Origin of the sequence: Alcanivorax sp. (assembly GCF_002726155.1) — a bacterium.
In the GTDB taxonomy this organism is placed as follows: Bacteria; Pseudomonadota; Gammaproteobacteria; order Pseudomonadales; family Alcanivoracaceae; genus Alcanivorax.
Map to the genome: position 1 here is coordinate 1 of NZ_PBSH01000004.1, position 57671 is coordinate 57671.

At 57.7% G+C, this 57671-nt stretch carries 53 protein-coding genes (1 of these 53 running past the window's edge); 21 read left to right on the forward strand and 32 right to left on the reverse strand.

Translation table 11 applies throughout. The features are described from left to right. A partial coding sequence (locus CL546_RS00610; RefSeq protein ID WP_290492356.1) for an AbrB/MazE/SpoVT family DNA-binding domain-containing protein occupies nucleotides 1–412 on the forward strand: 412 nt, incomplete at its 5' end. A gap of 410 nt (nucleotides 413–822) precedes the next feature. On the opposite strand, the gene CL546_RS00615 is transcribed toward CL546_RS00610, so the two are convergent. Then, entirely contained in the window at nucleotides 823–1368 is a 546-nt protein-coding gene (locus CL546_RS00615; protein ID WP_290492357.1) for a hypothetical protein, read from the reverse strand. Between the two features lie 239 nt (nucleotides 1369–1607). Next, complete coding sequence (locus CL546_RS00620) at nucleotides 1608–1841, reverse strand: hypothetical protein (RefSeq protein WP_290492358.1); 234 nt, start codon at nucleotides 1839–1841, stop codon at nucleotides 1608–1610. Between the two features lie 207 nt (nucleotides 1842–2048). Between CL546_RS00620 and CL546_RS00625 the strand changes: the two genes are divergently transcribed. From CL546_RS00625 to CL546_RS00635, 3 genes are read left to right on the forward strand one after another with little or no spacing between them, the layout of a single operon-like run. Then, nucleotides 2049–3347 (forward strand): TolC family protein, encoded by a 1299-nt coding sequence (locus CL546_RS00625; protein WP_290492359.1) that lies wholly within the window; start codon nucleotides 2049–2051, stop codon nucleotides 3345–3347. Then, nucleotides 3344–4579: an efflux RND transporter periplasmic adaptor subunit gene (locus tag CL546_RS00630; RefSeq protein ID WP_290492360.1), complete on the forward strand. Its 1236-nt coding sequence runs from the start codon at nucleotides 3344–3346 to the stop codon at nucleotides 4577–4579. Before CL546_RS00625 ends, CL546_RS00630 begins: the two co-directional genes overlap by 4 nt. A gap of 12 nt (nucleotides 4580–4591) precedes the next feature. Further along, on the forward strand, nucleotides 4592–7714 hold the full coding sequence (locus tag CL546_RS00635; RefSeq protein ID WP_290492361.1) for an efflux RND transporter permease subunit: 3123 nt from the start codon (nucleotides 4592–4594) through the stop codon (nucleotides 7712–7714). A gap of 51 nt (nucleotides 7715–7765) precedes the next feature. Here CL546_RS00635 and CL546_RS00640 read toward each other — a convergent pair whose 3' ends face one another. From CL546_RS00640 to CL546_RS00650, 3 genes are all read right to left on the reverse strand, one after another. Then, nucleotides 7766–8974, reverse strand: coding sequence for a hypothetical protein (locus CL546_RS00640; RefSeq protein ID WP_290492362.1), 1209 nt, complete (start codon nucleotides 8972–8974; stop codon nucleotides 7766–7768). A gap of 301 nt (nucleotides 8975–9275) precedes the next feature. Then, entirely contained in the window at nucleotides 9276–10454 is a 1179-nt protein-coding gene (locus tag CL546_RS00645; protein ID WP_007149038.1) for a vWA domain-containing protein, read from the reverse strand. Nucleotides 10455–10472: 18 nt separating this feature from the next. Further along, nucleotides 10473–11315, reverse strand: a complete 843-nt coding sequence (locus CL546_RS00650) for an AAA family ATPase (protein ID WP_290492363.1) — start codon at nucleotides 11313–11315, stop codon at nucleotides 10473–10475. A gap of 203 nt (nucleotides 11316–11518) precedes the next feature. On the opposite strand from CL546_RS00650, the gene CL546_RS00655 reads away from it, so the two are divergent. Beyond that, nucleotides 11519–12238 carry a 16S rRNA (uracil(1498)-N(3))-methyltransferase gene (locus CL546_RS00655; protein WP_290492364.1) on the forward strand — a complete coding sequence of 240 codons (720 nt, stop codon included), beginning with the start codon at nucleotides 11519–11521 and terminating at the stop codon, nucleotides 12236–12238. A 63-nt stretch (nucleotides 12239–12301) separates the two neighbouring features. On the opposite strand, the gene rluB is transcribed toward CL546_RS00655, so the two are convergent. From rluB to CL546_RS00685, 6 genes are all read right to left on the reverse strand, one after another. Beyond that, the gene (gene rluB / locus CL546_RS00660; protein ID WP_063518826.1) at nucleotides 12302–13144 is read right to left on the reverse strand and encodes a 23S rRNA pseudouridine(2605) synthase RluB; all 843 of its coding nucleotides are present in this window, start codon (nucleotides 13142–13144) and stop codon (nucleotides 12302–12304) included. Next, nucleotides 13137–14093 (reverse strand): SMC-Scp complex subunit ScpB, encoded by a 957-nt coding sequence (gene scpB, locus CL546_RS00665; RefSeq protein WP_290492365.1) that lies wholly within the window; start codon nucleotides 14091–14093, stop codon nucleotides 13137–13139. The genes rluB and scpB overlap by 8 nt, the downstream gene beginning before the upstream one ends. 2 nt (nucleotides 14094–14095) lie before the next feature. Then, the gene (locus CL546_RS00670) at nucleotides 14096–15094 is read right to left on the reverse strand and encodes a segregation and condensation protein A (protein WP_290492366.1); all 999 of its coding nucleotides are present in this window, start codon (nucleotides 15092–15094) and stop codon (nucleotides 14096–14098) included. A gap of 12 nt (nucleotides 15095–15106) precedes the next feature. Next, nucleotides 15107–16321 carry a tryptophan--tRNA ligase gene (locus CL546_RS00675; RefSeq protein WP_290492367.1) on the reverse strand — a complete coding sequence of 405 codons (1215 nt, stop codon included), beginning with the start codon at nucleotides 16319–16321 and terminating at the stop codon, nucleotides 15107–15109. Between the two features lie 140 nt (nucleotides 16322–16461). Beyond that, entirely contained in the window at nucleotides 16462–17085 is a 624-nt protein-coding gene (locus CL546_RS00680) for an L-threonylcarbamoyladenylate synthase (RefSeq protein ID WP_290492368.1), read from the reverse strand. A 77-nt stretch (nucleotides 17086–17162) separates the two neighbouring features. Further along, the gene (locus tag CL546_RS00685; RefSeq protein WP_290492369.1) at nucleotides 17163–17999 is read right to left on the reverse strand and encodes a PHP domain-containing protein; all 837 of its coding nucleotides are present in this window, start codon (nucleotides 17997–17999) and stop codon (nucleotides 17163–17165) included. Nucleotides 18000–18224: 225 nt separating this feature from the next. On the opposite strand from CL546_RS00685, the gene CL546_RS00690 reads away from it, so the two are divergent. From CL546_RS00690 to CL546_RS00700, 3 genes are all read left to right on the forward strand, one after another. Then, nucleotides 18225–18887, forward strand: coding sequence for an inner membrane-spanning protein YciB (locus tag CL546_RS00690; protein WP_290492370.1), 663 nt, complete (start codon nucleotides 18225–18227; stop codon nucleotides 18885–18887). Continuing rightward, entirely contained in the window at nucleotides 18865–19164 is a 300-nt protein-coding gene (locus tag CL546_RS00695; protein ID WP_290492371.1) for a YciI family protein, read from the forward strand. Before CL546_RS00690 ends, CL546_RS00695 begins: the two co-directional genes overlap by 23 nt. A gap of 147 nt (nucleotides 19165–19311) precedes the next feature. After that, entirely contained in the window at nucleotides 19312–19974 is a 663-nt protein-coding gene (locus CL546_RS00700) for a TIGR04211 family SH3 domain-containing protein (RefSeq protein ID WP_290492372.1), read from the forward strand. Between the two features lie 47 nt (nucleotides 19975–20021). Here CL546_RS00700 and CL546_RS00705 read toward each other — a convergent pair whose 3' ends face one another. Beyond that, complete coding sequence (locus CL546_RS00705) at nucleotides 20022–21122, reverse strand: hypothetical protein (protein WP_290492373.1); 1101 nt, start codon at nucleotides 21120–21122, stop codon at nucleotides 20022–20024. 158 nt (nucleotides 21123–21280) lie between these two features. Here CL546_RS00705 and CL546_RS00710 point away from each other — a divergent pair, with 158 nt between their 5' ends. From CL546_RS00710 to CL546_RS00720, 3 genes are all read left to right on the forward strand, one after another. Continuing rightward, a complete protein-coding gene (locus CL546_RS00710; RefSeq protein ID WP_290492374.1) occupies nucleotides 21281–22189 on the forward strand; it encodes an acyltransferase in 909 nt (302 codons plus the stop codon). A gap of 63 nt (nucleotides 22190–22252) precedes the next feature. Then, on the forward strand, nucleotides 22253–24853 hold the full coding sequence (locus CL546_RS00715; RefSeq protein ID WP_290492375.1) for a DUF349 domain-containing protein: 2601 nt from the start codon (nucleotides 22253–22255) through the stop codon (nucleotides 24851–24853). Further along, nucleotides 24846–25319: a DUF4442 domain-containing protein gene (locus CL546_RS00720; protein WP_290492376.1), complete on the forward strand. Its 474-nt coding sequence runs from the start codon at nucleotides 24846–24848 to the stop codon at nucleotides 25317–25319. Before CL546_RS00715 ends, CL546_RS00720 begins: the two co-directional genes overlap by 8 nt. 28 nt (nucleotides 25320–25347) lie before the next feature. On the opposite strand, the gene CL546_RS00725 is transcribed toward CL546_RS00720, so the two are convergent. Next, nucleotides 25348–25962 (reverse strand): DUF924 family protein, encoded by a 615-nt coding sequence (locus tag CL546_RS00725; RefSeq protein ID WP_290492377.1) that lies wholly within the window; start codon nucleotides 25960–25962, stop codon nucleotides 25348–25350. Nucleotides 25963–25982: 20 nt separating this feature from the next. Further along, entirely contained in the window at nucleotides 25983–26609 is a 627-nt protein-coding gene (locus tag CL546_RS00730) for an arylesterase (protein ID WP_290492378.1), read from the reverse strand. Here CL546_RS00730 and CL546_RS00735 point away from each other — a divergent pair. Both CL546_RS00735 and CL546_RS00740 read left to right on the forward strand, forming a co-directional pair. Then, nucleotides 26608–27285, forward strand: a complete 678-nt coding sequence (locus CL546_RS00735) for an ABC transporter ATP-binding protein (RefSeq protein ID WP_039925953.1) — start codon at nucleotides 26608–26610, stop codon at nucleotides 27283–27285. The genes CL546_RS00730 and CL546_RS00735 overlap by 2 nt on opposite strands. Next, complete coding sequence (locus CL546_RS00740; RefSeq protein ID WP_290492379.1) at nucleotides 27278–29689, forward strand: ABC transporter permease; 2412 nt, start codon at nucleotides 27278–27280, stop codon at nucleotides 29687–29689. The genes CL546_RS00735 and CL546_RS00740 overlap by 8 nt, the downstream gene beginning before the upstream one ends. Here the strand turns inward: CL546_RS00740 and CL546_RS00745 are convergent. Then, complete coding sequence (locus CL546_RS00745) at nucleotides 29666–30847, reverse strand: multidrug effflux MFS transporter (protein WP_290492380.1); 1182 nt, start codon at nucleotides 30845–30847, stop codon at nucleotides 29666–29668. The genes CL546_RS00740 and CL546_RS00745 overlap by 24 nt on opposite strands. Before the next feature lie 458 nt (nucleotides 30848–31305). Between CL546_RS00745 and CL546_RS00750 the strand changes: the two genes are divergently transcribed. Then, entirely contained in the window at nucleotides 31306–33276 is a 1971-nt protein-coding gene (locus CL546_RS00750; RefSeq protein WP_290492381.1) for a cation:proton antiporter, read from the forward strand. 96 nt (nucleotides 33277–33372) lie between these two features. On the opposite strand, the gene CL546_RS00755 is transcribed toward CL546_RS00750, so the two are convergent. The 6 genes from CL546_RS00755 to CL546_RS00780 form a co-directional block, all read right to left on the reverse strand. Then, nucleotides 33373–33807 carry a MerR family transcriptional regulator gene (locus CL546_RS00755; protein ID WP_290492382.1) on the reverse strand — a complete coding sequence of 145 codons (435 nt, stop codon included), beginning with the start codon at nucleotides 33805–33807 and terminating at the stop codon, nucleotides 33373–33375. Between the two features lie 4 nt (nucleotides 33808–33811). Continuing rightward, entirely contained in the window at nucleotides 33812–34738 is a 927-nt protein-coding gene (locus tag CL546_RS00760; RefSeq protein ID WP_290492383.1) for a hypothetical protein, read from the reverse strand. A 115-nt stretch (nucleotides 34739–34853) separates the two neighbouring features. Continuing rightward, entirely contained in the window at nucleotides 34854–36416 is a 1563-nt protein-coding gene (locus CL546_RS00765) for an FGGY-family carbohydrate kinase (protein WP_290492503.1), read from the reverse strand. Then, nucleotides 36416–37978, reverse strand: coding sequence for a glycerol-3-phosphate dehydrogenase/oxidase (locus tag CL546_RS00770; RefSeq protein WP_290492384.1), 1563 nt, complete (start codon nucleotides 37976–37978; stop codon nucleotides 36416–36418). Before CL546_RS00770 ends, CL546_RS00765 begins: the two co-directional genes overlap by 1 nt. A 39-nt stretch (nucleotides 37979–38017) precedes the next feature. Continuing rightward, nucleotides 38018–39610, reverse strand: coding sequence for an FAD-binding oxidoreductase (locus tag CL546_RS00775; protein WP_290492385.1), 1593 nt, complete (start codon nucleotides 39608–39610; stop codon nucleotides 38018–38020). A 136-nt stretch (nucleotides 39611–39746) separates the two neighbouring features. Beyond that, on the reverse strand, nucleotides 39747–40565 hold the full coding sequence (locus tag CL546_RS00780) for a lysophospholipid acyltransferase family protein (protein WP_290492386.1): 819 nt from the start codon (nucleotides 40563–40565) through the stop codon (nucleotides 39747–39749). A gap of 139 nt (nucleotides 40566–40704) precedes the next feature. Here CL546_RS00780 and CL546_RS00785 point away from each other — a divergent pair, with 139 nt between their 5' ends. The 3 genes from CL546_RS00785 (at nucleotide 40705) to CL546_RS00795 (ending at nucleotide 43540) form a co-directional block, all read left to right on the forward strand. After that, the gene (locus CL546_RS00785; protein WP_290492387.1) at nucleotides 40705–41370 is read left to right on the forward strand and encodes a YiaD family glycine zipper/OmpA-like lipoprotein; all 666 of its coding nucleotides are present in this window, start codon (nucleotides 40705–40707) and stop codon (nucleotides 41368–41370) included. 206 nt (nucleotides 41371–41576) lie between these two features. Beyond that, entirely contained in the window at nucleotides 41577–42665 is a 1089-nt protein-coding gene (gene ada / locus CL546_RS00790) for a bifunctional DNA-binding transcriptional regulator/O6-methylguanine-DNA methyltransferase Ada (protein ID WP_290492388.1), read from the forward strand. Further along, nucleotides 42662–43540, forward strand: a complete 879-nt coding sequence (locus CL546_RS00795; RefSeq protein ID WP_290492389.1) for a DNA-3-methyladenine glycosylase family protein — start codon at nucleotides 42662–42664, stop codon at nucleotides 43538–43540. The genes ada and CL546_RS00795 overlap by 4 nt, the downstream gene beginning before the upstream one ends. Nucleotides 43541–43548: 8 nt before the next feature. On the opposite strand, the gene CL546_RS00800 is transcribed toward CL546_RS00795, so the two are convergent. Beyond that, nucleotides 43549–44793, reverse strand: coding sequence for an MFS transporter (locus CL546_RS00800; protein ID WP_290492390.1), 1245 nt, complete (start codon nucleotides 44791–44793; stop codon nucleotides 43549–43551). Between CL546_RS00800 and CL546_RS00805 the strand changes: the two genes are divergently transcribed. Further along, complete coding sequence (locus CL546_RS00805) at nucleotides 44787–45620, forward strand: patatin-like phospholipase family protein (RefSeq protein ID WP_290492391.1); 834 nt, start codon at nucleotides 44787–44789, stop codon at nucleotides 45618–45620. The two genes, CL546_RS00800 and CL546_RS00805, sit on opposite strands and share 7 nt — an antisense overlap. Here CL546_RS00805 and CL546_RS00810 read toward each other — a convergent pair. The 3 genes from CL546_RS00810 to CL546_RS00820 all read right to left on the reverse strand — a co-directional run bounded on the left by CL546_RS00810 (nucleotide 45602) and on the right by CL546_RS00820 (nucleotide 47755). Next, nucleotides 45602–46714 (reverse strand): ferritin-like domain-containing protein, encoded by a 1113-nt coding sequence (locus tag CL546_RS00810; protein WP_290492392.1) that lies wholly within the window; start codon nucleotides 46712–46714, stop codon nucleotides 45602–45604. The genes CL546_RS00805 and CL546_RS00810 overlap by 19 nt on opposite strands. A gap of 118 nt (nucleotides 46715–46832) precedes the next feature. After that, complete coding sequence (locus CL546_RS00815; protein WP_290492393.1) at nucleotides 46833–47288, reverse strand: PaaI family thioesterase; 456 nt, start codon at nucleotides 47286–47288, stop codon at nucleotides 46833–46835. Beyond that, nucleotides 47285–47755, reverse strand: a complete 471-nt coding sequence (locus CL546_RS00820; protein ID WP_366603278.1) for a PaaI family thioesterase — start codon at nucleotides 47753–47755, stop codon at nucleotides 47285–47287. Before CL546_RS00820 ends, CL546_RS00815 begins: the two co-directional genes overlap by 4 nt. A gap of 133 nt (nucleotides 47756–47888) precedes the next feature. Here CL546_RS00820 and CL546_RS00825 point away from each other — a divergent pair, with 133 nt between their 5' ends. Further along, a complete protein-coding gene (locus CL546_RS00825) occupies nucleotides 47889–49010 on the forward strand; it encodes an alpha/beta fold hydrolase (protein WP_290492394.1) in 1122 nt (373 codons plus the stop codon). A gap of 30 nt (nucleotides 49011–49040) precedes the next feature. On the opposite strand, the gene CL546_RS00830 is transcribed toward CL546_RS00825, so the two are convergent. From CL546_RS00830 to CL546_RS00850, 5 genes are all read right to left on the reverse strand, one after another. Further along, nucleotides 49041–49802, reverse strand: coding sequence for a hypothetical protein (locus CL546_RS00830; protein ID WP_290492395.1), 762 nt, complete (start codon nucleotides 49800–49802; stop codon nucleotides 49041–49043). Nucleotides 49803–49913: 111 nt separating this feature from the next. Further along, nucleotides 49914–50708, reverse strand: a complete 795-nt coding sequence (locus CL546_RS00835; protein ID WP_290492396.1) for a hypothetical protein — start codon at nucleotides 50706–50708, stop codon at nucleotides 49914–49916. A gap of 408 nt (nucleotides 50709–51116) precedes the next feature. After that, the gene (locus CL546_RS00840; protein ID WP_290492397.1) at nucleotides 51117–51707 is read right to left on the reverse strand and encodes a DUF805 domain-containing protein; all 591 of its coding nucleotides are present in this window, start codon (nucleotides 51705–51707) and stop codon (nucleotides 51117–51119) included. After that, nucleotides 51700–52107 carry a YkvA family protein gene (locus CL546_RS00845; protein ID WP_290492398.1) on the reverse strand — a complete coding sequence of 136 codons (408 nt, stop codon included), beginning with the start codon at nucleotides 52105–52107 and terminating at the stop codon, nucleotides 51700–51702. The genes CL546_RS00840 and CL546_RS00845 overlap by 8 nt, the downstream gene beginning before the upstream one ends. After that, nucleotides 52097–52879, reverse strand: a complete 783-nt coding sequence (locus CL546_RS00850; RefSeq protein WP_290492399.1) for a ParA family protein — start codon at nucleotides 52877–52879, stop codon at nucleotides 52097–52099. The genes CL546_RS00845 and CL546_RS00850 overlap by 11 nt, the downstream gene beginning before the upstream one ends. A 338-nt stretch (nucleotides 52880–53217) precedes the next feature. Between CL546_RS00850 and CL546_RS00855 the strand changes: the two genes are divergently transcribed. Together CL546_RS00855 and CL546_RS00860 are read left to right on the forward strand one after the other, a co-directional pair. Further along, entirely contained in the window at nucleotides 53218–53637 is a 420-nt protein-coding gene (locus tag CL546_RS00855; RefSeq protein WP_290492400.1) for a cytochrome P450, read from the forward strand. Between the two features lie 42 nt (nucleotides 53638–53679). Beyond that, nucleotides 53680–54561, forward strand: a complete 882-nt coding sequence (locus tag CL546_RS00860; protein ID WP_290492401.1) for a cytochrome P450 — start codon at nucleotides 53680–53682, stop codon at nucleotides 54559–54561. An 86-nt stretch (nucleotides 54562–54647) separates the two neighbouring features. On the opposite strand, the gene gorA is transcribed toward CL546_RS00860, so the two are convergent. Both gorA and CL546_RS00870 read right to left on the reverse strand, forming a co-directional pair. Continuing rightward, entirely contained in the window at nucleotides 54648–56012 is a 1365-nt protein-coding gene (gorA, locus tag CL546_RS00865) for a glutathione-disulfide reductase (protein ID WP_290492402.1), read from the reverse strand. Nucleotides 56013–56100: 88 nt separating this feature from the next. Continuing rightward, nucleotides 56101–57671, reverse strand: the 3' portion of a protein-coding gene (locus CL546_RS00870) for an FMN-binding glutamate synthase family protein (RefSeq protein ID WP_290492403.1). It continues 4 nt past the right edge of the window; the window shows 1571 of its 1575 coding nt (coding positions 5–1575); the start codon falls outside the window, past its right edge; the stop codon is at nucleotides 56101–56103.

Sequence of the window (57671 nt, forward strand, 5' to 3'; positions counted from 1 at the left end):
CGGCCTCATAAACACAACGGCGGATTGCCGCCGAATGTGGCAGAACAGGCCTACTGGAAAGCTCAAAAGACGGTGGCCTAAAACACTTGACCACTACACATGGTTGTTACGGGTGATTTATCTATTTAAATTGAGGTTACACCCAATGTGTGAGGTGCTTATGAAATTGAAAGTGCAGAAAATTAGTAATGGCGCAGGACTTCGAGTCCCTAAAACTGTCTTGCAGCATCTTGGTCTTGATGTGGGAAGTATCGTTGATATGGAACTGACTGATGAGCAGTTGATCATTCGCCCAAAGCCCATGCCGACCTTGGAAGAGATGTTGGCAGCTTGTACACCAGAGAATACCGCACTGAGCGAGGAAGACCGCGAGTGGCTTAGCGATGGTCCGGTCGGTAAAGAGATTTTGTGATCCCCTGCCCGGCGCCACCAATAATGTAACAGGGATGCAGCGGTTGCGTCGCGCACAGTTGACACGGCATTCGTGCTACCCGATTGATTATCATAATAAAATACACCACTTGGTGTGCATACATGGTAAATAGAGTAATACGGTTGATTGTCCTGTAACTGAAGTCCTTGCCCCTCCGTCACTCTAAAGCGCAGGAATGACGCCACCAGGGCCATTGCATGGGGACTTCCCTCCTCGGGTGAACACATTGAAATCATCGGCTCTAAGTTTGCTTCCAAGATAGATGTCAGGGGATGGCGCTCGAAGATTTTTAACAGCCCGCAAAATGGGTCAGAGGAATAATCCCAACCAAGAATTATAAGTGCTTTAGGAAAGCCATCAATTACGGACACCTCCAAGTGCTAAGTTGCTTATTTGCTGCTGCGTGAAGCCTTTTTTTTCAACCACTCCTTAAAAAAATCAGCCCATATATCTGAAGGCTGACCGTCTTCAAACACACCATAGAGCTCTGAGATTGCTCCATTGATTGGATCAAGAGAAAGTACACCAAACCCCGAAATAACCGGAAGATTGTAAGATATATGTGATTTTGGTTTTTTTACAATTTCCCACCGCAAGTCATCTCTAAAAATAAAAAGTAATCTCGATATTAATAGACCAACATGAGCCGCAAGAGAGAATCCCTCATTGGTTAAATCAGAGTCATTATAGAAAATACCACTATCGCGGTTTCCTTCTATCTCTTCCCCCAGAACTAGCAAAGCCTCGATTGCAGATGTTTTATCTATGGATTGAAAATTTATTTTTATTTCAAAAAAATCAATGAGAAATGTTGTTTTTTCGTCTATAGATCCGATTAGCCAATCGCAATAACTTTGGGCATCCTTACTTGACCATGACGACGGTTCACTTAATGCCAAATACAGGGGTGGAACAAACTTATCAAAACTTGCCATATTATTCTCGCGTACATAACTTGTTGCTTTCTATTGACCACTGCAAAGCTCCAGGCCGCCAGACAAGCATTTATTCCTTAAGGCTGCGCATGCCAGGACTTCATTCCACCTAGCAAATCACGCACGCCTGATCCATGAGCGAGCCCAAGTAAACATATGCATATGCTCCATATTTCGCCACCAGCTGTAAATAGAAGGGCTTAGCGATCAGAATCAGATTGACGCACCAAGGCGGCTTGCTAGAGTATGCAGCTTGGTTCTTTTGGCACTGGCAAAACATGAATTTCAGCAAGTCCAGACATTCCTTCACCGCCCTGCTGCTCGGCATGTTGATGCTGTGCAGTGCCATAGCGGGTGCAACCGAGTCGATTCCGCACTCGGTGAATGTGGATGCGACCTGCCAGGTTCATGTCGCTGATGCCAAACCGGATGGCGAATCCGTAGAACGCCATAGCGGTGAATGTGATCAACATCAGTGTTGCCTCCCACACAGCTCATGCGCCACCCTCGCCCATCAGGCCATGACGCTCAGACCTGTGCCCGCCAGCGAATGGCACAAGCCCTCCCCTGTTGATGCGCTTTCTCTTGTCACGCAGCCTCCTGTCCCACCTCCCAATAGCAACGGTTTGATCTGATCTTCGTCGGCGAGATTCGCCGCAATCCGTTATTGGGAGATTTTCATGAAAAGCCGAATTCCCGGCTGGCGCCTTGTTGCGTCGTCCCTGCTGTGCCTGTTCGCGTCAGGCAATCTCATTGCGAGTAATGCATCCGTGCCGACAGGCACCGAGATTACCCTGCAAGAAGTACTCAGCCGTGCCATCGAGCAAAACCCTGCACTTGCCGTTTATCCCTATCGGCTCAGAGCAGCCGATGCGGCTGTAATCCAGTCCAGTCTTGGCCCGCAACCAGAACTCTCCGTTGAGATAGAAAATATAGCCGGTGACGCACCGCTAAACGGTGTTGAGGGTGCGCAGATAACGGTTGCCCTCAGTCAGTTGATTGAACTGGGAAACAAGCGAGACTCTCGTAGCGACGTCGCTCACCGAGCTTTGGATACGGAACGACAAGGCTACGCCATCGCACGACTTGATGTGTTGGGCGAAGCGGTGACTCGTTACATCACGCTGGCCCGCTTTGAGGAAGAACTCGCACTGGCAGAACGCACTCTCCGGTTGGCCGAAAAAGCGGAACAGGCAACCCGCCGCCGCGTTAATGCGGGTGCCGCCCCGAAGGCTGACTTGACGCGAATGACCCTCGCCAGCCGGCATGCGGATATTATTCGCCGCCGTGCCAATATGGAGCGCGGGCGCGCCAGCCAGCAACTGGCTGCACTCTGGGGCCAGCAAGGGGCAGATCAACTGCACCCCGCATCCTCACTGAGGCCGCTCCCTGAACTTCCCGCACGGAATCAAATCCTGGATCAGCTTGTGCAGGCTCCGCAATTGTTACAGCTGGCGAGCGAAACGCGTTTGCATGCGGCCCAGAGCCGTCTTGCCACTGCCCGGGGCAGCCGTGACGTCACCGTTTCTGTTGGCGCTCGGCATGATCGCGTGGAGGATAACAATACCCTGGTGCTGGGGTTTTCTGTCCCACTCAACCTAAACAACCCCAATCGTGGAAATATCGCTCGTGCTGAGTCGCAACTGGCCGCCAGTGAGGCCCTGCTGCAGGCTCGCCGGATTGAATTGGTAGCAGCCCTGGACACCCTCTATCGCTCATTGAACCTGTTACGTGAAGAACTCGGGCTGATTGAAGATCAGGCCCTGCCACTGGCCAGGCAACTGTACGCGGATATCGAAAAAGGTTACCGCTCTGGCCGGTACAGGCTGCTTGAGCTGGTCGATGCCCAACAGGAACAACTCAATCTGGAGCGCCGGGCCATTAACCTTGCCGCACAGTTCCACTTGCAACGAAACGAACTGGAGCGCCTCACCGGCCTGCCGTTTTCCCAGGCTGACGAACAGGAAATTTCCCAATGAAAACACTAACTATCCTTTTTGCGCTTTATCTCCTGATGCTTTCCCCGTTGGCAGCAGCCAGTGGAAACCACGGGCACGGGGAACATGATCATGGTTCGCATGAACAAGAAACGGCCGGACCCAACGGGGGGCATTTACTAAAAAAACAGGACATCATTGTTGAAATACTCAAGAAAGAAGAGGACGGCTTGGCTTCCTTGCTGGCATGGGTAACCCGTGACGACGAACCGCTGGATGATCTCACCCTCTCCGCAACCCTCACTCGCCTGGATGGGGAGCAGAAAGTCGTCACATTTCAGCATGACGGTGATCACTGGCAAGGAGAACAAAAGATACAGCCGCCCCACTCCTTCGATATCAGCATCGAGCTGAAAATTGATGGAGAGCTTGAGCACCATCAATGGCAATGGGCATCCTACGAGGGGCGCGCGATCATTTCTGCTGGCGCTGCAAAGCTCGCCGGCATCACCACCGAGAAAGCCCTTGGCGGGGCCATCGCCACACAAACCCAAGCCTACGGGCGTCTGGCCATCCCCCCTGAGCACCGAGCTGATTTACGGGCCCGTTTCCCCGGGCTAATCACGTCAATGAGCGCCTCTGTCGGCGACGTTGTTAACAAAGGCGACACGCTCGCGGTGGTTGAATCCAACGACAGCCTGCGAGCTTATCGTATTCGCGCCCCGTTCAGTGGTGTTGTTCAGCAGCGTCATGCCAACGCTGGCGAAGTGGCAGGTCAACACCCCTTGTTTACTCTTATTAATAGTGAATCTCTGTGGGCTGAACTGACACTGTTTCCCCAGCAGCGTAGAGCCGTAAAGAAAGGGCAAGCCGTCACCCTGCATCTTGGCGACGACCAATGGCAAAGCCAGATAAAAAGCCTGGTCCCAGAGGCCGAAACCGGTTCTGTAGCGACCATGATTGCTCGAGCCCCAGTGGCTAACACAGATGGCCGTTTGGCCCCGGGAGATCTGGTTGAAGCTGACATCGTCACCGCTAGTGACACAGTTTCACTGCGTGTGGACAACCATGCCCTGCAAGAAATGGAGGGCAAAACCGTTGTATTTATCAATAGCGGGGAAGCCTACGAAAGCCGGGCTGTCACTCTGGGTCGCCGGGATAATCAGTACAGCGAAGTACTGGATGGCATTAAAGCCGGGGATCGATACGTAGTAAAAAACAGCTACTTGATTAAAGCCGACATCCTCAAAGCCGGCGCGGCGCATCACCACTAAGGAGAAAACCGAATGATAGATGCCATCGTTCGCTTCTCCATTGAGAGGCGCATTCTGGTGCTGACGCTGATCCTTGGGTTAGTCGGTTTGGGCACGTGGAGTTATCAGCGGCTGCCTATTGATGCAGTCCCTGACATCACCAATGTACAGGTACAAATCAATACCGAAGCACCGGGTTACTCCCCCCTTGAAGCGGAACAAAGGGTCACCTTCCCGGTAGAAACCGCCCTGTACGGTTTGCCGAATCTGGATTACACCCGTTCTATCTCCCGATACGGCTTGTCCCAGGTCACGGTCGTATTCGAGGAAGGCACGGATATTTACTTCGCCCGTAATCTGGTTAATGAAAGGCTAAGTGCAATCAAAGGTGCGCTTCCCGCAGAACTTGAACCAAGAATGGGGCCAATGGCCACCGGATTGGGCGAAATCTTTCTCTACACCGTAGAGGCGGAGCCTGGTGCCCGCCAGGCAGATGGCAGTGAGTATGATGCGGTAGCGCTGCGGGAAATCCAGGACTGGATCATCAAGCCGCAACTGGCCCAGGTCAGAGGGGTGGCAGAAGTAAATGGTATTGGCGGGTACGACAAACAATACCATGTCCTTCCTTCCCCAACACGGCTGCTTCAGTTCGGTATTACGCTCGAGCAGCTCGCTACCTCGCTGAAGCGAAATAACAGTAACCGTGGTGCGGGTTACATAGAACGCAATGGTCAACAGCTACTGGTGAGGACACCGGGGCAACTGAAAACCCTTAGCGACATTGAAAATGTGGTTATCACTGTGCATGACGGCACCCCCGTAAAAGTGAGGGATGTGGCCTCTGTAGCGATAGGTAAAGAACTGCGCACCGGGGCATCGACCCGTGATGGTCGTGAAACCGTGCTTGGCACGGTGATGATGCTGATGGGAGAAAACTCCAATCAGGTTGCTCGGGACGTGGCCAAACGACTGGAGGCGGTCAAACCTTCCCTGCCCGACGGCATCAAGCTGGAGGCAGTGTATAACCGCACCACCCTGGTTGAAAAAACCATTGCCACCGTTCGAACCAACCTGTTTGAAGGCGCGCTGCTGGTTATCACCGTGCTGTTTTTGCTGTTGGGCAATTTTCGGGCAGCCCTGATTACCGCGGCGGTAATCCCGCTATCCATGCTCGCCACCATTAGCGGTATGGTCAAAACCGGCGTGTCAGCCAACCTGATGAGTCTGGGCGCGCTGGACTTTGGCCTGATTGTGGATGGCGCGGTGATCATCGTGGAAAACTGTATTCGACGCTTGTCGGAAGCTCAGGGCAAAAGCAAAGGTGTCCTGCCATTAGGTGAGCGGATGCAGCTGGTCTATGAGGCCACCACTGAGGTAATTCGCCCCAGCCTGTTTGGGGTGGCCATTATTACCATGGTGTACATCCCGATCTTCAGTCTTACTGGCGTGGAAGGGAAAATGTTTCACCCCATGGCGGCCACGGTGATGATGGCGCTACTTGCCGCCATGCTGTTTTCACTTACTGTGGTCCCGGCTGCGGTTGCCACTTTCATGGGTGGCAAGATCAGCGAGAAAGAGAGCCCCATCATTCGTTCCGCCAAATCCCTGTACCGGCCCTTGCTGGAAAAGGCCCTGGTGTTGCGCAAGCTAGTGGTCGCTGCAGCAGTAGTTCTGGTGCTGCTGTGTGGGTGGCTGATGACCACACTGGGCTCGGAGTTTATTCCGCAACTGGACGAAGGCGACATTGCCATGCATGCCCTTCGCATACCTGGAACCGGCATCGAACAATCGGTGGATATGCAGATCATGCTCGATGAGCGTTTAAAGCATATCGAAGAAATCGACAAACTGGTTTCACGGATCGGCACCCCGGAAGTCGCTAACGACCCGATGCCACCTAACGTGTCCGATAATTTTCTGATACTGAAACCCAGAGATCAGTGGCCGGACCCATCGAAAAGCAAAGAGGCGCTGATCGAGGAATTGTCCAGCGCAGTGCTGGAGGTGCCCGGCAATAACTTCGAGTTTACCCAACCCATCGAAATGCGTTTTAACGAACTGATTTCCGGTGTGCGAGCGGATCTTGGCATTAAGGTTTTTGGTGACGATCTGGATACCCTGCGCGAAACCGCCAATGTCATCATGGAGCAGGTGCAATCGCTGCCCGGGGCAGCCGATGTACGCGTGGAACAGGTGACCGGACAACCCATGCTGACGGTCGTGCCTGATCGAGAAGCACTCGGTCGTTATGGCATTACCGTAGATGAGGTTCAACACCTGATCGCGAGCGGCATTGGTGGCGAACAAGTGGGGCTGATTTATGAAGGGGATCGGCGCTTCAAGCTGATGGTGCGGTTGCCCGAATCACTACGCCAGGACGTGGACCGTCTGCAGTTGCTTCCCGTGCCACTGCCTGGGGGCGGTTACATTCCGCTAAATGAAGTCGCACGGCTGGAGATCAAACCGGCCCCGGCACAAATTAGCCGGGAAAACGGTAAACGCCGAGTCGTTGTCACCGCCAATGTGCGCGACCGGGATCTGGGCAGTTTTGTTGAAGCCGTGCAGCAGCGCATCACCCAGCGAGTCGATTTACCCAGTGGCTACTGGCTGGATTTTGGCGGTACCTTCGAACAATTGGAGTCAGCCAGTCAGCGTCTGTCACTGGTCGTGCCGGTAACCTTGGCCGTCATATTTTGCTTGCTGATAATGGCTTTTGGTTCTGTGAGGGATTCGGTAATCATTTTTACCGGTGTTCCTCTGGCGCTGACGGGGGGTGTCCTTGCTCTGTGGATTCGCTCGATGCCACTTTCTATTTCCGCTGGTGTGGGGTTTGTTGCCCTGTCTGGTGTGGCAGTCCTGAACGGCCTGGTCATGGTAACCTTCATTCGTGACCTCTGGCACAGGACAGGCGACCTCCGGCATGCCGTCATTGACGGCGCACTGATCCGGTTACGCCCGGTCCTTATGACTGCCTTGGTCGCCAGCCTTGGCTTTGTGCCCATGGCGCTGAACACCGGGACGGGGGCAGAGGTCCAGCGACCGCTCGCGACAGTGGTTATCGGAGGGATTATTTCCTCGACCCTATTGACGCTTCTTGTTCTGCCTGTGCTCTATCATTGGCTGCACAGCAGAGACCAAAAAGATCCGCAGTCCTGATGCAGTGAGGCTCAACGTTAACTCGTTGAGCCTCACTCATATCCCGAAAGATTACCGAGGCGGCTGGCTGCTATGCTCAAAACGGTACGTCATATTCAACTGAATCCGTGGAGCTTCGCTGCGATCGCCTCCCTGGTTGTCACGCAAGCCGTAGGATAGTTCGGCCCCATAGCTTAGTGATGATGTGTGCTGGCGAACCGCAGTGAGCGTGCCATAGCGGCTGCGGCGCATGGCTGCTGTGGGCAAGGCCGAGTCACCTTCAATCGACACCTCCCCTGCCACCATACCCAGGGTCCATGCTGGACTCAGTTTCCATTGCGACCCCAGGTAGCCGCCTTGAGCCAACAAAGGCTGTAGATCCCGGCCGGCATAGACAAAACCGTCCATCCCGCTGTCGCCGAAACCGGATAGGTCGTTGTAATAATGCGCCATGGCCTGACCATAACTGGCGCTGGCAAACAGCGTTACCGTGTCTGTCATCGCCAGGGCCGTGCTAATCACGCCGCCGGTTGCGTCGGTAAACTGTTGGTCACCGTCGGTGAATTCCACCCCAATCTCCCGGTTCACGATCCCGACCTTAACGTGGCCTGCAGAAAACGCTTGTTTCCAGGTGGCGATGGCATCAGGCCTGCGGCCGGCAGCACTGGTTGTGTTAGCGGGGTCGTAAATTTCACTGTTGGGATCTTCAAAGGCCAGGGTCAGGTGGTCGCCCTGCCACCGTACTCCGGTTTGCCGCGCGAAGATGGCGCTATTGGGACCTTGTGCGTCCAGGGTTAACGGCCAGGCCGCACCATCCAGCAGGGCCGTAAAACCGTAACCGGCGCGCCACGGACCGTTTTCGACATAAAAATCACGGATGCGCAGCTCATAGCTGTCCAGGCTGCCAAACAGGTCCATCGCAAAGACCATGTGCGGGCCGCTACCCTCTCCCACCTGAAAGCCAAAGCGGCTGTTCTTGGCACTCATGACGAAATTCTGCTGATCCGTGTCGCCACCGGGAATCGTGCTGGGGATCAGTAGTTCGTCAAAGCCGGCATCCTTGTCATCATAGATGGCATCGACGCTGACGCTGCCGAATACTTTCAAGCTGGGCCAGTTCAGCGCGGAATCAGTCGGCTCATCGCCGAGACGGGATTTGAGCTGGTCTAGCTCGGATTGCAGACGACGAATTTCAGCCTGGGTGTTATCCCCATGGGCGGCGCTGGTCAGTGCGGCAAGGCTGAAAGCAGTCATCCAGGCGGTGGTTTTCACCCTGGACATGACGATCTCCTGAAGGTCCACCGGATCACGGTGGGCGCTCAATGTGGCAGCGCCTTTTCCGCTGCCCTGCCTTGTGGGCGGGGTAAATCGGTATGGCGATGCGTGGAAGGCGCGCAGGATACGGAACTGTCAGCGCGACAACCACTAAACGTGCTGTTTATTGGTGCATAAAAGGTAAAAATTTGACGGGCGGAATGAAACTAACTGCATTGGATATAGCCAAGGGCGACAACAAGCTGGCAGGGGTACAGGAAGAGATGCCCCGGGCTGGCCTTTCGCCACCCGGGATATCATTAATTCTTTATTTGCTCAGTTGCCGCATGGCTTTCTCAAGCCCCTCGATGGTCAGCGGGAACATATGGTGTTCGCAGAGCTGTTTGATCCACTGCGTAGAGGTGGTCATTTGCCAGGCGCGCTCCGGTTCCGGATTCAGCCACACCACTTTTTCGTAGGTGTCGGTGACTCGCTGAAACCACACAGCGCCGGCCTCTTCGTTCCAGTGCTCCACACTGCCGCCCACCGAGTTGACCTCATAGGGGCTCATGGCGGCGTCGCCCACGAAGATCACCTTGTAGTCGCTGCCATACTTGTGCAGCACGTCCCAAGTGGAGATTTTCTCATCCCAGCGACGGCGATTATCTTTCCAGACATACTCATAGATGAAGTTGTGGAAGTAGAAATACTCCATGTGCTTGAACTCTGCCCGGGCAGCGGAGAACAGCTCTTCGCACAGCTTCACATAGGGGTCCATGGAGCCACCGATATCAAAGAAGATCAGTACTTTGACGCGGTTTTCCTTTTCCGGGCGCATCTTGATATCGAGCAGCCCGGCATTGCGGGCAGTGGACGAAATAGTGTCGTCCATGTCCAGTTCTTCATCGCGGCCGGTGCGGGCAAATTTTCGCAGCCGGCGCATGGCCAGCTTGATGTTACGGGTGCCCAGCTCCACGGAATCATCCAGATTACGGAATTCCCGCTTCTCCCAGACTTTCACGGCTTTCTTGTTCCGTGAAGGCCCGGTCATGCGCACCCCTTCGGGGTTTTCGCCGTAACCACCGAACGGGCTGGTGCCACCGGTGCCAACCCACTTGTTGCCACCCTGGTGGCGTTTTTCCTGTTCTTCGAGCCGCTTGCGCAACTCGTCCATGATTTTTTCCAGGCTGCCGAGCCCCTTGAGTTTCTCGAACTCCTCCGGACTCAGGTTCTTTTCCAGCTCTTTGCGCAACCACTCGTCCGGGATTACCTTGCTGAGCCAGTCTGGCTCCAGGTTTTCCAGGCCTTCAAAATAGTTGGCAAACGCCTGATCAAAGCGGTCATAGTATTTTTCGTCTTTCACCATGACCGCCCGGCTCAGGAGGTAGAAATCCTCAATGGAGCCAAACGCCACATGCGCATGCAGTGCATCGAATAAATCCAGCAGTTCGCGCAGGGTGACGGGCACCCGATAGCGACGCAGATTTTCGAAAAAACCAATAAGCATAGTTTGCCCGTGGACCGGTTAGCTTTCGCGGCGATTCATGAACGCCAGACGCTCGAGAAGCTGCACATCGGATTCGTTCTTCAGCAAAGCGCCGTACAAGGGCGGGATCGCGCTCTTGGTATCTCGGCTACGCAGAATATCTTCCGGGATATCGTCGGCCATCAACAGCTTGAGCCAATCGATCAGCTCACTGGTGGAAGGTTTCTTCTTCAGGCCCGGTACCTTTCGCAGGTCAAAGAAGATTTCCAGCGCTTCGCTCACCAGGTTCTTTTTGATCTCGGGGAAATGCACATCCACGATGGCCTGCATGGTGACCGCATCGGGGAAGTTGATGTAATGAAAGAAGCAGCGGCGCAGGAAGGCGTCCGGCAGCTCTTTCTCATTGTTGGACGTAATGATCACGATCGGGCGCTGTTGCGCCTTGATCAGTTCGCCGGTTTCATAAACGAAGAATTCCATTCGATCCAGCTCCTGGAGCAGGTCGTTGGGGAATTCGATATCGGCTTTGTCGACTTCGTCAATCAGCAGCACCACCTGACCCTCATGGGTAAAGGCTTCCCAGAGCTTGCCCTTCTTCAGGTAGTTGGACACATCCTCGACCCCTTCGGCGCCGAGCTGGGAATCACGCAGACGCGATACTGCATCGTATTCATACAGGCCCTGCTGAGCCTTGGTGGTGGACTTCACATTCCACGACAGCAGTGGCAGACCCAGGGATTCAGCAACCTGTTCGGCCAGCAGCGTTTTGCCGGTACCGGGCTCGCCTTTGATAAGCAGCGGGCGCTTGAGGGCAATGGCTGCATTCACGGCCATTTTCAGGTCATCTGTGGCCACATATTGGTCAGTACCCTGAAACTGCATGAAATTCTCCAAACTGAACAGTTAATCGAACGGGTGATCAGGCGGCACACTCTAGCAATCCAGTGCCGCCGGGCAAAGGGCCATAATAGCCAAGGAAACAGTGATTTGCGTCAACAGATTGCTGTCAATCCTGCTTGTGGCGCAATCGGCCTGACCTGTAAACCTTTGTTCCAGGGGCTACGCTGTGTGCCATAATCCGCGCCATGAATTTGCTCCTGCTGCACCCCGACCAATACCTGCACGACGCCCTCTGGCGCCTGAATCCCCGCCAGTGCACCCATGTGCGCACCGTGCTTAACCTGGCGGAGGGGGCGCAATGCCGAGCAGGATTGCTGGGTGGTGGCACGGGAACGGCCACCATAAAATCCATAGTAAACAATGAAATAACGGTTTTTTTTAAAGAGGAGTCTCAGCCAGAGCCTCCCCTGCCGTTATCCTTGTTGATGGCGTTACCTCGCCCCAAAATGCTCAAGCGAATCTTGATCGACGCCACCAGTCTGGGCATCAAACGCATTGTGCTGATCAACAGCTGGAAAGTGGACAAGAGCTACTGGCAAACCCCCAATCTCAAAGCCGACCTGCTTCGCGAGAAGATGATTCTCGGTCTTGAGCAGGCACGGGATACCCGGTTGCCAGAGCTGATTCTGGCCCCCCGCTTTAAACCCTTTGTGGAAGATTCGCTGGGTAAATGGGCCGGTAGCGGCCAGCGCATCCTTGCTCACCCAGGGGATGATTACCCCGCCCTTCCCTGTGACCTGAGCGAGCCAGTCACACTGGCCGTGGGCCCGGAGGGAGGCTGGACGGATTATGAAGTGGATATGCTGCAGCGACAGGGATTTGCCTGTCACCGTTTCGGAGCAAGAATCTTACGTGTGGAAACGGCATTGCCAGCGTTGGTCGGCCGGCTGATGAGGCTGCCGTAGCAGCATGCCCTGCAGCCGAACCGCATACGAATCACGGCCTCGACTGCAAAGACAGGAAAGGTGCTAGCGGCGATACGGTCCGCGGCGGGCCTTGCGGGGCGGCTTGCTACCGCTGCGCTGGTGGCGCAGACGAGCACGGCCGTAAAGCCCCGTGTACTTCTTGCCCTTGAGTTCCACCTTGTCGATCAGCGCTTTCATTTGCTCCGGCTCCAGCTCCATCCAGCGGCCCTGACGCAATTGCGGGGGCAGTGTCAGGTCACCAAAACGGATCCGCATCAGGCGTGCCACTTCCAGATCCTGTGACTGGAACAGGCGACGCACCTCCCGGTACTTACCGCCAGTAAGTGTAGCCTTGTACCAATGGTTGGCGCCCTCTTCTGCGCCACCGGCGTCTTCAATGCTGTCGAATTTGGAAACACCGTCTTCCAGCAATACGCCGTCGAGCATGGCCTGGCGTTTTTCCGGCGTCATGCCGCCGCGCACACGCACAGCGTATTCACGCACAAAGCCGTTTGAGGGGTGCATTAACCGGTGAGCCAGTTCGCCATCAGTGGTGAACAACATCATGCCGGTGGTGTTGATATCCAGCCGGCCAACCTGCACCCAGCGCATACCCTGCAGGCGCGGCAGGTTATCGAAAACCGTCGGGCGGCCTTCCGGGTCATTGCGCGAACACACTTCCCCCGGGGGTTTGTGGTACATAATGACACGCTGAACGGTATCTTCTTCGGCCTTCACTTTAATAATCCTGCCATCTACACGTAGGGTATCTTCACTGCCAACTCGGTCGCCCAGGGTCGCAACAGTCCCATTGACCGAGACGCGACCGTCACTGATCCAGGTTTCGAGCTCCCGGCGGGAACCCAGCCCGGCACGGGCCAGGACTTTCTGTAATTTCTCACTCATGGGGCGTTCGGCTTTCCTCTGCGCTGTCGCTCGGTTCCAGCTTCTGATCAGAAGTATTGTCTACCGCGACATCATCACTATCGTTTGCCGCCCCGCTCGGCTCCGCGGGGGTATTATCATCCGCCCCGGCGTCTTCACTGGCCGGGGTTGGCGCTTCGTCATTTTGCTCGCCGGGTTTGCGGCGAAATTCCTGTTCAAAGCTGGCGAGCACGGAGTCCACCTTGTCCATGCTCATCTGCGTGGAATCATCAATTTCCGGTTCCGGCTCAAAGCCGGGGATACTTTCCTGATCACCCGGCAGCCGCGCTTCGCGCTCACCAAAGTCATCATCGTCAATATCACCTTCCGAAGCTTCGTCGGCATCGCCCTCTCCCGCCTTGCTGGGGGGGACATCAGTCAGGGCCAGCTCTTCGTTAAGTTTATCCAGGTCCCGGATTTCTGCCAGCGACGGCAAGTCTTCCAGGCTCTTGAGGTCAAAGTAGTCCAGAAACTGTTTGGTGGTCGCGAACATGGCCGGGCGGCCCGGCACATCACGGTGTCCGACAACGCGCACCCAGTTTCGCTCCAGCAAGCTTTTGACGATATGGGAGCTTACCGAAACGCCACGAATTTCTTCGATTTCGCCACGGGTAATTGGCTGGCGATACGCGATCAGGGCCAGGGTTTCCAGAATGGCCCGGCTATAACGTGGCGGCTTTTCCTGCCACAAACGGCTGACCCAGGAGCCCAGCTCCGAGCGTGCCTGAAAGCGAAATCCGGACGCCACTTCCTTTAGGAAAATGCCGCGACCGTCGTATTCGTCGGCCAGCTGCTCAAGATATTTAGACAAGTCCTGTTTGCTGGGGCGGTCCTCTTCATCGAACAATGCCAGCATGCCGTCACGGTCCAGCGGACCTTCGGCTACAAGAATAGCCGCTTCAACGATTCTTTTTATTTGCTCAGCGTCCACGCTTACCCCTTGGTTCCATCGTGTGCATCGTCATCCGCGACGTCGAGGGAGTCTGTATCACTTTCGTAGGCATCCGGTGTGGCGCCCGGTTCATCATCGACTTCAAGACTGGCGAGCAGATCGGATTCTTCCAGCACCAGGGTCTTGGCCTTAACATGGATCGGTGCAAATGCTTCGGTCTGCACCAGCTCGATCAGTGAGCCTTTGACCAGCTCCAGTGTGGCGAGGAAAGTCACCACCACGCCAAGCTTGCCTTCTTCCGGATTGAACAATTCGATGAAAGGAACAAAGTCTCGACCTTTGAGCTTGTCCAGCACGCTGGCCATGCGCTCACGGGTAGACAGTTTCTCTCGGGAAATCTGGTGGCTTTCGAACATGTCAGCCCGATGCATCACCTCTTTCAAGGCCAGCAACAACTCGCGCATGTCCACATCTGGCTGGGCTTTCTCGCGGGTGTACTCCGGGCGCTTGGCCTCCGCGGGGAAGATATCCCGCTCCAGGCGTGGCAGCTCATCAATATCTTCTGCGGCTTTCTTGAAACGTTCGTATTCCTGCAGACGACGAATCAGCTCTGCACGGGGGTCTTCCCCATCCTCTTCTTCGTCTTCCTTTGGGCGTGGCAGCAGCATGCGCGATTTGATTTCGCTCAGCATGGCTGCCATGACCAGATATTCCGCCGCCAGCTCGAAGTTCATGGCCTTCATCAGTTCCACGTACTCCATGTACTGAACGGTGATGGTGGCCACGGGAATGTCGAGAATGTCGAGATTTTGGCGTTTGATCAGGTAGAGCAGCAAGTCCAGCGGACCTTCAAAGGCCTCCAGAAAAACTTCCAGCGCATCCGGCGGAATGTAGAGGTCATCGGGCAACTTGGTGATGGCTTTGCCATACACCAGACCAAACGGCATTTCCGACTGGCTCGGGTGCAAGGGCCCCAGCATGCCTGCTGGTTGCTCAGGTCCCGGGGTCTCTTCTGCCGTCTGCTCTACCGTTTCCGTCATGCTCTGCTCCGCCTAGCGGTAATTCAGGCCCATGGCTGCGCGCACTTCTTCCAGTGTGGCGCGGGCGGCTTCGCGTGCTTCCTCGCACCCTTCAGCCACAATGGTGCGAACCAGGTCCGGGTTGCGCAGGTGTTCTTCCGCACGTTTGCGAATGGGCTCCAGCTCTTCCTGAACCGCTTCGATGATCGGCTTCTTGCAATCCAGGCAGCCGATCCCGGCACTAGTGCAGCCTTCACGCACCCACTGCCGGGTAGTCTCGTCAGAATACACCATGTGAAACTGCCATACCGGGCAGTTATCCGGGTTGCCAGCGTCGGTGCGGCGCACCCGAGCCGGATCTGTTGGCATGCGGCGAATCTTGTTGTCCACATCCGCAGGCTCTTCACGCATGCTGATAAAGTTGCCGTAGGATTTGGACATTTTTTGACCGTCCAGCCCCGGCATCTTGGACGCCTGGGTAAGCAATGACTGGGGCTCGGCAAGGATCACCTTACCGCCGCCTTCCAGATCGCCCAGCAGGCGCTCCTTGTCACCCAGGGTGATGTTCTGTTGCCCGTCCACCAGTGCGCGCGCCGTTTCCAGTGCGGCTTCATCGCCTTTTTCCTGATACTGGCGACGGTGGTTCAGGTAAATCTTGGACTGTTTCTTGCCCATCTTCTTGATGGCAGCATCCACGGCTTCTTCAAAGCCCGGTTCACGGCCATAGAGATGATTGAAGCGACGCGCCACTTCCCGGGTCAGCTCCACATGGGCAACCTGATCCGCCCCCACCGGCACCTGGCCTGCGCGGTAGGCGAGAATATCAGCAGACTGAAGCAGCGGATAACCGAGAAAGCCATAGGTGCTCAGGTCTTTCTCGCGCAGCTTTTCCTGCTGATCCTTGTAGGTCGGCACCCGTTCAAGCCAAGACAGTGGTGTCATCATCGACAGCAGCAGATGCAGCTCCGCGTGCTCCGGTACCTGGCTCTGGATAAACAGCGTGGCAGACCCCGGATTCACACCGGCGGCCAGCCAGTCGATCACCAGGTCCCAGACATGCTGCTCGATCTTGTGCGGGTTTTCGTATTCGGTGGTGAGTCCGTGCCAGTCTGCGACAAAGAAGAAACACTCAAACTCATGCTGCAGACGCGCCCAGTTTTTCAGCACGCCATGGTAATGCCCCAGATGCAGGCGGCCGGTGGCGCGCATGCCGGAAACAACTCGCTGGGAGGGAACCACGGAACTCAAAGCCAACTCCTTATACCCTATAGGTGGCATTCCTTGGGGAATGCTGCGGGGAAAGCCCGCGATTATACGGTGAACCGCGCCGTGAGGGACAGCGACTTGTCAGTGTCTGATCAAACCCTGAGCAAATCCCTGCAATTTGGCTAATAGATGGCGTCGATTGGGCCTGCCCCTTCGCGCACCACCACCGGTCCCTCACCTTCAGACAATGAGATTACGGTGGTTTCGGTGGTGCCGCAAAAGCCGCCATCAATGACCAAATCCACGTGGTTTTCCAGAAAATCACGTACGTCCTGGGGGTCGGTGAGCGGGAACTCATCGTTGGGCAGGTGGCAAGTCGACGTCATTATCGGCTCGCCGTGCTCGGCCAGCAGTGCCTGACAGATGGCATGGTCAGGGACGCGAATGCCAATAGTGCGCTTTTTCGGGTGCATCAATCGGCGCGGCACTTCCGTGGTGCCCTGCAGAATGAAGGTGTAGGCCCCAGGGGTGTGGGCCTTTAGCAAGCGATAATCCGGATTATCGACCTTGGCATACACCGCCAGGGCGGACAGATCGTGGCACAGCAGCGTGAACTCATGCTTCTTGTCCAGCTGGCGCAGGCGGATCAGTCGATCCAGGGCATTTTTTTCACCAATGCCGCATCCCAGCGCATAAGTGGTGTCTGTAGGGTAAGCAATCAGCCCGCCGCCACGTATCACTTCCACAGCTTGACGAATCAGCCGTGGCTGCGGGGTTTCCGGGTGTATGTATAGCGTTTCAGTCATGGCTGGCAATTCTGAGCTTCGCAAAGGAACGGCGCAAGCCGCTTTACGTATAAAACCCGATATCAGGGGCGCCTCTTTCAGTAGCGCCCTTCCCACACGGGCGTGGCGCCGGCTGGCACCGGCGGCAGCCGGCCCAGTGCCAGCCACCGCTGTTCCGGGGAATGAAAATCGGACCCGGCTGACACTTTCAAGTCGAAATGCTGCCAGCATTCGTCCAGTAGCGCCTGCTGATGGGGCGTCAGTCCAGGCATGGCCACCTCCAGGCCATCTCCGCCTGCCGCCTTGAACTGCCCCAGGAAGTGCCGCAAGCGCTTGCGCGTCATGTTGTAGGCATGGGGGTGCGCCAGCACCGCGGTGCCGCCGGCGGCATGGATCGCGGCAATGCCTTCCTCAAGGGTGCACCAGGGCGTGGCGACAAAGGCCGACTGACCCTGTTTAAGGAAACGATTGAAGGCATGCCGGTGGTTGCGGACCCGACCTGCTTCTTCCAGCAGTTTGGCAAACCAGGGGCGGCCCGGCGCATCGTTATCCGCCAACTCACAGGCTCGCTCGTAGCTGTGTGCCAAGCCGGCAGCCCGATCCAGTCGTCGACCGATCTCCTTGGCGCGGTTGATGCGGGCGTCATTCTGGGCACTGACTCGGGCTTGCAAGACCGGGTCTGCCACATCTACCCATAGCCCCAGGACGTGGAATTCACGGTTTTCGTGCCGAACCGACAGCTCGATCCCGTTAATCAGGGTCATCCCGTGCGCTTGCGCGGCCTGGCGGGCCTCATCCAGGCCGCGCAGGGTGTCGTGGTCGGTCAAGGCCAGATGGGTGACGCCATAATCCGCCGCCCGCGCCACCAAATCAGTAGGCGACAAGGCGCCATCAGAGGCCAGGCTGTGGCAATGCAGGTCAAAACACACGGTCATATAAAGGTGGTTATCAGGTTATTTCGCAAGCAACAGCGGCATCGCAGGAACCGTCTCGTGGAAAACGGGTCGATTACGCTACCACAATGAAGCAAAAAATAATGCAGGGTGGCAGGGTGAATTGCCCGCCTGTTGCCGTTACCATCGTTGCCCTGCGGATGGTCGGCCGTGCGGCTCCCGCACCCTTTTCAGGCTACTGGACCGGCACAAAATAAGGCGCTGCAAATGAAGCAACTGTTTGATTACCTTCCGGTAATTGTATTTTTTGGCCTCTACTTTCTTGGCGGCCGAGACATCATGCTGGCCACCTGGGGCATCCTGATTGCCACTACTGCCCAGGTCACACTCGGCTGGCTAATTTGGCGCAAGGTGCAAAAAATGCACCTGATCGTCTTTGTGATCACCCTGATCTTCGGCTCCATGACCCTGTTTTTCCAGAACGATGTCTTTATCAAGTGGCGCCCTTCCATTATCAGCTTCACCCTGGGTGGCATTTTGCTGCTTGGCCACTTTCTACGCGAACGCAACCTGCTGCAACGGCTGTGCGAATCACTGATGGTTTCCGGCTTCGGGTTTGTGGTGGCGCTGTCGCGTCGGGACTGGGCGCTGCTGAATATCGCATTCGTGCTCTACTTTGCCTTTATCGGCGCGCTCAACCTCTACATTGCGTTCAATTTCAGCACTGATTTCTGGGTAAACTTTAAGCTATTCGGCTTTACCGCTCTGCAAATGGTCTTTTATATCAGTGTTTTCGCGTATGTTTTTAAGAAAATGCCTGAAGAAGATCGCAAACGCATCATGAAACAGGACAGCGCTGAGGCCAGCACTGAAAAGCCCCCCACCGACAACGAAAAAAAGGATGCCCATGCTGTACGCGATCATCAGTGAAGATGTCCCTGACTCCTTGCCGTTACGCAAACAGGCTCGCCCCGCGCACTTGGCGCGCCTGGAAGCCCTTCGTGACCAAGGGCGCCTGCAACTGGCTGGCCCACATCCCGCGATCGATAGCGACGACCCCGGCCCTGCCGGCTTTACCGGTTCACTGGTCATTGCCGAATTCCAATCCCTGGGTGACGCCCAGGCCTGGGCAGATGCGGATCCATATATTGATGCCGGCGTGTACGCCAATGTCACGGTGAAACCGTTCAAGCGCGTGCTGCCCTGAAAGTAGCCGGCCATGGCAGGCGGCGATCATGGCAATTTGCCATTTTTTACAAAGACACCACGGCTCACGCGGCGAAATGTGACTATGGTAGCGCCCCTACCGGTATGACTTCTTTAGACTGCGCGGCCTGACTTCAAGGAGTAACTGATGCTCGCTAGATTATTCTGTGTACTGGCATTGCTGAGTGCATCCAGCACCGCCCTCGCTGCTGCGGCATGGGTAGATGACAGTATTTATGTGCCGATTCGTGCCGCCGCCAATCCCAGCGGCCGCATCCTGCACCGCGGGATTAAAAGTGGCACCCGCATTGAATTTCTCGGTTTCGAGGGTGACTGGGCGAAGATTCGCTATGGCGATACCGAAGGCTATATTGGCAAGCAGTACCTGAGCCAAAGCCCTACCGCAGAGATTCGCCTGGAGCGCGCCACCCAGGCCAGCGAAAAGGCCAAGGCGGAAGTGGCCAAGCTGCGCACCCAGCTCGCCGAAATCAAGGGTGAGCGTGATGCTTTGTCCGAGCAATCCAGTGAGCTGAAAAACTCCCTCAGCTCACGCAGCAATGAGCTGGAGCAGCTTCAGGAGGTCGCCTCTGACCCTATACGCCTGGACCAGGCCAACCGTCGCCTCAATGAAGAGTTGAGCCTGCTGCGTTCCGAGCTGGATCAAGTCAAAGGCGAGAACGTGATGCTGCGCAACAATAATACCTCCCAGCAATGGATCACCGGTGTCGGCATTTTGGTTATCGGCTTGATTGCCGGCGTATTGATGCGCTCCCGTTCCGGCCGTCGCCAGCGAGGCGGCTGGGCCAACTAGTTCAATGCGGCCCGGGCAGCCCGGGCCGCACCTCCCTGCTCTTCTCCCTATTCTGGATATTCCCACACGGGCAAACCTGCCTGAACCTCCAGCCTGAGCACAATCCCGGTGATGCCCTCGTAGCCCAGCGAGCGGGGCCAGAACACATAGGGTTCGATTTCATAAAAAAACCAGGGACGCCAGACGCTGCGCCGAAAACGCACACTGGTGCGCCAGGTTTCGATGGCAGCGACGGGATCCGTAAAACCGTCAAAGCCCACCGAATAACCGATGCCCGATTGCTTGCCCAGCCGGGTGTAGAGACTGACCGTCTGATTGAAATACCAGTCCCGGTTCAGCGCGTTATTCTCTTCAGTCAATTCGTATTCGCTACTGAAACGAACGGTCGACAACTGCGTCAGCGGGCGATCCAGCTCGAATAGGGAGTTAATCCCAAACCCTTCCGGGTCCTCCCAGTAACCTTTCTGGGTAAACCTGAAGTAGGTTTTCCCTCCCGGCAAGGGCGTATACCAGCGATAGCGGGCACGTAAAAAGGTCGTGAACTCAGAGCGCAGCCCGGCATCCAGATCCAGATTCATGCGGTCCGGCATTTTGGTCACCCAGCGCAAGGCAGTGCGGAAACCACCGGAATCATTGCCCACCTCTTCCGGGCGACTATCCAGATCATTACGCAGCTCATCATCGACATCATCGTCATTCTGAAAAAGCAGGCTCAGCCGTTCCTGGGCGTTAGGCAGTTCGACCCTGGCGCGTACCTTTACCTCGCTGCCATCGTCATCGTTATCCTGCCAACGGCTGGCGCCAATAATGCGCAGCTGGGTGCCGGGTTGTTCTGTATCAATTTCATTAGGGCCGATAAAGAAACCATCGACCCACCGGGTAGGGCCACACACGGTCCGGGACATCCAATCATGGGTCCTGTCGACCCACCCGGCCTCACCGGAAAGATGCCCGCAGGGGTTGGGATGAAACGGCCTGGGCGGCCCTTCCAGATCTGCGTCGGGGGAGTTATCCGTGGCGATCGACGCTTGCTCACCAGAAGCCGTCGCATTTAGCGCCCGGTCACTTTCACTGGGCGTTTGCGGAGCACTCCGGGCGTAAGCCGGCAGCAGCAGTCCGGATACCGAACACACAAGTAATAAGCCCAACAAACATCGTTCCACAGTGCGCATACCAGCAGCATAGCGACATGAAATCATTTGCGGAATCCTGCAATGATAAACGGCAATCTGACCGAAACGGACACGGGACAAGGCGTTTACCTTTGGGTAGCATGCCCGTTTACGTTGACTGAACGAATCGCGCTATGACCATTTGGCACAAGATCCGGGGCGCCCTCGCCCTGCTAGGCATGCTGATCAACACCCTGCTCCTTTGTCTGCCACTTTACGCCTTCGCCCTGCTGCGGCTGGTGCTTCGATTTGAGAAGGCGCAAGTCGTTCTGTCCCGAATCCTGGTTGTCATTGCGGAAACCTGGATTGGCAATAACAACGCCATCATCGCGCTGACCAGCCAGATCAAATGGCGCATCAGCGGCATGGACACATTGAGCAAAGACCAATGGTATCTGGTGACCTGCAACCACCAGTCCTGGGCTGACATTCTGGTCTTGCAACGTATCTCCAATCGCCGCATTCCCTTCCTCAAGTTTTTCCTGAAACAGGAATTGATCAAGGTTCCTTTGCTTGGACTCGCCTGGTGGGCACTGGATTTTCCCTTCATGAAGCGCTACACCAAGGCTGAGCTGGAAAAAACGCCTTCACTGAAAGGCAAGGATCTGGAAACCACCCGCAAAGCCTGCGAGAAGTTTGCCTACTTTCCGACCTCGGTGATGAATTTCTTTGAAGGCACCCGCTTTGACGCGCAAAAGCACGCCAAACAAGGCTCACCGTATAAACATTTGTTGAAACCCAAGGCAGGTGGTGCCGCCTTTACCCTGAATGCCATGTCCGGGCATTTGCGAAATCTGCTTGATGTGACCATTATCTATCCCCCGGGCACACCTCGCTCGCTGATGGCCTTTCTTGGTGGTGCCATGGACGAGGTGGAAATCGTTGTGCAGCAGCGTGTTATTCCGGCCTGGGCCTCAGAGGGCAACTACGAAGATGACGCGGAATTCCGCGCCCGTTTTCAGCAATGGATTGGCGAACTCTGGGAAGACAAGGACGCATTACTCGACAAAAAGAACGCCGGACGCCTGACGCCGGACGCCTGACATAAGCATCATCATGGCGTCGTGCCTCAAGCGTCGGGCATTTGCGCATTTTTGAGACTTGTTATGTTTGGCCGATTTCTGAAACCCCGCTGGCAACACGCCAACCCCGATATTCGCCTCAAAGCCGTTGAGCAACTGGATCTCTGCGAGGACGCGACCCTGCTGAATCAGCTGGCGCGGGGGGATGCCAGCGCGTTGGTCCGTGCAGCTGCCACTGGCCGCCTCACGGATTTTGCTGCGCTGGACGAAGTACACCAGCGTGATGAAGCGCCTTCCGTTCGCGAAGCCGCCTCCATGCGCATCATGGCCCTCCTCGCCGGCACCACCGATGACGCCCCCAATAGCGACACCCGCTTGCGCCTGATTCGACTCACGGGTAACGAAAACGTACTTGCTCATGTGGCCAGCCACAGCCCGGATATGCACAGCCGCATGGCCGCCATTGAGCGTCTCAAGGATGAGGGCGTGCTTTATCAGCTGGCACTGGATGCCCCCACTGAAGCGCTGCGTGTCGCCTCGGTACAGAATATCGCCTCCCTTTCCCTGCTGAAGCGCCTGGGAAAGGAGGGCCGCGACAAGCGCGTCACCCGCCTGGCACGTGACCAGGCCCGAGCACTACAGCAACAGCAGCAACAGAATGAACAGGAAACCGCCAAGGTCTATCATCTCGCGGACCGCCTCGAACAACACGCGCGCCGCCGCGTGGATGCTCTGTACGGGCCGCAGCTGGAACAGCTGGAGCAGCAGTGGCAGCAACTGACACGCCAGGCAACACCGGATCTGGCCTCCCGTGTGCAGCAAGCACTTCACCAGTGCCGTAATCAGCTCGCCGAATTGCAGGAACAGACTCGCCAACAAGCTCTGGCAGAAACCGCAAAAGCCGAGCGGGAAGCGGCCGCGCACAGTTTGTATCAGCTCTTGAGTCAGGCGACACCGGAAACCTGGGACCATCAGCTGGGCGAAATGCGCTCCGCCCTGGCCACCCAACGCCGCCGCTGGGACAGCGCCGATGAGCAGTCGCAGGCCTTCGATGAAGACCGACAGGCTTTCAGCGACCTGGCAACAGCGTTTGAGCAGCTGCTGGCCCTGGCGGCCGATATCAATGCGGCAGAATCACCGGACGCACTAGCCGAGCTGGCCGAGCGTTGGCCAGACGAATATCAGCCACCCTCAGCGTTAGTGGCGCTACGCAGCCAAAAGACCGAAGCCGCTGATGCAAACACAACAAAAGAAACCCGGCCATCACAACCTGCCCAACCCCATCGGGGGCTACTGGTTGCCCTGAAGCGGGAGCTTCGCCAAGGCAATCTTCGCCATGCCAATCGCCTTTGGCACAAGGCCCAATCCATCATCGAGAGCGACGGTGACGCCCTCCTCGACGCTGAACTGTCCAAACTTGCGCCGCGCCGCGCTGAACTGCAGGACTGGCACCGTTTTGCCGCGGAGCCCAAAAAAGTAGCGTTGTGCGAAAGCATGGAGGCGCTTAAGGACACCAGCATGGACGCCCCGGAATTGGCCACTGCCATCCAGGCTCTCCATGACGAATGGCGTGCCCTGATGAGTTCGGACCAGGGCGAGGATCAGGCTTTGTGGGCACGCTTCAAAGAGGCCTCCGACCAGGCCTATGAGCCTTGCCATGCACACTTTGCCGAACTGGACGCCATCAAGGCCCGCAACCTGGAAAAGCGCCGGGCGCTGTGCCAGCAACTGGAAGGCTTTATCGCCGCGCAAAACTGGGAAACGGCTGACTGGCACGGTGTCTGGCAGATTCGTCAACAGGCCCCGAAAGACTGGAAAGCCCTGCACCCGATCCGGTTCACCGATGGGCGGGATGTCCAGAAACAGTTTTCATCCCTGCTCACCCGGCTCGACGAACAATTGAATACCTATATTGAAAAAGCCGAAAGCGAGCGCCAGCAATTGCTGGACCAGGCCCGCGCCCTAACGGAACTGGACGATGCCCAGCAGGCCACGCGTGAAGCGCAGGCGATCCAGAAACGCTGGAGGCAATCCGCCTGGCTGCCACCGGGTCAGCACCGTGCGCTTCAGAAACCGTTCCGCAAAACCATGGATGCGCTGTTCGATGCCCGCAATCGGGATATCGCTGCCCGCCGCGAGCAGCAGGCGGAGGCCAGCCAACAGCTAACAGCACACATTGAAGCACTGGAGGAGTCTCTGGCGCAGCCATTCAGCGACGACACGGCCAACAACCTGCGCAATGCAGCCGCTAGCGTGGACGAACACCTGGATGGCAATCAGCCCCAGCCGCTGGTTCGCAAAGCGCAGCAGCTGAAGCGGCGCGCCAGCGAGCGGCTCCAACAACTCGGCCGTTGGCAGCAGTGGCAGCAGCTGCGTGACGCCGTTGCAGCCCTGCCGGAAAGCACCGGATCGCCTGACGAATCCGACAGTGACACAACTGCTGACGCCGCCCTGACCCTGGCTGTGGCCTTTGAAGCCCTCGCCGGCGTGCCCAGCCCGGAACCGGAGCGCCAACGCCGCTTGCAATGGCAGCTGGAGCAACTCCCCAGCGCCATGAAGCAGCAGCAGTTTGATGCCCGTGAAGAAATGCAGCGGCTTCTCAAACAGCACCCAACCCCCGTGTCCGCCGCGGTCAAGGCGCGACTGGACAGCGCCATCGCGGTTCTAGAGCCCGGCAATGCGTAATATGCTCTCGCGCTTTACGCGCTCGCCGAAAGGTCTGCAATGGTTTCTGAACCTGTACGGGCCCTATCTGGGCGCCGGTGTTCGGGTGGACTATCTGGCAGCAGACTTCCGCGAACTGAATGTCTCCATGGGACTGCATTGGTACAACCGAAACTATGTAGGCACCCATTTCGGTGGCAGCCTCTACTCCATGGTGGACCCGTTCTACATGCTGATGGTGATGACCGTGCTTGGTCGCGACTACGTGGTGTGGGACAAGGCGGCGGATATCGAGTTTGTCCGACCCGGCAAAGGCCGGGTCTTCGCCCATTTTCAGCTCACCGATGCCATGATCGACGATATCCGTGCGAACACCGATGGGGGTGAAAAATACCTGCCGTGCTGGCCAGTCGAAATCGTGGATGCTGATGGCAACCGCGTTGCGGTGGTCAACAAGACGCTCTACATTCGCCGAAAGCCCACGTAGCCCCTTCTCAACCGCAAAACTGGCTTCATTACTGCCCGAACCCGGAACTGTTTTCCAGGAAACGAAGCTCTTGCGCGGTGCTGTCCCGACCCAGTGCGCGATTGCGATGAGGGAAGCGGCCAAATTGCTGAATGATCTGCTGGTGCTCCCGCGCCGATTTCAGCGAACTGTCCACATGGCCGGCTAATGCGTCCGGAGCCTCGGCTTTGATCACTTCCAGTGCAGACAGACATTGCTGCTGCAAATCCTCGTCTTCGGCATGCATTAACGGCATCACAAAGAAAACCTGCCCGCATAGCGGCAGCTTGCTGTGCATCTGCCGTGACACCCCTTCGATGGCGAGCGTAGCCGCTCGGTGATCGCCACGGAAAGCCTTGGCCTGGCCGCGGTAGATGTTGCGAGTGAACTGGTCCAGCAACAGAATCAACGCCAGTCGCCCCTGGGGGTTTCTCTCCCAGTCCACCAGCTCCTGTTGCAGTGCCGCATCCACCAGCACGCCAAAGCGATGCTCGATGTCCGCGTCGTCTCCAGCCGTAGCTGCAAACCACCGTTTGGCCATATTGCCCGATGGCCAGCCCAGCGCCATGCCATCCTTAAACCAGTAATCCAGTATTTCCTGCCACGATGGGCCTAAATCAAACATCGACTCTCACTCGGTTTTATTTACTGACCGCCCTTGGCCTCACAGCGCTCCGGCAGTTGCGGCTCTATCACTGACAAGGCGGTATCCAGTAACAGCGGCTGGGCATCAATGGTGGGGTGAATCCCGTCACCCTGCACCCAGCCTTGCTCAATCACGCCATCAAGAAAAAAAGGCACCCAGGAGACGGATGTGGATTGCGCAACGTCACGAAATTGTTGCTCAAACAAGACCGTGTATTGCTGACCGTAATTGGGCGGAATGCGCATGCCCAACAGCACTGCGGTGGCCCCCGCTTCCCGTGACAGCATGATCATTTGTTCCAGGTTGCTCGCCATGGCCATGGGCGACAGGCCGCGCAAACCATCGTTGCCACCCAGCTCGATGACCACCAACTCCGGCTGATGACGTGACAACAGCGCCGGCAAACGTGATTTGCCGCCAGCGGTGGTTTCACCGCTAACCGATGCATTGATGACGGGATAACCCGGGCACCTTTCTTGCAACTGCTGGTCCATAAGTGCAACCCAGCCGGCTGACTTTTCAATGCCATAGGCAGCACTGATACTATCGCCCAGTATCAGCACACCGCTGGCGTGAACCGATACCGTCAGGCACAACAATTGAACCAGTAGAAGATATCTTGCCATGAATACAGCGTCTCCCGTTTTGCTTGCCCACAATGTCAGTAAGCGCGTTCAAGGCCCGGAGGGTGGGCTCGATTTGCTGCAGGATATCACGCTTGAAGTGAATGCCGGTGACAGCCTGGCCATTACCGGCCCCTCCGGTTCCGGCAAATCCACCTTGTTGTCGCTGCTGGCCGGTCTTGATGTGCCCACCGCCGGCGACGTGAAGCTGAATGGGGCTTCGTTCAGCCAGGCCAATGAAGATGAACGGGCGCGGTTGCGCGGCGAACAGTGCGGCTTTGTGTTTCAGCACTTCCAGCTGATCAACGATCTCACCGCCTTGGAAAATGTCATGCTGCCGCTGGAAATTCTCAACCGGGAGAAGCGCCGGGAGCAGGCCATGCACTGGCTGGAACAGGTGGGCCTGGGGCGCCGACAGCACCACTTCCCGGCACAGCTTTCCGGCGGCGAGCAGCAGCGCGTTGCCCTTGCGCGAGCCTTTGTGGTGTCACCCGCCCTGCTGTTTGCCGATGAACCCACCGGCAGCCTGGATTTCGCTAACGGTGAACACGTAGCCGATCTGCTGTTCTCGCTGAACGCGGAGCAAAAAACCGCGCTGGTGCTGGTCACCCATGACCCTCAACTGGCCGGTCGCTGCCAGCGCTCCGTTTCCCTGACGGAGGGCCGTCTCAGTGTTTAAACCCTGGCGATCGCCCGCGTTTCGGGTTCAGGCCCTGGCCTTGCTGGTGGCTGCCTTTGCCATGACGGCCATGCTGATTCTGCGTGACAGCGTGGACCAGCGATTTAATCAACGCACCGCCGTGGCACTGGGGGCGGACTGGATTCTGGAAGGCACCCGCTTCCCGGAAGCCGCTCAACAACAGGCCGTTGCCGATTTACACCATGCCGAGGCAGTCAGCTTTGCCAGCGTGCTGATCAATGAAGACCAGTTTTTGCTCGCCAGCATTCGTGCGCTGTCCGGCGGCTACCCGCTTTATGGTGAGCTATCGGTGAGCGACTCGCGTTTCAGCAACCCTTACACCGTGGACCATGGCCCCGCATCGGGAACGGTCTGGCTGGCCGGTCAGGCGCTGGATCGGCTGGGCCTGAAAACCGGCGAGTTCATCACGCTCGGGGAGCGCAGCTTGCTGATCGACAAGGTGCTGGTTCAGGAGCCGGACCAGCAGGCAGGCTTCTACAGCATGAATCCCCGAGCCCTTATCCATCTCTCAGACCTGGAAAGCACCGGCGTCCTCGGCCCGGGGAGCCGCTATCGGCACCACCTTAAGGTCGCCGCGAATGCAGAGCAGCGCAGCCAACTGGATGAACTGCTTGGCGCCACCCTGCGTCCGGACCAGTCCATCGAAACCGTCGCCACCACCGACTTGCGTAGCCGTGGCCCGGTGGAGCAAATGTTCCTGTGGTCGCAATTGGCGGTCATGCTGGTCGTGCTACTGTGCGCCGCCGCCATTTACCTCACCGCAAGCCATCGTGCACGGCAACAGCAAACATTATGTGCCGTGATGAAAACCGTGGGCGCCCGGCAGCAACAAATCGTCAGGCGACTGCTGGGTGGTGATGTGCTTGCGCTGGTGTTACCGATTGTTGCCGGTGTCGCGCTTGCGGTGTTGGTGGGCTGGCAACTCTCCGCGTTGCTCGGTGCGGAACAGCTCTTCCTGGCACCGATTACCTGGGGGCTAGTGGGGCCGATTCTGCTCTGGCTGGGCTTTGCCGCGCCCACGCTGTGGGTCAGCCTGTCGCTGCCCGCCACGGCACTGCTCAGTGGGCGTGAAGCGCCGACCCGGCTGGGGCGGCGGGTTTTGCTCATCGCCATTGTGACCCCTGTTCCGCTGGCCGCAATCATGACCGGCTCACTGGCCGCGCTGTGGCCATTATTGCTGCTCACCCTGGCGGTCTCCCTGGGGCTGCCGATGATTCTGTGGCCACTGGTGCAGCTGCTGGATCGTTTCAGTACGCGCCTGAGCCTGCCTGCCCGGCTGGCCCTGCGCCGCCTGAGTCGCCGCAAGGCAACCACCTTGCCCCTGTTGGCGGCGCTGATCATTTCCCTGACGGTGCTTTCCCTGTCGGTGCAAACCGGTCGTGAGCTGCTGGGCGACTGGCGGGCAACACTCCCGGAACAGGCACCCAACTATTTTGTGATCAATCTTTTTGATCAGGATCTGGACGCTTTCAAAGACTGGCTTGGCGCACACAACAGCAAGTCACAACCGCTCTATCCTGTGGTCCGGGCCCGACTCACCGCCATTAACGACGAACCCGTGCGCAGCGCCGTTACCAAGGAAGAAGACCGAGCGGAGCGTGCCCTGAACCGGGACCTGTCTCTTACTGAAGCGGATGCCCTGCCGGACAGCAACGTCCTCACCGAGGGTCGCTGGGCCAGCGGCCCTCAGGAAGTCACCGTGGAAAGCAAACTGGCGGACTCGCTGGGACTCAAGCTTGGGGACTCGCTTACCTTCACCGGTGCTGGCCCGGCAATCAGTGCCACCGTGGTGGGATTGCGAGAGGTGGACTGGGAGAGCTTTGCTCCCAATTTTTATTTTATCTTCTCCCCCGACACCCTGGAGAGCCAGGGTCGGACCTGGATCACCAGCTTTTTCCTTCCTGAAGATCAACAGGGCGAGCTGGGCGAACTGGTGCAGCAATTTCCGCAAATCAGCCTGCTGGACGTGAACGCCATCCTGGCCACACTGCAGGACATTATCGCCCAGGCGAGCCGTGCGGCCTTTGTGGTCGGCGTCCTGTTATTGCTGGCGGCCCTGCTGGTGCTGATGGCCGCTCTGCTGGCCATGACCGACGCCCTGCGCCGGGACAACCGCTTGCTGATCGTTATCGGCGGGCGCCGTGCCTTGCTGCGCAAAACCGCGGCATTGCAGGCGTTCTACCTGTTCGGCGGGGCCGCACTGCTGGCCAACCTGATTCATCTGGCAGCGCTGATCCCGCTCGGGGCACGCCTGTTCGACAGTCAGTTGCCATTGAGCGGCTGGCTGTTACTGCCGTGGGCCGTGGCCGGGCTGGTCACGGTGGCCGCCCTGTTGGCGCCACCGTTGATGCCAAAAGGCTCAGGCCTGTCGGCGAGCCAATAGAGAAAATGCCACCCAGGCCGCCACACTGCTGGCGGCCATCAACCCGGTCATGGGCAGCGTGCTGCCGTCGTGGAGCATGCCCAACACGGTCCCGATCAGCCCGGCCAGCAGGAACTGCAACGCCCCGTTCAGGCCGGTGGCGGCACCGCTGTCCCGATCAAAAAGGTTGAGAAAGCTGGCGATGCCATTGGGCATGATCAGCGCCACCATGCCCGCTGCGATCATGATCAGCGGGACTACCAGCCACAGGGTCAGCATCCCGGCGAGGGTCAGTGCCAGCATGGCCGCGCAGGCCATCACCTGCAGCGTCAGCGCCACCTGCATGATCGCGGCACTGGAATACCGGCGCAGCAGCAAGACGTTCAAGCGGTTCATGCCCAGCATGGTCACCACGTTGGCGCCGAAATACAGTGGAAATTGTTCCGGGCTGATACCGAAGTATTCCATGTAGAGAAACGCCGCATCGGTAATAAAGGTGAACATGGCGGCAAATGCCAGGGCGTTGGCCAGAATAAACCCCATGGCCTGACGGTTTCGCAGCACCCGGCCATAGGCCAGAAAAATGCGTTGGCGCAGCGGTTCGGTACTCGGTTTCACCGCCACGGTGGGCAGCAGAAAACGCACAATACCGAACACCATGAACCCGTACATCGCCAGCATGTAGAAAATGCTTTGCCAGCCAAACAGCTTCAGTAGCAGTGCACCGACTGCCGGCGCTACCAGGGGCGCCACCAGCATCACCAGGCCAATGGTGGTCATCACCCTGGCCGCTTCCTTGCCGGTAAAATGGTCTCGTACCGAGGCCGCCGCGATTACCACCGTGGCGCCCCCGCCCAGGGCCTGCAAAAACCGCAGCATGTAAAGCATGTCGATAGTCGAAGACAGCGGGATGCTCAGACAGCCGAGGATAAACAGGGTCAAGCCCACATAGGCAACCGGCTTGCGTCCGAACTGATCAGACAGCGGTCCGCCCAGCCACTGCCCTGCCGCCACCCCCAACACATAGACGCTCACCGACACTTCAACCGCATGGATTTCAACGGAGAAATGGCCGGACATGGCCAACAAGGCGGGAAGGTAGGTATCGATGGCCAGCGGCCCCAATGCCACCAGCGTGGCGAGCATCAATGCCAAACGGCCGGGAGACAGATTTTGCATGGAAGATCCTGGTGCTGGTCCGCGAGTGCAGGTTGTCTCACCTCGCGGGACCGGATTGGGAATGATGCACAGGGTAGATGGCGCGCCAGAGCAGCTCCACGATGCCTGGAGTTCCTCCCCCAAGAGCGCAATCGCCCGGAATGGTACCGCAATGGGTGCGCCCTTTCAGTTGTTTTATGAATCAGATTCATTTTCTTTGAACAAAAAGCAGAAAAAACGAGTTGCGGCGCAGCGGGTGGGCTGTGACTATTACCCGGCTTAGCAGGTAGCCGGCCCGATGCACCGTGCCGCAATACACGTTTACCGGCACCGGCAATCATGCATAATGCGGCTACCTCGTGGCAGCATGGCCGGCAACGATATGCGCCTGCCCTGTTGGCATCGTCAATGCCCCGTCTCGCCGGCCCATGGATAAGTGCTCGTCAGATGTGGATTTCGTTTCATCACCTAGGAACTTCATGGATTTAAGCGTCCCTTTCCAGTTAGCCATCATCACCGTGGTTGCGTTCGCCTGCCAGTGGCTATCCTGGAGAATCAAGCTCCCCGCCATTTTGCCGTTGCTGCTTACCGGCCTTGCCCTTGGCCCGTTTTTTGACGTACTGCAACCCAAGGAGCTGTTCGGCGACTTGCTGCTTCCCGGTGTCTCACTGGCGGTATCCATTATCCTGTTCGAAGGCGCGATGACCCTGCGCTTCGATGAAATTCGTGGGCTGGAAAAAACGGTGCGCCGGCTGGTCACCTGGGGCGCCCTGGTGACCTGGAGTATCGTGACAGTTTCCGCCTGGTGGGTGCTGAAGCTGCCGCTTGGCCTGGCTTTGCTGTTCGGCGCCCTGGTCGTGGTGACCGGCCCTACCGTAATTGTTCCCCTGTTACGCAGCGTGCGACCGGTGAGCAGCGTGGCGCGACTGTTGCGCTGGGAAGGGATCGTGATCGACCCGCTGGGGGCGATTTTCGCTGTACTGGCCTACGAGCTGGTGGTGGCGAGCGGTCAGGATGGTGCGGTGCTCCATACACTCTGGCTGTTCATTCAGACCATTGGTGTGGGCGCCGCAATTGGTGCTGTGGTGGCGTTCGGGCTTGCTGAGCTGCTACGTCGCCACCTGATCCCCGAATACCTGCGCAGTTTTCTGGTGCTGTCATCGATCATCGGTGAATTCGTTCTGGCCAACGGCTTGAGTGAGGAATCCGGGCTAGTTGCGGTTACCGTCACTGGTATCGTGCTCGCCAACCGTAAAGGCGTGCGCACCGACGACATTCTCCACTTCAAGGAGAACCTGTCCGTCATGCTGATTTCCGGCCTCTTTATCGTGCTGGCAGCCCGGCTGGAAATGAGTGAACTGAGTCAGCTTGGGCTCACCGCTCTGGCGGTATTGGCGATCATCCAGTTCGTGGCTCGCCCCCTGTCGGTTTGGGTATCCACATTGGGCTCATCGCTAAACTGGCGAGAAAAGTCCCTGCTCGCCTGGATTGCTCCGCGCGGCATTGTTGCCGCGGCGATTTCCGCCCTGTTCGCCGAACGTTTGCAGCAAAACGGTGTGCCCGGGGCTGAAAAACTGGTGCCGCTCACGTTTATGGTGATTATTGGCACGGTGGCGTTGCAGAGCCTCACGGCTCGACCTCTAGCCCGCCTGCTGAAAGTGGCGGAACCTGCCGCACGCGGCTTCCTGATCATCGGCGCTAACCCGGTGGCCCGAGCCATTGGCGCGGCCTTGCAGAAAAACCAATACCCGGTGGTCGTCACCGATTCCAGCTGGGAATCCATTCGCTCTGCCCGGATGGAGGGGCTGGGGACATTCTATGGCAACCCAGTATCCCAGCATGCGGATCAATATCTGGATCTGGTGGGTTATGGCAAGTTACTTGGCCTCAGCCCCCGCCGTGAACTTAATACCATGGCGACCATGCGCTATCGGCTGGAATTCGGGGAGCAGAACATTTTCAGTCTGCCAACCCAGAAGACGGAAAAAGAGGTGAAGCATGAAGTGGCGCCGGAGCATCGTGGTGCCACCCTGTTTGCGCCGGACATGACCTACGCCCGACTGGCCAGTTTGCTCAGCCAGGGTGCGGAAATTCGTAAAACACGCCTCACTGAAGAGTTCAGTTTCCAAGCCTACAATGAAGCACCAGGACGCCAGGTCTGGCCACTATTTGCTATTGATGCCCGCGAGCGCATTCATGTGTTCTCCGCAGAAGTACAGCCCGATCCCAAGGCCGGCTGGCATATTCTTGGGCTGGTGAAGGAAGACGCCGCCAAGGAAGAAAAGAAAGCCGAAGCCCGTGCGGAAGCCGCCGCGGAGAAAACCGCTGCGGAGAACAAAGCGGACAGCAAGGCAGAAGGAAAAGCTGACGACAAATCCAACAAGGACAAGTCCGGGCCAGCCCCTGTGGGCAAAGAGACAGGAAGCTCTCAGAAAACGCCAGGCGCTTAGCGCTTCCGCAAGCACGCCTGTCGCCCCAAATGAGCGGCGACAGGCGTGCGCGCTCTCCTCAACGGAGTCGGGCGCGTCCCGGCAGACTGCAAGAGCTCAGCCTGTGGTGCGCGGTTGCTCTGCCTCATCACCCACAAACGAATCAATCAGGCCGCATACCCGGCCATCATCCAGTCGACAATCTGGCGCGCCCTGCCATTCATTCATCGCCTCACGCATGCGCGTGCTCAACGCCTGCAGCTCGGCGATGCGGGCCTCTACCTGCGTTAACCGGTTTTCAATCAAGGTGCGGACCTGCCCACAAGGCGTTTCCCCTTCACGGGATGCCTGGGTCAGGGACTGGATGTCGCCTAGCGTGAATCCCAGAGAGCGTGCTTTCAGGGCAAAGCGCAACAAACGTAAATCTTCTGCCCCGTAATAGCGGTATCCGTTATGGCTGTCACGGCTCGGTGACAGCAAACCAATATCCGTGTAATGGCGAACGGTTTCAGCGGTGGTATTCCCCTGTTTTGCCAGTTCCGATACACGCATGCTGTTACTCCTGATCAGCGGGCAGGATGGGTGATAGATAGGTCTGCCCCCACAGCTGCCAGCTTTGCGGCACCGGTCGGCTATGGGCGGCAAAAAACGCCGTTACAGAATCCATGATAGTCGAGACAGACAGCTGCCGGGTCAGCGCGGTGCCAAAAGTGGTCTGTTCCGGCGTGTGATTCAGTGTGCATTGCAGCGCCACATCGGCCAGCAACAGCTCATCCTCATGGCGCTGCCAGGCATCACGCAACGGCGAGGCCAGCCAGGCACACTGTTGGAATTCCAGCGCATACTGCCCTTCCAGCCACCACAGGTAAGCATCATCGCCCAGTGCGCCCAGCAACGCATCATGCTGTTGCCGATATTGATCGGTGTCGCCACTGGCGATGGCCCGGCGCAACAACCAGATCATCGGCTGTTCGGATTCAAGCTGATGGGTGGCCGCAATGCGCTCACAGGGCCTGCCCAGGCACTGGGTCAGCCACAAGGTCAAGGCTGCGGATCGCCCTTCAGCCAAATCGGCCACCCGAGCCTCGTTTGGCGACTCGCCGAGTGCCTCCAGAAACGCCTTGCCGCCCTCACTCTGCAACCAGCGCCCTTCTTTCAGCAACGCCGTTAGCCGCAGCCCGGAGCTATAGTCGTACCAGTCGGTCAAGGTGTAGGGCTTGGCCGGGGTGCCTTCCAGGCGGAGAAAGCTGATTCCCCCGCCGGGAAAATGCAGCCGTACCCGTGCCGCAAAACGACTGTCGTTTTCATTGAAGCCAGTGATCGCAAAACGGTCGATGGGCTGCGCCTGTATCCAGGGTTTGATGGTCGATGCAGGCAGCGGCACGATATCCTGGCGCTGTAGCAGCACACCCAGTTGGCCCTGCGAGAGATCGGCCCGTAATTGGCTCAGAGTGTTGCTGTTATCGTCGCTGTGCGCAGCCATAGGCAGCACCAACACAGCGGCAAGCAGAGACAGCGTTGAGCACCAGCGGAACATGGACACAAACCGTGAGGACAATGGAGGGAAGACCCTACCACAGAGGACAGCTCGGGCGTGATTAAACCCGAGCCGGATAGCCGGTAATACGGCGAATGGAGCGGTATAGAGGTGCCAGGCGGGGATACAGCTTGCGGTAGACGTCCCGGTACAGGGCGTCGTAGTGACGTGCCGGGGCCGCCTCTGGCAGGAAAGTGTCACCCGGGCGTGTCATTGCGGCCACCGCAGAGGGATAGTCCGGGTGCAGACCCAAAGCGACGGCCGCATTGATCGCAGCCCCCAGGCCGGAAGTTTCTGTGGTGTGGGGCCTCACTGCAGGCAAATTGAAGATGTTCGCGGTGATCTGCATGATCGCATCACTTTGCGAGCCACCGCCGGATACGCGCAGGGAGGTGACCGGGATGCGGTTACGTTTTTCCAGCCGCTCTTTTCCCTCGCGAAGGGCATAGGCAATGCCTTCGATAATCGCCCGGTACATGTGAGCGCGGGTGTGTACATCGCCAAACCCGATAATGGCCCCCTTGGCCTCTGGACCGGGAATGCGCACACCGGGATTCCAGAATGGCTGCAACATTAACCCCATGGCGCCCGGCGAAGACTCTTCCAGCAAGGCTTCAAAGAGCGTTTCCGGTGCCACGCCAAGTGTCTCTGCCTGCTGCACTTCCTGTTGCCCGAATTCGCGTTTGAACCAGTTGACCATCCAGTAACCGCGCTGAACGATGATTTCGGAATTATAGCGATCGGGCACGGCGGCACCGTAGGCCGGGACAAAGGTGATCGGCTCCACGTAACGCGCGTTACAGGTGTTGAACGTGGCGGTGGTACCGTAACTCAGGTTTCCGATTTCCGGGGTGAACGCGCCTGCCCCCAGCACTTCACAGGCCTTGTCCGCGCCGCACGCAATCAGGGGCAACCCTTCGGGGATGCCTGTGGCGAGGCTGGCCTGCCCGGTGATCGTACCCAGTGGTTTGCCAGGCACCACTAGCTCCGGCAACTGTTCACGCCGAACCCGCAAGGCTTGCCATTTAAGATCATGGGCCGGCGCCCAGCAGCGCCCTTTGTAATCGAACGGAATGTAGCCCACCTGCGACGCGGTACAGTCGCGCAGCTGCCCGGTAAGCTGATAGGTCAGGTAGCCCGACAGCAGCAAAAAGTATCGGGTTTTCTGCCACAGCGCAGGCTCATCCACTGCCAGCCAGTTGCACTCGGCCTTGGCCTGGAACTGCCGCAGGGTTTCCCCCTGCCCCATCACCGTCACCGGGGCAGCCAGCCACCAGGGCAGCCGGGGGATGGAATCCGTGCGACGCTGGTCCAGCCAGATAATCGCCGGGCGTATCGGTTGCTTGTGTTCATCAAGACACACCACCGAAGCGCGCTGCGTGGTCAGTGCCACCGCTTTAACCTGATGTTTGAGTGCGCCGTGCTGCTCCCATAGTCCCTGGCAAGCGAGTCCAAGTTGTTCCCAGAAATAGCTGGCATGTTGTTCTGCCTGGCCCGGCTCGTGGGAGAAATAAGGCTCGATATGCTGCTGGTAACGGGCGATCAGCTCGCCGTTGCGATTGAATAGCATGGCACGCACGCTTTGCGTGCCCTGATCCAGCGCCAGTACCAGCGGCTCATCCATCATCCTGCCTGCCTCTCCCGGGGCTCGGCCGAGACGTTCGGCTCAGCAACGTCGCCAACAGGCGTGGGCACGCCATAGTAGCGTTGGTGAATCTCCCGGTAGCGGATCAGCTCCTTATCCCAACGGGTGTTATCCCAGCCCAGGGCCTGTTGGATTTGCGCACGCAAGGTGGTCAGTACCGCGATCCCTGCAGCGGGTTTGACCAACCCAAGGCGAGTGCGACGCAACATCAGGTCATCCAGATGCACCACCGACTCATGGGCCAGAATCCACGCAATAAAGGCTGAATTCGTCTGATCCGCATGCAGAAACGCCTCCACCGCCTGGGGGGCATTCTCGATGGGCTCAAAACCACGTGCTTTGCTTTTCTGGCTGCGACGGTGCTCTTTATCGTCAATCAAACCGGTGGCCAGCAGCGCATCCAGTGCAATCAACCGAAAGGTGGTGAGCTTGCCGCCGCTGACGGTGACAATGCCATTTTCACCCCAAACCGCATGATCCCGACGCTCCTTGGACGGATCCACGCCCTTGCCTGAGGCGATAACCGGGCGCACGCCGGCGATGGTCGAATAGATGTGTTCGCGGGTTACGTTTCGGCCGGGGAACTGGGTATTGATGAGCTTGAGCAGATAGACCACCTCCCGGTCACTGGCTGAGGCCTCAATATCCATGTCCTGGGGGTGATCCAGGTCCGTGGTGCCCACACAGGTCACCCCCTCCCAGGGAAAGACAAACACCGGCCGGCCATCGTCAGGATGCATCACCGTAAGGCAATCGTTGACCGGTAATACCGCCGGGTCGATAAACAGGTGGCTGCCACGCAATGGTCGCACCCTGGCCTCGGTACCGGAAAAACGATCCGCCCAGGCGCCGGTGGCACTCACCACCGCAGTCGCCTTGAGCGTGGACAGTTCGCCACTGACCCGGTCTTCCACGGTAACAGAGAAGCCCTGTTCCCCCTTTTCACTCCGCTCAGCCTGAACGACACGGGCGTAATTTTGTGCTACACCGCCATGACGCGCGCCCTCCAACAGCGTACGCATGACCAGGCGGCAATCGTCGGTGAGCGCGTCGGTATAGCACATGGCCCCGGTGAGATCCTGATCCTGCAGCCCGGGCACCCGCTCTAGCAATTGCGTCCGGTTGAGGTAACGATGATCGCGAATACCGGCCAGGAAATCATACAGCCACAACACCGCCTTCATAGGCCAGCGCCCGGGGAATACGCCCTTGCGCAACGGGAAAAGGTAGGTAGCGCGCTCAACCAGCCCCGGCAACTCATTGAGCAACCGTTCACGCTCCAGCAGTGAATGGCGTGTCAGGGCAATATCGCCCTGGGCAATGTAGCGCAAGCCGCCGTGCACCATTTTGGAGGAACGACTCGAGGTCCCCCAGGCGAAATCGGTTTGCTCCAATAGCAGCACCCGTTGTCCGCGACGAGCCGCTTCCAGCATCACACCGGCACCCGTGATTCCGCCACCGATGACGATCAGGTCCCATTGCGGCTTTCCCTGTGTGGAGGGTGCGGCCAGTTCTGTCAGCGTGCGGCGTTGGCCGAGCATAGAAATTTTCCTGTTGGTGGTAAGCGAATCGTGCCCGTATCAGTCGTCGATCAAGCAACCGGGATTCAGGCGATGCTGGGGATCGAAGTGATCGACCAGCCGGTTCAACACCGCCATTCCCTGCTCGCCTTTTTCATGGTGCAACCAGGGCGCGTGGTCACGGCCTACGCCATGCTGGTGACTGATGGTGCCACCGTTCGCCACAATGGCCTCACTGGCTGCCTGCTTCAGCACCCGCCAGCGAGCCAGCGTGGCTTGGTAACTGTCCGCGCAGCGAAACACGTAAGTGGTATAGATACTGGAACCTTGCGAGTACAAATGTGACAGGTGCGTAAAGACATGCACTTGCTCGCCGTCACCCGCGTTATCGCGGACCGCCTGTTCCATGGCAACCATGGCCGGAGTCACCCGGTTCCAGTCCACGGCGGTTTCAAAGGTATCGACCACATAACCGTGCTCCCACAATCCGTGGCGCAGATACGGCGAGCGAAAACGGGACTCTTCCCATTTTTTCCCCAGCAGGGTGCCCACCATAACGCCGCCAGCCTGACGGATGCGCTTGCGAGCCTGAGCAAGCACGTGACGCGCCTGGGCCTTTTCGCCGGTTACACCGAACGTGATCATGCATTTGCCGTCACCACAGCCACGCACCCCCAGGTAACGATGCAAAATACCGACCAGCTTTTCGTGGCCGGCCAGCATCAGATGCGTGCGGGTTTCTTCTGCATTGGACAGTCGCAGCATGGAAAGCGGTATCTTCGACTGCGTCATCTGCCGTACCAGCTCTTTGCCGGTATCCCAATCCGGGGCGAACGCCACCTGAAACGTTTCCGTTTCCGGTAAGGGCGTGACCCGCACTTTGACTTCGGTGATCACCCCCATGCGCCCTTCCGAGCCGAGGATAATTTCCCGCAGGTCAGGCCCTGCTGATGAGGCCGGAATGGTAGGAATCGTCAATGTACCTTTGGGCGTTTCCACTCGACCACCGGCAAACATCTGTTCGATACGGCCATAACGCATGGATTGCTGGCCGCTGGAGCGACTGGCCACCCAGCCGCCAATGGTGGACAGCTCCCAGGATTGGGGAAAGTGCCCCAGCATGTAGCCCCGCTCACGAAGCTGCTGCTCAACCTTGGGGCCCGGTGTGCCTGCACCAAAGGTGGCGATCTGGCTTTGTGTATCCAAATCCATCAGCTGGTCCATGACCGCCAGGCTCAAGGTCAGAACCGGTGCATCGCCATCGGGGGGATTGATATGCCCTGCCACGGACGTGCCACCGCCATAGGGAATCACGGTAATGCCCTGGGCCAGAGCCCAATCAAGCAGTTCGCGAACTTCCTCGCTACTGGAGGGCGTGGCAACCCCATCCGGAAATCGCTCGAACTCGCCGGAGCGCATGGCCAGCCAGTCTGGCAGGCTCTGGCCGCGCGCATGGCGCAGTCGGGTTTCCGGGTCTGTCTTCACGCCCGGATGGTCCGGCAGCCGGGACGCCGGCACCTGGGCGATCACTGCGGCCATTTCCGCGTCCGGTAGCGGCTCCGCCCGGCCCAGGCGGGACTGAATAAAGGTCAGTCCTGACGGTTTTAACGGATAGTGATTGTTACTGTCACCCCAGCCATTCCAGCGTCGCATGCATGCACTCCTTATTTTTCCCCATAGTAGTCCTGACACGCCGGGCTTTCACTGGCGTGGCAGGACATTGCATGGACTATTTGTGACAAAGGAGGTTTGGGGGAGCAACAGGCCAAGGGGCTGGGTGGCGAACCGATCACAGCAACCAGCGTCGCCAGCCTTGCTTGCGGGCCACCGCGCGCTCCTGATTCAGAGACCCCAGCATGCTGTAGATCGAGGCTGCGACGGTTTCACGCACCGCCCAGCAGGCGTCGCCATCCCCTTCTCTGCCGGCCCAGGGAGCGGTAGAAATAGGCTCCCCGATCTGGAACCAGAGCGGCTCCGGCTTGGGGATCAAGGTCGGCCCCACGCCCCGGCTCAACGGCATGAACATGTCCCCGCCACGTAATAGCTTGTCGAGCCGTGGGCGCTTCAGCAAAGTGCGGCCCAGCCAGGATTGCTGGAAATCGTTACCGTCAACCAGTACTCGGTAAGCTTCGTCACAACCGGCCGAGGCAAACGGAATAATGTCGTAGCCGTGCTCAATGGCCATGCGTGCAAATCCCGTACGCTGCTTCCACACCAGCTTGTGCACTTCATCCTTGCGCATGGCCACTTCCCGGGCGCCGCCGGGAAACACCAGCACCGGCTGTCCGGCCTGCATCAGTTGTGTGCAATTGTCAGGATTGCCTTCCACTGCCCCCCAGCGTTTCAGCAAGGGCCCCCAGCCCGGCACGCGGAAATGCACCCGGTCTCCAAGGGCCCTGGGGAAAACGCCGGTTTGCCGGTACAGCTCGAGCACGAAAAGCGGGGAATCAATCAGGCCGTACAGACCATGATTGCCCACAAACAGCGCCGGGCGCTGTGGGTCTACATTGTCGGCACCCAATAACCGGGGAGCAAAATAATGCCGGGACACAGCCAGCAGCCGGTCCATTGTCGCCAGCGATGGCGGGGAAAAATCCTGAATAGCCAAGCGATTTCCTGTAATGTTTTGATCAAATTGAGTGCAGTCGTGACGCCGGCACTTTACCAGCTTTTACACTACCGCTATGGTTCATTCAGGCCTAAACCAGTAAAAAAACCAATATGTTATCGAATCCCAAGGAGCTTCCATGAAACGATTTGCCGGGTCACTTGCGTTGGCGAGTGCGATTGCCGTTACGGGCTGCAGCACGGTTAATCCCTATACGGGTGAAAAACAGACCTCCAAAGCCACATCCGGTGCGGCAATTGGTGCGGTAGCCGGTGCGCTGATCGGTATCGCCACCTCCGACAGCGCCAAAGAACGTAAAGAGCGTGCTCTGGCCGGGGCTGGCATTGGCGCGGTTACCGGCGGCGGTGTGGGCTATTACATGGACGTTCAGGAAGCCAAGCTGCGCCAGAAGCTCGAAGGCGCCGGTGTTTCCGTTACCCGTGATGGCGAAAACATCATCCTCAACATGCCGGGTAACCTGACCTTTGCCACTGACAGCACCAGCGTGAAGTCTTCTTTCGATCCGGTGCTGGATGCGGTGTCCGAAGTGCTTAATGAATACAAATCCACCATGATTCAGGTGGCTGGTCACACAGACAGCACTGGCGGCGATCGCTACAACTTGCTGCTGTCCCAGCAACGGGCCCAGGCGGTATCCAACAAACTTTCTGGCTATGGCGTTGAACAGGTTCGTCTGGACACCGTGGGCTTTGGTGAAACCCAGCCCATTGCCAGCAACAATACGGCCAGCGGCCGGGAACAGAACCGTCGCGTGGAACTGACACTGCTGCCTTACACCAAGTAAGCACAGCAGCGATTCCCGCATGGCGGCGAGCCTGGCTCGCCGCCATTGTTTTCGCCCTCTTCGTTATTTTTAGTTCCCCTTTTTGCCCATTCAGCTTTTTCCAATACAACCGCAACATTTCGAATGTGCGCCCGCGCCCTTTTCGCCATGCTCCCCGTTAGCTTCATTTCCCTTCATACTTCCCTTCATACTACGGGGCAGGACCCATGCGAACAGGCCAACGCACAACGATGAATGCAGACCAGCAACGGCAGCAAGCCATCGATGAACATCGATGCATCCCCGGTGATACCTTTGTGTATGGGGTCGTCACAACCGGTATTTTCTGCCTGCCCACCTGCCCTTCGCGCCGTCCACGCAACGAGAATATTCGTCTGTTCGATAATGCCGGGGCAGCTCTGCGGAACGGTTATCGTCCCTGTCGCCGCTGCCACCCTCTGGGGGATTCCCCATCGCCCATCGCGGCCACAGTGATTGCCTTGTGCCGCACCATCGACACGGCGGAACACAAACCCACACTGGCGGAATTATCCGAGCAATCTGGCTGGAGTCCCTCCCACCTTCAGCGCCAGTTCAAGGCCATTACCGGAATTTCCCCGCATCAATACGGTGTTGCCGTCCGTCGCCGTCGAGTCCGCCAACAGTTACGCGACGACCAGCCGCTGACCCGCGCCGCACATCACGCCGGCTTTGATTCCAGTAGCCATCTCCATGGCTCCGCCGGGCAAACCCTGGGCATGAAACCGGGGCAGTATCGTCAGGCAGGCCAGGGCCTGGCGCTGCGCGTCGCCATTGCTGACAGCTCACTGGGCGCCGTACTGGTAGCAGAAAGCGAAAACGGTATCTGTGCCGTTGCCATGGGCGATGATCCGGATGCCCTGCTGGGCGATTTCGAGCAGGAATTCAGCGGTGCAGAGCTGTTACCCGGCAATAGCGCATTTGAACAACGTGTTGCCATGGTCATTACGCTGATTGACGCCCCCCTTGCCACACAAACTCCGCTGCCGGATGCCCTGCCACTGGATATACGGGGCACGGCCTTTCAGCAGCAGGTGTGGGCCGCGCTCCGGGCTATTCCGGCAGGACAAACCCTTTCCTATCAGGCGCTGGCAGAAACGCTGGGGCGGCCCACTGCTGCTCGCGCCGTGGCCAGGGCTTGCGCCAGTAACAGGCTGGCGGTTCTGGTGCCCTGCCACCGTATTGTCCGCGCCGACGGCGGTCTGTCTGGCTACCGCTGGGGGGTTGAGCGCAAGGCCGCTCTGCTCGCCCGGGAACAGGGAAACAAAAAGGCGTGAGCAGCCTCACCCTTGCCTTGCCGTCTCACTTTAGCGTGCCCGCTTTCCTTGATTTCCACGGCCGTGACCAGCACGCCATTTCCGAGCAGGTAGAAGGTAATGTGCTTCGCAAGGCCGTGATTCTTGATGGCCACCCCTGCTTGCTCGCACTGGATTTCAATCATCCCGGGCAGGTCCGCGCCGCGGCCAGCACACTCACCCGTACCGCATTATCCCGACAGACTCGTGCCATGCTTGGCCTCGACCAACCTGTACACACATTCGAGCAAACGGTTACCGGAGAGGCGGCACCACTCGGCCAGCTGATCGACAGGCAGCGCGGGCTGCGTGTGCCACAGTCCGCGACCCCATTCGAGGCACTAAGCTGGGCCATCATCGGGCAACAGATCAGTGTCAGTGCGGCCACCGCCATCCGACGACGGTTTATTCAGCTGGCGGGGCAAGCGCGGGTCAGCGGCCTGTACTGCTACCCTGACGCCACCGCGGTGAACAAGCTGGATGCCAGCGCACTACGCAGTGTCGGCTTTTCAGCCAGTAAGGCAGACACATTGTTGACGGTGTCGCAGCGCTGCTGTGAGCACGCCCTGCTGCCTGACGCATTGCACTCTGACGCTGATGCACAGAGCACGGAGCAGGCCCTGCTTGGCATTCGCGGGCTGGGGCCCTGGAGTGTGAATTACACCCTGCTGAGAGGGTATGGCTATCTGGATGGCAGCCTGCACGGCGATGTAGCAGTGCAGAAAGCACTGCAGCAATTGCTGGGCTTGAAGGCACGCCCGACTGCGAAAGCGACCCGGGATTGGCTGGCCGCATTCACACCATGGCGGGCACTGGTTGCGGCACACCTGTGGCAATCGCTGAACGTGCAGGCCTAACCGCTGACTCAGACCTTGCGAGCAAGTCGCCAGGCCAGCACGGACATCGGCACCAGCAACGCGATCACCAACAGATACGGCCAGCGATGATCGAAAGTGTATAACCCCGTACCCACCAGCGGCCCGACAATAAACCCCAGCGCGGGACAGGCGCTGGCCAGACCCGCCACGCGCCCCTGCTCTTCCGTGGGCACCCGCAGGCTGGCCAGGGACATGATTGCCGGCATGCCAAACCCCAGGCCCAGCCCGACCAGCAGCACCGCCCCGCTCATCAGGGCCTCCGTGTCCGCCAGCCAGAGAATAACGGCACCGGCACCGATACTGGGCACAGCCAGCGCAATCAACAGGGTCGCCGGGGCTTTTAGCCACTGCACCACAATCAACTGTCCCGACAGCGATGTCAGTGCAGCCATCATCATGGTCAGCCCCAGTGCCCTCGCCGCTTCGGCAGGGCTCATCAGGAACTGGTCCTGGAACAGGAAACCCAGGGTTTGTTGAATGAGCGCGAAGCTCATAAACAGCATCACCCCGGTCAGCAACAGATCACGCAAGCGCGGGTCCGCATAGGCGGCCAGCCCGTGGCGCAACACGGAACGCAGCGGCACGGTGCGAGCAGTGGGACGATGCGGTGATGGCGGCAGCCACAGAGCCACACTAATCGCCATAAGGGCAGTCAGAACCGCCACACCGTACAGCGGGAACACCAATGCAATGGCAGCCAGAATGCCGCCGGACACAGGCCCGACGACGGTACCGATATTGTTGGCCGCGCCGATGCGTCCCATGCCCTGAGTGCGCTGCTCCGGGGTGGTAATGTCAGCGGTATACGCAGCTGCCGCTGCCGGCGTTGCAGCCATAATCGCCGCCTGCAGCATACGGCTCAGTACCAGAGCCGCCACCAGACCGACGCCCACCAATCCCCCGCGCAGGCCCAGATCAAACACCACAGCGAACGACAGCGTGCCCAGCGAATACCCCGACAACCCAATCACCATGACCCGCTTGCGACCCAGCGATTCACTCAAGGTGCCCCACACCGGGCTGGCCAGGGCAAACACCAGTGATGAACAACTGATGATCAGTCCTACCTGCATTTCCGTCATACCGGTGGCTCGCCCCAATGACGGCAGCAGGGTAAAAACCAGAGTCTGCCCCAGTGCTGTTACCGCCACTGCCGCCAACAGCATTGTGTGACTGAAGGTCCGCGAGGTAGGCTTGCCAGCGATTTCGGTGGAAGGGTCAAGCTGTGACATTACAGATTCCGGTTCAAGGTGTGGCAGATTACGCACCGCTGCGGGGCACATCGCATCAGGGGGTGCTGGCGGACTGGCTGGCCGAGACACCTTTTACTCTCGCCATGTCATCCGGGTTTTTCGGTTTTTTTGCCCATTTCGGCACTCTGCGCGCCCTGCTTGAGCACGGCCTGGCTCCTGCTCGTTTCTGTGGCTCCAGCGCCGGCGCGCTGGTGGGGGCCTGCGTGGCCTCCGGCGCCAGCATCAATGCCATCGAAGACATGCTGCTCGGTCTTGATCGATCCCAGTTCTGGGATCCCTCCCCCGGGCTGGGTTTGTTATCCGGTCAGGCTTTTCGCCGAATGCTGGCGGGCCTGCTACCCGCTCAGCGCATGGAAGAAGCTCGCACCCCGCTGGCGGTCTCTGCCTGGCAGGCGAAAAGCCGGCGTACGCAGGTGTTACAACAAGGTAACCTGGTGGAAGCGGTATACGCCTCCTGCGCCGTCCCCTTGCTGTTTCAGCCGGCCCGGATTGGCGGGCGCTACTACTGGGACGGCGGCATTGCCGACCGGCACGGGCTGGCCGCAACCTACCCCGGAGAGCGCGTACTCTATCACCATTTGCAGTCCCGCTCTCCCTGGCGCGGCTCGCACAGCAAGGCTCTGCATCATCCTTCTCGCCCAAATCTGGTCACCCTTGCCATTGACGGCCTGGTTCGCTCCGGTCCCGGCAAGCTGGAACAGGGGCGCCAGGCCATGCACCAGGCCTATAACGCCACCGGCCGGGCATTGGCCCGGCCGGTGGGAGATGCGCTGATTATCGAATCGGTTCAGGACGCCTCGTCGTAGAGCGGCTTGGACAGCTCGGCCCAGTCGATCTGGCCGTCGTCCACCAGGTTTTCAAACTGCAGGATACCCAGCTCCTCGAAGCGCGGCCGCACGGAATCCGTGAGCAAGCCAATGCGTTTGAGGTTGGGCATAATGCGGGTGAACAGCAGGTTACGGAACTGCGCCATGATGGTGGACGACAATACCTGCTCGCGGGCAGCCTCCACATCCCAACCAAAGTGTTCGAACACTTCGGTGCTGATCAATCGCTCCCGCATGACCACACAAGCCTCGAAGGCAAAGTGGGCGCGTTCTTCTTTTTCCTCTTCAGACAGAGTCTCAACAAAGTCCTCCAAGTAATTGACACCAAAGGTAACGTGTCGCGCCTCATCGCGAATAACAAGATGAATAATCTGCTTCAAAAGAGGGTCCTGGGCAGTCATTTTCAAGGTGTTGAATGCGGCCAGCGCCAGCCCTTCGATAATGATCTGCATGCCGATAAACTTCAGATCCCAGCGGGGGTCGGACAGAATTTTGTCCAGCAGGGATTTCAGGTTCGGATTCACCGGGTAGAGAATGCCGATCTTTTCCTGCAGGTAACGCGTGAACACTTCCACGTGGCGGGCTTCGTCAAAGGTCTGGCTGGCCGCATAGAGTTTGGCGTCATAGGTGGGCGCGCAGCTAGCCAGCTGGGAGGCCACCAGTAACGCCCCCTGCTCACCGTGTACAAACTGCGCGAGCATCCAGGCCAGGTTATGCCAGCCAAAACGCAGCTTTTCATCCTCACTTAATGCTTCGAAGGTGTCCCAGCCGTGAAACGGGTTGAAGGACTGATCGAGTGGCACCTCGGATTTGGGGAAGCTCTCTGACCAATCCACATCCATGTCCGCATTCCAGTTCAGCTCTTTGCCCAGTTTGTAGAGCTTGCGGATGCGACCATCGGCGGAAGAATAATCCCAGTTGTAGTGGCCCGTGAGCGGGGTCTGGAATATTTCCACCACATCTTCTACGTGTTGCGCACTCAATTTGTCTTCGATGTCTTCGTGGCCTGGCCCATCCCAGTTGTCGTAAATACTGACTTGGGTAGGCGGCGTGCTGACTTTGGTTATTTTCATTAGGCATCCTTGGTAGCGCTAAGTCATAACTCAACGCTAGGCGGATGCCGGGAAGGGAGCAATGTCGTGTTATGACAATTAGCGCCGTCCGTGGCGCCTAAACACAATGGATGTGATATCAGTCCGTGGCGCCATCGTCAGAGAGCAGAAAGTGAGCACGGGCAATGGTGATTGGCTCCTGGCGGTTTTTTTGCCAGGCACTGATGTGCACGTTGGCAATTCGCCGCCCCAGACGCGTGACGCTGCATTCTGCGTAAGTGTCACGGAACAGCCCCGCACGCAGATAATCGATGGTGAAATCGATGGTTTTCGGCACTTTGGGCTCGCCCATTTGCAGCAGGATGAAGATAATCGCCGCCTGCTCCATAAAACCGGCCACCGCCCCGCCATGCAGCGCAGGCAAAGTAGGGTTGCCTACCACATTGTCGTGCTTGGGCAACACAAAGGTCAGCTCATCCCCCTGGGCGATGACCTGAATGCCCAGAAACCGTGCATACGGCACCCGGTCGATCAGGGCCTGATAGTCTGCCTTGCCACTGCGGCACTCTTCGATCAGCGTTTTCAGTGCTTTCATTGGCCCACCACCGTGCCTGCCTTGTCAATTTTTAGCCGCGTATAGGTTGCCAACCCGGTGGCAATAGGTTCGTCATCCCCCTCTTCCTCCCAGGTCGTTACACTGACAAAAGCCACATGGGTGGTAAGCCGATAGCATCTGGCCTCACACACCACAGCCCGGCCTTTTCCGGGGCTACGCAAATGATCCACGCGGAAATCGATGGTCGGGGTAATCTCAAACGTGGGGAAGGTGCGGCAAGTAATCGCCATCCCTCCAGCCTGATCCATCATCGCGAAAATGGCCCCGCCATGCATGACCCCGGTCTCCGGGTTACCGACCAGGTCGTCTCGCCAGGGCATTCGGACCCGGACGCACTCCTCAGTAGCGCTGACGACCTCAAGCCCCAGCACAACGGAGTGACGCACAGACTCCAGGAAGCGGTTGCATATGTCCAAGCGTGTATACGGAAGTGTTTTTTCTGTCACGGCGGCCAATGTCTCCAAGTGATATCGGGGGCAAGATTAACGGCTGTTGGCTAATCTGCAAGTGTTACCGTTTTACCATAGAAACGGTCTTGCTCTCTGCTAGCCTTCTCCGCCCATTTCAGGAGGCGTTAAAATGGCGACATCACGATTAAAGAACAGCCTGCGGGCCGTTGGCCACATTGTGGAACGCAGGCGTCACCCGCAACGCTTTATCCAGGTGGATAAATGCCCGTGGGATGAGATTTATCGTGACGGTATTATGGCTGTGCGCCATTACAGCCTCCCACCGATGGCCGAAATTCCGCTTAACGACGACGTTCTCCCGGTTTCCACCGACAAGCACCGCATTCCCCTGTTGCTGGTGCCAGCGTTGGGCATCCACTGCTGGACCTATGACCTGATGCCCAACCGCTCGATGGTCCGTTATCTGATGGCCCGCGGTTACGACGTGTATCTGGTGGATTGGGGCAAACCGTCCAACGCCAATCGCAGCCTGGACCTGGACACCTACGTCAATCGCTGGCTTCCTTCTGCGGTAGAGGCCGTAAAGACCCATGCGGAAACCGAGACCATCAACATGATGGGCTACTGCATGGGCGGGTTACTGTGCCTGATGTACCTGGGAGGGCACAGTGATGCGCCAGTGCGCAGCCTTATCACCATTGCCAGCCCGGTGAATTTTCACAAAAGTGGTCCCTTTGGCAAGGCCCTGGGCCTGGCTGCCATTCCTGCCATGCAGGTCCACGACTGGTTCCAGATTCGCCTTGAGCCGCTTAGCGACAAGCTATTTCACATTCCTGCCAATCTGCTCACGCTGGGCTTCAAGATGACCAACCCCCCCGGCGTGGTACAGGCTTACATGGATCTGATCCGCAATCTTGGTGACCGTGAATACGTGACCGAGTACATGACCATGGGCCAGTGGTTCAACGATATGGTGGATTATCCCGGTGCGGTAGTCCGCGAGGTGATCGAGAAAATGATTCTGGCTAACAGCCTGGCCAGAGGCAAAATCCGGATAGGCGGGCGCAGCGTGGATTTCTCATCCATTCAGCAGGACCTGCTTTCCTTTGCCGGCATCACCGACAACATTGTCAGCCTGCGCGCAGCACGGGATGTGATGCACCTTGTCGGTAGCAAAGAGAAGCGCTTCGAGGAAGTGCCAGGCGGCCATGCGGGGGTCTTTTCGGGTTCCAAAGCCCCCTCCCACGCCTGGCGCATCAGCGCAGACTGGCTAGTGGCGCGCTCGCAGTAGCCACGCCACCAAGCCGGGAACATCAGCCCGTTATGGCTGGGCCAGGTCACTCACCCGTTCCGCCATTTGTGTGGCATACCGATAGAACAGATACGGGATTTTCTGTGTGTTCGGGTCATCCATACTGGGAATCGATTTGCGCACGAACGCCCAGCGCTGATCGATGAATGCCAGCACTTCACGGGCCTGCTCATCCCCCGCATATTTGCCTTTCAGGCTGACCAGTGATTCGTCGATAGCCCGGGCTTCCGCGCCAAAGTCCATGGACTGCAGGCCAGTACCGGTTTTCAGGCCCGCCGAGGGAAAGGCTGCCAGAGCGGCATACTCACTGGCCAGACGCTGCATGGCCACAGACAACTGGGCGATATCCAGGTAGGTTGCATCGCCCGCTACTTCTGCCTTGCGTACCAGCGCATCCACCGCCAGCGTGGTGGTATTGATTTCACTCATGGCGCTGTAGTCCGCATAGCCCAATGAAGCCAGCGGGTTATCCAGAGCGCGTTGATTGAGGGCATCCCAGGACGCATCCAGTTGCGCCGCAGTGTCTTTCTCGCCGGGTGCGGCTTGCGCCTTCAGCGCATCAAGATGTTGCTCTCCATCCGCCAGCAAGGCTTTCAGTGCTGCCCGGTCTTCCGGGTTATCCCCACGAATCGATAGCAGATGAAATCCCATCCGGACCCGCCATGCATCTGCCTGAACCAGTGCCAATTCCGTGGCGGACATCGCTGCCTGAGCCCCTGCTGACACCAATAGCAGTGCCGCAACCAGGCCATGTCGAATTTCCTTATTCACCCCGAACTCCCCCTATACATTTTAAACAAGAGCGGCTTGATATAAGCCACCATCAAAAAACCCCCGCACACATGCGAGGGTCAGCACAAAGGAGCCAGTGATGGCTCCGCCTTATTCAACCGGCCCGAAGCTGGGCTTTTCTACATCCGTAGACGCCAGACTGATTGCCTGACTCATGGTGTCTACCATCTGGTTGGTGTAGCGATAAATCAGGTACGACACCGCATTTTCATAAAACTTCACCATGGATTCACGGATAAACATCCACTTCACGCCCACCTGGTTCAAGGCACGGCTGATGGCTTCATCGTTGGCGTGGTTCTTTTTCGCCGCGGCCAGCATCCGCTCAAACTCAGGCACCGCATCCTTGAACTCAAGGCGACCTTCATCCGACCCTGACGCCATCCCCCCTGCCGGGTCTGCAGCGATATTCAGGTACTCGGAGGTCATGCGCTGGAGGTACGCTGAAAGCTCACGGATATCATCGTACTGGCCTTCGGTGGCACCGTTGAAGGATTCGATCCGCAGTGACATCTCTGTCGGCAGCTCATTCACATCCTGAATGGTGTAGGCGTTGGTAAAGCCTTGCTCGGCCATAGTATTACCCTGGGCCGCTGCTTTTAGAATGCCCCAATTCTTGTCCAGATCGTTCACCAGCGCGCGCTCTTCACTGCCTTCCGCATTGCTGCGCAAAGCCCCCATGCCGGACTGTGCCTGGGCAATAGCATCATCCAGATTGGAAATATAGGTTTTGCTGCCAACCATCACGGTCAACATGTGAAAATCGGCGCGGACTTTCCACAGCGCCAATTCAAAATCTTCGAGTTCTGCATTGCTGATTGACGCAAATCCCTGCATTGGCAGCAACACCATCGCAATGAGACACCCCAGAAGACGCTTTCTCATAGCTACTCCCTAATAATCGCTATTTTTGTTGTTACTAAGGAACCTCTGAATAACTCCTTGCATGCTCAGCGTGAGCCTGAAGCGTGCAGCTGTTGTGTCTTGTCTCGATGGTCAGGGTGGCTCCCTTTCCGAGAGGCAAGGCGCAGCAGATGTGCGCTTCAGGCCGCGCCCTTCGGGTCTTCCAGGCTGGCCCGCACTCGTTGTTGCACTTTTTCGATGGATGGAATACACCTTCAAAAGCGCGCCTAGATTGCGAGCCAGCCTGAAAGACTGAGTACGCAAGGAGTTATTCAGAGGTTCCTTAACTTGTTATGGCTTTATTTATTTCGTCAGGTCAGCTCATCCCCGGACCTGAGTCACAAGACAATAGCATAAAAGGTAGCAAAAATAGGAGCCTGCGACTAATAGTTATCGGGCGTTAAGGGCCTGCTGTGCCGGCTCCGCCCACCCCTGCGGAAGGTGGCCGAGATAAGGCGCCAGAAGGTCGGGCAGGAACCAACCCAGCACCAATAAGACCAACATGAACAAAAGAGCTAACACATTGATAAACCAGCACAAACCGCCCACCAGCATGACCACGGCGCTGACCGGTGGATTCGGCGTTCCGAAGCGGTTCACCATGCTGCTGCCATCACCAAGATAGAGATAAAGCTGGAATGGCAAATTGACCAACGGCACAAACGCCAGGATGACCCACCAGCCACTTTTCTCCATATCGTGCAAACGGCGCACCAGAAGTCCGATCTGGTAGACCAACAGCGCCAACGACACCACTGCGGCGACGCCCCAACCCACCCACTGCGGCAACAGTTCAACGGATAACAACAGGAAAAGGGCAATCAGCAAGCCGGACAGCAGCGCAGCACCAAACTGGTAACACGCAAATCGCAGGCGGCCAAGCCGCTGCTGCAAGCTGAGCACAGAGAGAGACTCATAAACAATCATGCCCTTGCCCTGATAACCGGGCTTGAGTGATCCACCCCCGTAGGCATCATTCATTGTTTTCTCCCCCGGCATCACCCTGCTCATTACGCCACTGTTGGTAGCGCTCCAGATCCGTGCGGGTCAGTTTAAGCGTGCGCGATATCACAGCGACATCATCTATTAGCCCCAACGCCACAATCGGGTCAGGGATAGCGTCCAGCGGCATCAAAAAGTAAACCAGCGCGCCAGTGATCGTTAGCAAGGTACCCCAGGGAACCGTTCGGTATCGCCCGGTTACCCAATCCCGTAGCAATGATGCCAGCAGGATCAGGTCCGAAAACGTCTCCCCCAGCCTGGCCTTGAACTGGTCAGAACGATTGAACACTGCCTGGACCAGCCAGCGGGTGGCCGTGGCAGAACGAAGGATTCGCCCCGCCCGGCGCCGGGCCTCGACCCGGAACGGATTAACCGGCACTGATTTCCTTGAACAGCGCACGGTATTCATCGGTAAGCTTGTGCCGTGGCTGCATATTGACCAGTGGCGTGGCTTTTTCGTGGGACTCTCGCATCACCACGCTGCTGGAGAGCTTGTTGGCAAGAATCGGCAATCCCTCTTCTTCGAGAGACGCCACCAACTCCTGTGGCAAACGCGCTCTGGGCTGATATTGATTCACCACAATGCCTTCCACCTGCAGGTCATCATTATGGTCTTCCCGGGCTTCCTGAATATTTTCCAGCAGTGTGTACAGCGCCTTGCGGGAAAACGCATCGCAGTCGAAGGGAATCAGCACACGGTCGGCCGCAATTAGCGATGACAAGGTATAGAAGTTGTACGCAGGCGGGGTATCCACAAAAATTTCGTCGAAATCCTTCGCCAGTGCTTTGAGTAAACCGCGCAATTTATAGATCTTGTGTTTGGACTCAAGCATATGCTCGATTTCCCCCAGCTCGCCGTCAGACGGCAACACAAAGAGGTTTTCAAACGGCGTGCCATGCACATAGTCACGCGGGTCTTTTTCTTTCAACCGAAACGACAGGGTCTGTGCAAAGAAAGTCCCGATATTCGGCTTCGGACCGTGGCCGTTGCTGTACGCCGGCATGCCCAACAAATACTGGCTGGCGTTACATTGTGGATCCAGATCGACAACCAGGGTGCGCTTGCCTTCCGACGCGCTGATCGCGGCCAGATTGACCGTGATACTGGACTTCCCCACGCCCCCTTTCTGATTGAACACCACTCTACGCATTCCTTGTTCTCCTTAAACAGCAAGTATTGGCGTTGCCGAATCATACACAGCCTGCAAAGCCACTCACAGTGCCAAAGCGACAGCCACGACTTGCCGCTCAGACTGTCCACAGAAACTGTGGATAACCTGGTGAATAACCGCTGAGCGGAATCGGCAAACCGGGGTGAACCAGACGCAAGTTACGGTTCGATTAAAAAACACTCAAATTAAACGATGGCACGAAATCTATTTACTTCCCCTTGCTGAGATTTACCAATGGAGCTAAAAGTAAACAAAGTGTTTCGCTTTTCGGCGCATCACTGGCCAGCGTCGTTCACAGCTATTCTCAGGTGTTTTATATGTCTCAGCCATTTTGCGTGCCGCCAAGGACTAGCACTCTCAAGGCTATCCCCGGTGATGCGGGGCTGCCCCTTATCGGCCATACACTGGGTTTCATGCGCGATCCGATCGGGTTAATGCGCAAACGCTACGATACCTACGGTCCGGTATCCTGGAGCAGCGTATTTGGTTTACGCATGATCCAGATGCTCGGCCCTGACGCCAACCAGTTCGTCATGCTTAATCGGGGCGATCTGTTTTCTAACCATGATGGCTGGGATTATTTTATCGGCCGGTTTTTCCATCGCGGTATCATGTTACTGGATTTCGAGGAGCACCGCTGGCATCGCAAGATCATGCAGCAGGCCTTTAATAAGGACGTGCTGAAAGGCTATCTCGACCGCATGGGACCACACATCGCCAGAGGAATTCAGGACTAGCACAGCATCAATCAATTCAAGGTGCTTTCAGAGGTAAAGCAGTTGACCCTGGATCTGGCCACGGATGTGTTCATGGGCTATGAGCTGGGACCGGAGGCAGACTCCCTCAACAAGGCCTTCGTGGATACGGTCCGTGCTGGCACAGCCATCGTACGTACCAACGTGCCCGGGCTGCGCTGGTCCAAAGGGCTTAAAGGCCGGCGCGTTCTGGAAGCGTTTTTCCGCAAGGAATTACCCGCCAAGCGCACCAGCCAGGAGTCGGACCTGTTCAGCGCGCTGTGCCATGCCAGCACCGAGGACGGTGAGCGATTCAGCGACGATGATGTGGTCAACCATATGATATTTCTGATGATGGCTGCCCACGACACCACCACGATCACCCTCTCCACACTTTTCTACTATCTCGCCAAGAGTCCCGAATGGCAGGAGCGGCTGCGCGAAGAGAGCCGTGCCTTGAACAAACGGGAGCTGGAGTATGACGATCTACCCAAGCTGGAAGGTATCAGCCTGGCCATGAAGGAAGCCTTGCGGCTGTGCTCACCGGTACCCTCCCTGCCCCGCAAGACTGTCAAGGATGTGGAGTATGAGGGCTTCTTTATTCCCGCTGGCAGTTTTATCAACGTGGTCCCCTATTTCACCCATTATATGGAGGAATATTGGCCAGACCCGGAGCGCTTCGACCCGGAACGATTCAGCCCTGAACGGCGTGAAGACAAGGTGCATCCCTATGCCTGGATGCCTTTTGGTGGCGGTGCCCACAAGTGCATCGGTCTACACTTTGCCGACCTGCAAGTGAAAGCAGTTCTACACCAGGTCTTGCTCAGCTATCGGTGGTCGGTACCCGCCGACTACGAAATGCCAGTGGATACCAGCAGCCTGCCAGTGCCTGCCGATGGTTTGCCGGTAAAACTGGAAAAAATATGAAGCAAGTTACGAGTTACGAGAGCCACTAGGCTTCCATGAACGTTTCTCTTCGAAACCCGCTTCTCGCAACTCGGTACGCCTTGCTATCAAGCTTGGACCAACACCCCCTGGCGCATAGTAACCAACTCCTCCGCCGCAGTTGGATGAATCCCCACGGTGGCATCAAAATCCGCCTTGGTGGCCCCCATCTTGATCGCTACAGCGAACCCTTGCGTAATCTCTGCTGAGTCTTCACCGGCCATATGCAAACCAAGCACCTTGTCGGTGGCATCGTCCACAATCAGCTTGATAAGTGAGCGCTCCTGTTTGTCCCCCAAGGTGTAACGCATGGGCCGGAACGCACTTTTATACACCCGCACCGCCGGCACGCGGGCCAACGCCTGCTCCTGCGTCAAACCAACCGTACCAATATTGGGGTGGCTGAATACGGCAGTGGCAATGTTGTGATAATCCATCGCCGCCTCAGGCTTGTGCTCACCATAAAGCTGCGCAGCCAGCCACATGCCCTCCGCCAGTGCCACCGGGGTTAATTGCACGCGATCAATCACATCGCCAAGCGCATAGAGACCGTCAATGCTGGTAGCAAAGCCGTCATCAACCTTGATAGCGCCACCCTCTGTCATGGTCGGCGCAGCGCCCTCAGCGAACAAGTCATCCAGCTTGGGGATACGCCCGGTGGCATAGAAGACTTCATCGAATACAGCCTGCTCACCGCTTTGATAGGTAACGTGTTTTTCGTCGTTGATCGCCTCAATACTGGCAACGTCCGCATTGAATTTCAGGGTTACGCCCTGCTCCTTCATCTGCTCGGCGATAAACTCACGAATGTCCTGATCGAAGCCACGCAGAAACAGATCGCCACGGTAGACCTGCGTCACCTGACAGCCCAGGCCGTGCAGGATGCCCGCAAACTCCGTGGCGATGTAGCCACCCCCCACCACGGCAACACGCTTGGGAAGCGTGTCCAGATAGAACAAGTCGTCGGAAATGCGCACATGCTCGCGGCCTGGCAAGTCCGGCACGAAGGGTTTGCCACCTACCGCCACCAGAATATGGCGCGCCGTCAGTACAGTTTCACCCACGGAAACCTTGCCGCCACCCAGCACCTGCCCGTGACCTTCAAAAATGGTCACTCCGGCCTGATTCAGGATCCGCTGGTAAATACCGTTCAGCCGGCTGATTTCACGACTTTTGTTATCACGCAGTGTGGGCCAGTCAAAATCCCAGCCTTTCACGGTGTAGCCATAATCTTCAGCCAATGCGAATTCCTGGGGGAAATGGCTGCCGTACGAAAACAGTTTCTTGGGCACGCAACCGACATTGACACAGGTGCCCCCGAAAAAACGCTCTTCGATAATCGCAACGTTGGCGCCATGGGAGGCAGCCATGCGTGCGGCGCGTACGCCACCTGAGCCGGCACCGATTACAACAAGATCAAATTCCGTGGTCACTGAAAACTCCTCTTCGTTTTGTTCATTGTGATGGCTGCGACAATCAGCACAAACGCAGCCATTCGATAATGCTTATAGCTGCCGCCAATTATGGACCGGTCCCAATGCCCTGCCAGCGTATAAACGGCTGCTTTTCACTGGGGCGACCTTCACGCAGATACAGGCCCGCTTCTACTTGCGGCCACAGTCGGTCCAGGGGAATCGACTCACCATTACTGCTAAGCATACGAGCATGATACCGGCGTAACTGGCGAGGCTCGGTCACACCGCAAGAGTGGGCGATGGTTTCCACTTCCTTGACCAGATTGTTATGGAAGTGCGCCACCCGCTGGGACTTTTCCGCCGGCACCAGCCCGCGCTGTAATCGCGGATTATGCGTGGTGACGCCAGTCGGGCAGGTATTACGGTTGCACTGCAGTGCCTGAATACAACCCAGAGCAAACATATAGCCCCGCGCGGACACGCAGAAATCCGCTCCCACGGCTATCGCCCAGGCTACCATGCTGGGAGTTATAAGCTTGCCCGACGCAATAATACGAATACGGTCTGTAAGGCCGTAGCCATCGCGAAGATCCACCAGTAACGGTAAGGATTCCGCCAGATACAAGCCGACATCATCCATCAATGACATGGGGGCCGCGCCGGTACCGCCGTCACCACTATCGATGGTGATAAAGTCTGGCGCCGACTCCAGGCCACGCGCATGGATGGCCAGAAACAAGTCCTCCACCCACGCCCAGGCGCCGAGCACACATTTGATGCCAGTGGGCTTGCCGCTCACCTCGCGCACATGGGCAATCAAGTCCAGTAGATCTTCCGCGCTATGTACATCTGGCTGGCCATTGGGGCTAATGGACGCCTGACCTGCCGGAATACCGCGAATGTCGGCGATTTCCTGGGTGACTTTAGCGGCGGGCAGAATACCGCCCTTGCCCGGTTTGGCGCCCTGGCTGAGCTTGATCTCGATCATCTTGACTTGTGGCCGCGCCGCAATTGCAGCAAGCCGTTCATCATTCAGGTTACCTTGCGCATCACGTACGCCGTAGCGAGCAGTGCCCACCTGAAAGACCACATCACAACCTCCTTCCAGGTGGTAAGGCGATAGCCCTCCTTCCCCGGTATTCATCCAGCAATTGGCAATAGCTGCGCCGTGGGACAACGCCTGAACCGCCGGACGCGACAGGGCGCCAAAGCTCATACCGGAGACATTAAAGAAACTATGCGCCACATAGGGCTGATCACAGTGCGGGCCAATCATCAAAGGCAGGGTTTTCGCCGCGTTCTTCTCCAGCGTCGGGTACGGGCAGTTCATGAAAATAACCCGTCCTGCCCCAATTTGCTTGGTAGAGCCGAAAGCCATGGTGTTGCTCAGGTCCTTGGCGGCCCGGTAAACCCAGGCACGCTGCGCCCGGTTAAAAGGCAACTCCTCACGGTCCATGGCAAAGAAGTATTGGCGAAAAAACTCACCAAGAGTCTCGAAAAAGTAGCGAAAACGGCCGATGAGCGGGTAATTACGGCGAATGGCGTGACGCTTCTGAAAAAAACGGTCTTGTAGCCATAACCCAACAGCCACCAGCGTTAGCAGCAACACCAGCAGTAAAAAGCCCAGCTCCAGCCAGGCAATGGTGCTGTTCAACCAGGGTTCCAGGTACTCAGGAA

Excerpts from the sequence above, each read along its gene's own strand:
- CL546_RS00615 (WP_290492357.1), bottom strand. The coding sequence starts at position 1,368 with ATGGCAAGTTTTGATAAGTTTGTTCCACCCCTGTATTTGGCATTAAGT.
- CL546_RS00620 (WP_290492358.1), bottom strand. The coding sequence starts at position 1,841 with ATGTTGATCACATTCACCGCTATGGCGTTCTACGGATTCGCCATCCGG.
- CL546_RS00625 (WP_290492359.1), top strand. The coding sequence starts at position 2,049 with ATGAAAAGCCGAATTCCCGGCTGGCGCCTTGTTGCGTCGTCCCTGCTG.
- CL546_RS00630 (WP_290492360.1), top strand. The coding sequence starts at position 3,344 with ATGAAAACACTAACTATCCTTTTTGCGCTTTATCTCCTGATGCTTTCC.
- CL546_RS00635 (WP_290492361.1), top strand. The coding sequence starts at position 4,592 with ATGATAGATGCCATCGTTCGCTTCTCCATTGAGAGGCGCATTCTGGTG.
- CL546_RS00640 (WP_290492362.1), bottom strand. The coding sequence starts at position 8,974 with ATGTCCAGGGTGAAAACCACCGCCTGGATGACTGCTTTCAGCCTTGCC.
- CL546_RS00645 (WP_007149038.1), bottom strand. The coding sequence starts at position 10,454 with ATGCTTATTGGTTTTTTCGAAAATCTGCGTCGCTATCGGGTGCCCGTC.
- CL546_RS00650 (WP_290492363.1), bottom strand. The coding sequence starts at position 11,315 with ATGCAGTTTCAGGGTACTGACCAATATGTGGCCACAGATGACCTGAAA.
- CL546_RS00655 (WP_290492364.1), top strand. The coding sequence starts at position 11,519 with ATGAATTTGCTCCTGCTGCACCCCGACCAATACCTGCACGACGCCCTC.
- rluB (WP_063518826.1), bottom strand. The coding sequence starts at position 13,144 with ATGAGTGAGAAATTACAGAAAGTCCTGGCCCGTGCCGGGCTGGGTTCC.
- CL546_RS00670 (WP_290492366.1), bottom strand. The coding sequence starts at position 15,094 with ATGACGGAAACGGTAGAGCAGACGGCAGAAGAGACCCCGGGACCTGAG.
- CL546_RS00680 (WP_290492368.1), bottom strand. The coding sequence starts at position 17,085 with ATGACTGAAACGCTATACATACACCCGGAAACCCCGCAGCCACGGCTG.
- CL546_RS00685 (WP_290492369.1), bottom strand. The coding sequence starts at position 17,999 with ATGACCGTGTGTTTTGACCTGCATTGCCACAGCCTGGCCTCTGATGGC.
- CL546_RS00690 (WP_290492370.1), top strand. The coding sequence starts at position 18,225 with ATGAAGCAACTGTTTGATTACCTTCCGGTAATTGTATTTTTTGGCCTC.
- CL546_RS00695 (WP_290492371.1), top strand. The coding sequence starts at position 18,865 with ATGCTGTACGCGATCATCAGTGAAGATGTCCCTGACTCCTTGCCGTTA.
- CL546_RS00700 (WP_290492372.1), top strand. The coding sequence starts at position 19,312 with ATGCTCGCTAGATTATTCTGTGTACTGGCATTGCTGAGTGCATCCAGC.
- CL546_RS00710 (WP_290492374.1), top strand. The coding sequence starts at position 21,281 with ATGACCATTTGGCACAAGATCCGGGGCGCCCTCGCCCTGCTAGGCATG.
- CL546_RS00715 (WP_290492375.1), top strand. The coding sequence starts at position 22,253 with ATGTTTGGCCGATTTCTGAAACCCCGCTGGCAACACGCCAACCCCGAT.
- CL546_RS00720 (WP_290492376.1), top strand. The coding sequence starts at position 24,846 with ATGCGTAATATGCTCTCGCGCTTTACGCGCTCGCCGAAAGGTCTGCAA.
- CL546_RS00725 (WP_290492377.1), bottom strand. The coding sequence starts at position 25,962 with ATGTTTGATTTAGGCCCATCGTGGCAGGAAATACTGGATTACTGGTTT.
- CL546_RS00735 (WP_039925953.1), top strand. The coding sequence starts at position 26,608 with ATGAATACAGCGTCTCCCGTTTTGCTTGCCCACAATGTCAGTAAGCGC.
- CL546_RS00730 (WP_290492378.1), bottom strand. The coding sequence starts at position 26,609 with ATGGCAAGATATCTTCTACTGGTTCAATTGTTGTGCCTGACGGTATCG.
- CL546_RS00745 (WP_290492380.1), bottom strand. The coding sequence starts at position 30,847 with ATGCAAAATCTGTCTCCCGGCCGTTTGGCATTGATGCTCGCCACGCTG.
- CL546_RS00750 (WP_290492381.1), top strand. The coding sequence starts at position 31,306 with ATGGATTTAAGCGTCCCTTTCCAGTTAGCCATCATCACCGTGGTTGCG.
- CL546_RS00755 (WP_290492382.1), bottom strand. The coding sequence starts at position 33,807 with ATGCGTGTATCGGAACTGGCAAAACAGGGGAATACCACCGCTGAAACC.
- CL546_RS00760 (WP_290492383.1), bottom strand. The coding sequence starts at position 34,738 with ATGGCTGCGCACAGCGACGATAACAGCAACACTCTGAGCCAATTACGG.
- CL546_RS00765 (WP_290492503.1), bottom strand. The coding sequence starts at position 36,416 with ATGGATGAGCCGCTGGTACTGGCGCTGGATCAGGGCACGCAAAGCGTG.
- CL546_RS00770 (WP_290492384.1), bottom strand. The coding sequence starts at position 37,978 with ATGCTCGGCCAACGCCGCACGCTGACAGAACTGGCCGCACCCTCCACA.
- CL546_RS00775 (WP_290492385.1), bottom strand. The coding sequence starts at position 39,610 with ATGCGACGCTGGAATGGCTGGGGTGACAGTAACAATCACTATCCGTTA.
- CL546_RS00785 (WP_290492387.1), top strand. The coding sequence starts at position 40,705 with ATGAAACGATTTGCCGGGTCACTTGCGTTGGCGAGTGCGATTGCCGTT.
- ada (WP_290492388.1), top strand. The coding sequence starts at position 41,577 with ATGCGAACAGGCCAACGCACAACGATGAATGCAGACCAGCAACGGCAG.
- CL546_RS00800 (WP_290492390.1), bottom strand. The coding sequence starts at position 44,793 with ATGTCACAGCTTGACCCTTCCACCGAAATCGCTGGCAAGCCTACCTCG.
- CL546_RS00810 (WP_290492392.1), bottom strand. The coding sequence starts at position 46,714 with ATGAAAATAACCAAAGTCAGCACGCCGCCTACCCAAGTCAGTATTTAC.
- CL546_RS00815 (WP_290492393.1), bottom strand. The coding sequence starts at position 47,288 with ATGAAAGCACTGAAAACGCTGATCGAAGAGTGCCGCAGTGGCAAGGCA.
- CL546_RS00825 (WP_290492394.1), top strand. The coding sequence starts at position 47,889 with ATGGCGACATCACGATTAAAGAACAGCCTGCGGGCCGTTGGCCACATT.
- CL546_RS00835 (WP_290492396.1), bottom strand. The coding sequence starts at position 50,708 with ATGAGAAAGCGTCTTCTGGGGTGTCTCATTGCGATGGTGTTGCTGCCA.
- CL546_RS00840 (WP_290492397.1), bottom strand. The coding sequence starts at position 51,707 with ATGAATGATGCCTACGGGGGTGGATCACTCAAGCCCGGTTATCAGGGC.
- CL546_RS00850 (WP_290492399.1), bottom strand. The coding sequence starts at position 52,879 with ATGCGTAGAGTGGTGTTCAATCAGAAAGGGGGCGTGGGGAAGTCCAGT.
- CL546_RS00855 (WP_290492400.1), top strand. The coding sequence starts at position 53,218 with ATGTCTCAGCCATTTTGCGTGCCGCCAAGGACTAGCACTCTCAAGGCT.